The organism is Arthrobacter sulfonylureivorans (assembly GCF_047607445.1).
Taxonomy (GTDB): domain Bacteria; phylum Actinomycetota; class Actinomycetes; order Actinomycetales; family Micrococcaceae; genus Crystallibacter; species Crystallibacter sulfonylureivorans_A.
In genome coordinates this window covers 1-57,671 of sequence record NZ_JBLKRT010000002.1, presented here as the reverse complement: position 1 = coordinate 57,671, position 57,671 = coordinate 1, and the positions used below count along the sequence as shown (strand labels likewise).

General features: G+C 62.8%; 48 protein-coding genes (1 of these 48 running past the window's edge). 18 read left to right on the top strand and 30 right to left on the bottom strand.

Annotated features, from left to right (window positions below):
* On the bottom strand, positions 1 to 344 hold the start of the coding sequence (mtr, locus tag ACMX2H_RS01370) for a mycothione reductase (RefSeq protein ID WP_414958617.1). It extends 1,066 nt beyond the left edge of the window; only the first 344 of its 1,410 coding nucleotides appear in the window; it begins with the start codon at positions 342 to 344; its stop codon lies off the left edge, out of view.
* Between the two features lie 92 nt (positions 345 to 436).
* Positions 437 to 913 carry a MarR family winged helix-turn-helix transcriptional regulator gene (locus tag ACMX2H_RS01365; protein WP_414958616.1) on the bottom strand — a complete coding sequence of 159 codons (477 nt, stop codon included), beginning with the start codon at positions 911 to 913 and terminating at the stop codon, positions 437 to 439.
* Positions 914 to 1,055: 142 nt separating this feature from the next.
* On the opposite strand from ACMX2H_RS01365, the gene ACMX2H_RS01360 reads away from it, so the two are divergent.
* Positions 1,056 to 2,675 carry a DUF726 domain-containing protein gene (locus ACMX2H_RS01360; RefSeq protein ID WP_414958615.1) on the top strand — a complete coding sequence of 540 codons (1,620 nt, stop codon included), beginning with the start codon at positions 1,056 to 1,058 and terminating at the stop codon, positions 2,673 to 2,675.
* A gap of 403 nt (positions 2,676 to 3,078) precedes the next feature.
* Here the strand turns inward: ACMX2H_RS01360 and aceB are convergent, their stop codons facing one another.
* Together aceB and aceA are read right to left on the bottom strand one after the other, a co-directional pair.
* Complete coding sequence (gene aceB / locus ACMX2H_RS01355; protein WP_414958614.1) at positions 3,079 to 4,719, bottom strand: malate synthase A; 1,641 nt, start codon at positions 4,717 to 4,719, stop codon at positions 3,079 to 3,081.
* Between the two features lie 192 nt (positions 4,720 to 4,911).
* Complete coding sequence (aceA, locus tag ACMX2H_RS01350; RefSeq protein WP_414958613.1) at positions 4,912 to 6,228, bottom strand: isocitrate lyase; 1,317 nt, start codon at positions 6,226 to 6,228, stop codon at positions 4,912 to 4,914.
* Between the two features lie 225 nt (positions 6,229 to 6,453).
* Between aceA and ACMX2H_RS01345 the strand changes: the two genes are divergently transcribed.
* On the top strand, positions 6,454 to 7,962 hold the full coding sequence (locus ACMX2H_RS01345; protein ID WP_414958612.1) for a helix-turn-helix domain-containing protein: 1,509 nt from the start codon (positions 6,454 to 6,456) through the stop codon (positions 7,960 to 7,962).
* Positions 7,963 to 8,013: 51 nt separating this feature from the next.
* Here the strand turns inward: ACMX2H_RS01345 and ACMX2H_RS01340 are convergent, their stop codons facing one another.
* The 4 genes from ACMX2H_RS01340 to ACMX2H_RS01325 form a co-directional block, all read right to left on the bottom strand.
* Complete coding sequence (locus ACMX2H_RS01340; RefSeq protein ID WP_414958611.1) at positions 8,014 to 9,504, bottom strand: phosphotransferase; 1,491 nt, start codon at positions 9,502 to 9,504, stop codon at positions 8,014 to 8,016.
* Complete coding sequence (locus tag ACMX2H_RS01335; protein ID WP_414958610.1) at positions 9,413 to 10,276, bottom strand: GHKL domain-containing protein; 864 nt, start codon at positions 10,274 to 10,276, stop codon at positions 9,413 to 9,415. The genes ACMX2H_RS01340 and ACMX2H_RS01335 overlap by 92 nt, the downstream gene beginning before the upstream one ends.
* Positions 10,277 to 10,307: 31 nt before the next feature.
* Positions 10,308 to 12,218, bottom strand: a complete 1,911-nt coding sequence (locus ACMX2H_RS01330) for an AAA family ATPase (RefSeq protein ID WP_414958609.1) — start codon at positions 12,216 to 12,218, stop codon at positions 10,308 to 10,310.
* Positions 12,219 to 12,370: 152 nt separating this feature from the next.
* Positions 12,371 to 13,249 (bottom strand): Lrp/AsnC family transcriptional regulator, encoded by an 879-nt coding sequence (locus ACMX2H_RS01325; RefSeq protein ID WP_414958608.1) that lies wholly within the window; start codon positions 13,247 to 13,249, stop codon positions 12,371 to 12,373.
* A 234-nt stretch (positions 13,250 to 13,483) separates the two neighbouring features.
* Here ACMX2H_RS01325 and ACMX2H_RS01320 point away from each other — a divergent pair, with 234 nt between their 5' ends.
* From ACMX2H_RS01320 to ACMX2H_RS01305, 4 genes are all read left to right on the top strand, one after another.
* Positions 13,484 to 14,848 carry an MFS transporter gene (locus tag ACMX2H_RS01320; RefSeq protein WP_414958607.1) on the top strand — a complete coding sequence of 455 codons (1,365 nt, stop codon included), beginning with the start codon at positions 13,484 to 13,486 and terminating at the stop codon, positions 14,846 to 14,848.
* Positions 14,848 to 16,569, top strand: a complete 1,722-nt coding sequence (locus tag ACMX2H_RS01315; RefSeq protein WP_414958606.1) for an amidohydrolase — start codon at positions 14,848 to 14,850, stop codon at positions 16,567 to 16,569. Before ACMX2H_RS01320 ends, ACMX2H_RS01315 begins: the two co-directional genes overlap by 1 nt.
* Positions 16,562 to 18,328, top strand: a complete 1,767-nt coding sequence (locus ACMX2H_RS01310) for a thiamine pyrophosphate-binding protein (protein WP_414958605.1) — start codon at positions 16,562 to 16,564, stop codon at positions 18,326 to 18,328. Before ACMX2H_RS01315 ends, ACMX2H_RS01310 begins: the two co-directional genes overlap by 8 nt.
* Positions 18,329 to 18,537: 209 nt before the next feature.
* Positions 18,538 to 20,175, top strand: coding sequence for a zinc-binding metallopeptidase family protein (locus ACMX2H_RS01305; protein ID WP_414958604.1), 1,638 nt, complete (start codon positions 18,538 to 18,540; stop codon positions 20,173 to 20,175).
* Positions 20,176 to 20,252: 77 nt separating this feature from the next.
* Here the strand turns inward: ACMX2H_RS01305 and nagA are convergent, their stop codons facing one another.
* From nagA to ACMX2H_RS01225, 16 genes are all read right to left on the bottom strand, one after another.
* Entirely contained in the window at positions 20,253 to 21,443 is a 1,191-nt protein-coding gene (gene nagA, locus ACMX2H_RS01300) for an N-acetylglucosamine-6-phosphate deacetylase (RefSeq protein WP_414958603.1), read from the bottom strand.
* Between the two features lie 93 nt (positions 21,444 to 21,536).
* The gene (locus ACMX2H_RS01295; RefSeq protein WP_414958602.1) at positions 21,537 to 22,229 is read right to left on the bottom strand and encodes an HAD family hydrolase; all 693 of its coding nucleotides are present in this window, start codon (positions 22,227 to 22,229) and stop codon (positions 21,537 to 21,539) included.
* Complete coding sequence (locus tag ACMX2H_RS01290; protein WP_414958601.1) at positions 22,226 to 23,146, bottom strand: NAD(P)-dependent oxidoreductase; 921 nt, start codon at positions 23,144 to 23,146, stop codon at positions 22,226 to 22,228. The genes ACMX2H_RS01295 and ACMX2H_RS01290 overlap by 4 nt, the downstream gene beginning before the upstream one ends.
* Positions 23,143 to 24,441 carry a class-III pyridoxal-phosphate-dependent aminotransferase gene (locus tag ACMX2H_RS01285; RefSeq protein WP_414958600.1) on the bottom strand — a complete coding sequence of 433 codons (1,299 nt, stop codon included), beginning with the start codon at positions 24,439 to 24,441 and terminating at the stop codon, positions 23,143 to 23,145. The genes ACMX2H_RS01290 and ACMX2H_RS01285 overlap by 4 nt, the downstream gene beginning before the upstream one ends.
* A gap of 7 nt (positions 24,442 to 24,448) precedes the next feature.
* Positions 24,449 to 25,444, bottom strand: a complete 996-nt coding sequence (locus ACMX2H_RS01280; protein WP_414958599.1) for a hypothetical protein — start codon at positions 25,442 to 25,444, stop codon at positions 24,449 to 24,451.
* A gap of 166 nt (positions 25,445 to 25,610) precedes the next feature.
* Entirely contained in the window at positions 25,611 to 26,384 is a 774-nt protein-coding gene (locus ACMX2H_RS01275) for a glycosyltransferase family A protein (protein WP_414958598.1), read from the bottom strand.
* The gene (locus tag ACMX2H_RS01270; protein WP_414958597.1) at positions 26,381 to 26,731 is read right to left on the bottom strand and encodes a cupin domain-containing protein; all 351 of its coding nucleotides are present in this window, start codon (positions 26,729 to 26,731) and stop codon (positions 26,381 to 26,383) included. The genes ACMX2H_RS01275 and ACMX2H_RS01270 overlap by 4 nt, the downstream gene beginning before the upstream one ends.
* A 13-nt stretch (positions 26,732 to 26,744) precedes the next feature.
* Positions 26,745 to 28,001, bottom strand: coding sequence for an MFS transporter (locus ACMX2H_RS01265; RefSeq protein WP_414958596.1), 1,257 nt, complete (start codon positions 27,999 to 28,001; stop codon positions 26,745 to 26,747).
* Positions 28,002 to 28,066: 65 nt separating this feature from the next.
* A complete protein-coding gene (locus tag ACMX2H_RS01260) occupies positions 28,067 to 29,722 on the bottom strand; it encodes an ABC transporter ATP-binding protein (protein ID WP_414958595.1) in 1,656 nt (551 codons plus the stop codon).
* 59 nt (positions 29,723 to 29,781) lie between these two features.
* A complete protein-coding gene (locus tag ACMX2H_RS01255; protein ID WP_414958740.1) occupies positions 29,782 to 30,897 on the bottom strand; it encodes a serine hydrolase domain-containing protein in 1,116 nt (371 codons plus the stop codon).
* Positions 30,898 to 30,923: 26 nt separating this feature from the next.
* Positions 30,924 to 31,526 carry a GNAT family N-acetyltransferase gene (locus tag ACMX2H_RS01250; RefSeq protein ID WP_414958594.1) on the bottom strand — a complete coding sequence of 201 codons (603 nt, stop codon included), beginning with the start codon at positions 31,524 to 31,526 and terminating at the stop codon, positions 30,924 to 30,926.
* A 4-nt stretch (positions 31,527 to 31,530) separates the two neighbouring features.
* Positions 31,531 to 32,685, bottom strand: a complete 1,155-nt coding sequence (locus tag ACMX2H_RS01245; protein ID WP_414958739.1) for an anhydro-N-acetylmuramic acid kinase — start codon at positions 32,683 to 32,685, stop codon at positions 31,531 to 31,533.
* Positions 32,686 to 32,696: 11 nt separating this feature from the next.
* Positions 32,697 to 33,620: an N-acetylmuramic acid 6-phosphate etherase gene (gene murQ, locus ACMX2H_RS01240; protein WP_414958593.1), complete on the bottom strand. Its 924-nt coding sequence runs from the start codon at positions 33,618 to 33,620 to the stop codon at positions 32,697 to 32,699.
* Complete coding sequence (locus ACMX2H_RS01235; protein ID WP_414958592.1) at positions 33,617 to 34,504, bottom strand: ABC transporter permease; 888 nt, start codon at positions 34,502 to 34,504, stop codon at positions 33,617 to 33,619. The genes murQ and ACMX2H_RS01235 overlap by 4 nt, the downstream gene beginning before the upstream one ends.
* The gene (locus tag ACMX2H_RS01230; protein WP_414958591.1) at positions 34,501 to 35,472 is read right to left on the bottom strand and encodes an ABC transporter permease; all 972 of its coding nucleotides are present in this window, start codon (positions 35,470 to 35,472) and stop codon (positions 34,501 to 34,503) included. The genes ACMX2H_RS01235 and ACMX2H_RS01230 overlap by 4 nt, the downstream gene beginning before the upstream one ends.
* Positions 35,473 to 35,529: 57 nt before the next feature.
* Positions 35,530 to 37,080, bottom strand: a complete 1,551-nt coding sequence (locus ACMX2H_RS01225) for an ABC transporter substrate-binding protein (RefSeq protein WP_414958590.1) — start codon at positions 37,078 to 37,080, stop codon at positions 35,530 to 35,532.
* A 206-nt stretch (positions 37,081 to 37,286) separates the two neighbouring features.
* Here ACMX2H_RS01225 and ACMX2H_RS01220 point away from each other — a divergent pair, with 206 nt between their 5' ends.
* The 3 genes from ACMX2H_RS01220 to nagB are packed head-to-tail and all read left to right on the top strand — an operon-like array spanning position 37,287 to position 41,839.
* Positions 37,287 to 38,186 carry a MurR/RpiR family transcriptional regulator gene (locus ACMX2H_RS01220; protein WP_414958589.1) on the top strand — a complete coding sequence of 300 codons (900 nt, stop codon included), beginning with the start codon at positions 37,287 to 37,289 and terminating at the stop codon, positions 38,184 to 38,186.
* Positions 38,183 to 41,011 carry an FAD-binding and (Fe-S)-binding domain-containing protein gene (locus tag ACMX2H_RS01215; protein ID WP_414958588.1) on the top strand — a complete coding sequence of 943 codons (2,829 nt, stop codon included), beginning with the start codon at positions 38,183 to 38,185 and terminating at the stop codon, positions 41,009 to 41,011. Before ACMX2H_RS01220 ends, ACMX2H_RS01215 begins: the two co-directional genes overlap by 4 nt.
* Before the next feature lie 60 nt (positions 41,012 to 41,071).
* Positions 41,072 to 41,839, top strand: a complete 768-nt coding sequence (nagB, locus tag ACMX2H_RS01210; RefSeq protein WP_414958587.1) for a glucosamine-6-phosphate deaminase — start codon at positions 41,072 to 41,074, stop codon at positions 41,837 to 41,839.
* A 263-nt stretch (positions 41,840 to 42,102) separates the two neighbouring features.
* On the opposite strand, the gene ACMX2H_RS01205 is transcribed toward nagB, so the two are convergent.
* Genes ACMX2H_RS01205 through ACMX2H_RS01190 form a run of 4 tightly spaced genes read right to left on the bottom strand, consistent with a single transcriptional unit; the run spans position 42,103 to position 46,424 of the window.
* Entirely contained in the window at positions 42,103 to 43,674 is a 1,572-nt protein-coding gene (locus ACMX2H_RS01205; RefSeq protein WP_414958586.1) for an aldehyde dehydrogenase (NADP(+)), read from the bottom strand.
* Positions 43,675 to 43,721: 47 nt separating this feature from the next.
* A complete protein-coding gene (locus tag ACMX2H_RS01200) occupies positions 43,722 to 44,534 on the bottom strand; it encodes an SDR family NAD(P)-dependent oxidoreductase (RefSeq protein WP_414958585.1) in 813 nt (270 codons plus the stop codon).
* Positions 44,535 to 44,593: 59 nt separating this feature from the next.
* On the bottom strand, positions 44,594 to 45,352 hold the full coding sequence (locus ACMX2H_RS01195) for a FadR/GntR family transcriptional regulator (RefSeq protein ID WP_414958584.1): 759 nt from the start codon (positions 45,350 to 45,352) through the stop codon (positions 44,594 to 44,596).
* Between the two features lie 40 nt (positions 45,353 to 45,392).
* Complete coding sequence (locus ACMX2H_RS01190; RefSeq protein ID WP_414958583.1) at positions 45,393 to 46,424, bottom strand: C-terminal binding protein; 1,032 nt, start codon at positions 46,422 to 46,424, stop codon at positions 45,393 to 45,395.
* Positions 46,425 to 46,539: 115 nt separating this feature from the next.
* Here ACMX2H_RS01190 and ACMX2H_RS01185 point away from each other — a divergent pair, with 115 nt between their 5' ends.
* Genes ACMX2H_RS01185 through ACMX2H_RS01150 form a run of 8 tightly spaced genes read left to right on the top strand, consistent with a single transcriptional unit; the run spans position 46,540 to position 54,701 of the window.
* Complete coding sequence (locus tag ACMX2H_RS01185) at positions 46,540 to 47,589, top strand: BMP family lipoprotein (RefSeq protein ID WP_414958582.1); 1,050 nt, start codon at positions 46,540 to 46,542, stop codon at positions 47,587 to 47,589.
* Complete coding sequence (locus ACMX2H_RS01180; protein ID WP_414958581.1) at positions 47,579 to 49,132, top strand: ABC transporter ATP-binding protein; 1,554 nt, start codon at positions 47,579 to 47,581, stop codon at positions 49,130 to 49,132. Before ACMX2H_RS01185 ends, ACMX2H_RS01180 begins: the two co-directional genes overlap by 11 nt.
* Positions 49,129 to 50,283 (top strand): ABC transporter permease, encoded by a 1,155-nt coding sequence (locus ACMX2H_RS01175; RefSeq protein WP_414958580.1) that lies wholly within the window; start codon positions 49,129 to 49,131, stop codon positions 50,281 to 50,283. Before ACMX2H_RS01180 ends, ACMX2H_RS01175 begins: the two co-directional genes overlap by 4 nt.
* Before the next feature lie 3 nt (positions 50,284 to 50,286).
* The gene (locus ACMX2H_RS01170; RefSeq protein ID WP_414958579.1) at positions 50,287 to 51,207 is read left to right on the top strand and encodes an ABC transporter permease; all 921 of its coding nucleotides are present in this window, start codon (positions 50,287 to 50,289) and stop codon (positions 51,205 to 51,207) included.
* 3 nt (positions 51,208 to 51,210) lie between these two features.
* The gene (locus ACMX2H_RS01165) at positions 51,211 to 51,660 is read left to right on the top strand and encodes a cytidine/deoxycytidylate deaminase family protein (protein WP_414958578.1); all 450 of its coding nucleotides are present in this window, start codon (positions 51,211 to 51,213) and stop codon (positions 51,658 to 51,660) included.
* Positions 51,660 to 52,103: a VOC family protein gene (locus ACMX2H_RS01160; RefSeq protein ID WP_414958577.1), complete on the top strand. Its 444-nt coding sequence runs from the start codon at positions 51,660 to 51,662 to the stop codon at positions 52,101 to 52,103. The genes ACMX2H_RS01165 and ACMX2H_RS01160 overlap by 1 nt, the downstream gene beginning before the upstream one ends.
* Before the next feature lie 28 nt (positions 52,104 to 52,131).
* Positions 52,132 to 53,295: a fumarylacetoacetate hydrolase family protein gene (locus tag ACMX2H_RS01155; protein ID WP_414958576.1), complete on the top strand. Its 1,164-nt coding sequence runs from the start codon at positions 52,132 to 52,134 to the stop codon at positions 53,293 to 53,295.
* 47 nt (positions 53,296 to 53,342) lie between these two features.
* Positions 53,343 to 54,701, top strand: a complete 1,359-nt coding sequence (locus ACMX2H_RS01150) for an NAD-dependent succinate-semialdehyde dehydrogenase (protein ID WP_414958575.1) — start codon at positions 53,343 to 53,345, stop codon at positions 54,699 to 54,701.
* 292 nt (positions 54,702 to 54,993) lie between these two features.
* On the opposite strand, the gene ACMX2H_RS01145 is transcribed toward ACMX2H_RS01150, so the two are convergent.
* Positions 54,994 to 55,464, bottom strand: coding sequence for a hypothetical protein (locus ACMX2H_RS01145; RefSeq protein WP_414958574.1), 471 nt, complete (start codon positions 55,462 to 55,464; stop codon positions 54,994 to 54,996).
* Between the two features lie 243 nt (positions 55,465 to 55,707).
* On the bottom strand, positions 55,708 to 57,039 hold the full coding sequence (locus tag ACMX2H_RS01140; RefSeq protein ID WP_414958573.1) for an MFS transporter: 1,332 nt from the start codon (positions 57,037 to 57,039) through the stop codon (positions 55,708 to 55,710).
* 222 nt (positions 57,040 to 57,261) lie between these two features.
* On the opposite strand from ACMX2H_RS01140, the gene ACMX2H_RS01135 reads away from it, so the two are divergent.
* A complete protein-coding gene (locus ACMX2H_RS01135) occupies positions 57,262 to 57,582 on the top strand; it encodes a cupin domain-containing protein (RefSeq protein WP_414958572.1) in 321 nt (106 codons plus the stop codon).
* The last annotated feature ends 89 nt before the right edge of the window (positions 57,583 to 57,671 follow it).

The following is a 57,671-nucleotide window of genomic DNA, read 5'->3' as shown; positions in this document are numbered from 1 at the left end:
GTCTGCGGGCCGCGGCGGTACTCTTCACCCCCGCCGGCAATCGGGTCGATGCGGTTGTCGAAGATGCGGGTAACCATTCCAGGCCAGTCCACGGAGTTGACCTGTGCGTTCACGCCCAGCCGCCCGGCCTGGGCGGTCTCCAACGCGGCGTCGGCTGCATAGACGTACATCTTCGTGGGGATGCAGCCGACATTGAGGCAGGTGCCGCCGAAGGTTCCCTTCTCAATGATGGCGATCGATTTGTCCTCGAACTCCGGCCCGGGGATGGAGTTTCCGGATCCGGTGCCGATGATGATCAGGTCGTAGTGCGCATCGACGGCGATATCGCTGGCAGGGGTATCCATGGCAAGTCCTCACTGGGGGTTCGTTTTGGGTGGGGGCGCGGAAAGGGGCGGGCCGGGCCGCGGGAGGCAGCCGGCTGGAGAGGCGGGTCGGGTTATTTGGCGGTGGCGATCTTCCACAAGAGCGTGCGCAATTGCCGGACGTCGTCCTCGCCGAAGCCGGCGAGCGTCTGCTCGACTACCTGATCGCGTGCGGCAAGGGCGCGATTCAGCACAGCTTGGCCTTCGTCGGTGGTGCGTGGAATGCGGATGCGACGGTTCGCAGGATCCGCGTCCCGCACCACGTAGCCCTGCTTTTCGAGCCGGTCGATAATCGTCATCAGCGTGGACTTGTCGAGACCGAGCGTGGTGGCGATCTCGATCTGAGTGCGCGGCGTGCCATCTCCGGCCACCGCCAGCACAAGCGTGTCACGCATGTCGTGCAAGCCGCTGTCCCGGCAAGCCGCGTCGAAGTTCCCGGTCAGCACTCCGACCGCGCGATGCATCAGCCAGGTCAGGTCGCTGGTGAAGGGGCTGTCGACCGTCGCACACGGCTTCAGGGACGGCGTGTCGAGATCAACGTTGGGTAGCACGCTCCCATGGTATCGGCGGACATCAGATAGTCCGATTACAGATAATCTTGCCTCAGACGATCTCGGCGGAGAAGGTGTGTTGTCTGATTCATTTAGCGCGTCGAAATCCTTTCGGCAATCCGGATCTGGGAGGATTTGTGGCATGCAGAAATCAGAGGTTATCTTCCGTGTCCTTGATGGTAATCGCATTGAGTCGCGGATCATCTCTCCTCGGGGCAACATCCTCACTCTGTCCGGCGGCACTACCGACAGCCAACCCGAGTTTGAAAGTGGTGGGCTGGGGGATAACCGTGCTCTAGTTGCGAGCGCATGGGCTTTCGCAATGGCCAAATACGCAGCGGTCAACCTACCGGATCAAGAGCAGCAGAAAACTGCTGAGAAGCGAGCGGAAGGGTTTAAGAAGGTCGCCGAGTGGATTGCCGACGTGGCTGACGACCTCGCAAACGAGGAGAGGCACGGCTGGTGTTCGGCGTGCTTCGGAGAGCACGTCCATAGAAAGGCAAACCGGCCAACAGGCCAATTGCCCGCCTATGTCTGCAACGACTGCGGATCGCCTACGTTGCCCTGCGCCGCACTCGGCTGCAAGAACATGGCGGTGCGAGACCGGGGAGCGATCCGGATACAGAGGTATTGCGCGGAGCACCGCCACGAGATACCCGGTTTTGCCAAGGCAGACAGGAAGATGGGCGCGCTCAACGACTACGAGGAGTTCCTCAAGTACGACCAACCCAACCTCGCTCGCGCGGTCAGAGTTGCTGGCTTCACCGGCGTGGGACTCGCAGCGGCGGCCCCACTGGCGTTCCTTGCCGCGCCCGCGATCGGAGGGGCTGTTGGTGCGGTGGTCGGTGGTTACACCGGCGCGGCCGCCACCAGCTACGGACTGGCCCTCATGGGCGGCGGCGCATTGGCCGTCGGTGGACTGGGAATGGCTGGTGGCACAGCCGTGATCACCGGACTTGGCGCCGCTTTGGGTGGGGCGCTGGGTGGCTCGATCTTGAATGCCTACGTCCGCGAAGACAAATCGTTCCATATTGAAATGTTGCAGGGAGGTTCAGGTGTGCCGGTGATCGTCTGCAATGGCTTCCTTAGCGAGAGCGGCAAAGGTTGGGGTGAGTGGCGGGATATCATCACAAAGCGGTATGCGGATTCGCCTGTCTATCGAGTCCACTGGGGAGCCAAGGAGCTCAAGCATCTGGGATTTCTCGGCGGTCAAGGCGCCGCAAGGGTCGCTGGCGTCGCAGCTCTGAGAGAGGGTGCCTCGAGGGCCACGAGGATGGCGGCGAGGAGGCTTGGCCCACTCGCTCCGGCCCTGGCCGCGGCCGACCTAGCCAAGAACCCGTGGCACGTGGCCAAGAATCGCGCCGAAAAAACCGGCGTGATTTTGGCCGACCTACTCGCCCGTACTAATGCTGGCTCCTACGTGCTGGTGGGCCACAGCCTCGGTGCACGTGCGATGGTGGTCGCAGCCCAGACCTTGGGAACAAAGCCCAGTGGTCCGCGAATCGAAGCCGTCCATCTCTTGGGCGCCGCTATCGGAGCAAGGAGTGATTGGCACACCCTGACCGCCGCAGTAGACGATGCAGTCTACAACTACCACTCGAGCAATGACAGCGTGCTGAAATTCGCCTACGGCCTTGCTCAAGGTCAGGCAGCGGCAGGTCTCGCAGGCTTCAGACCGAGTGCAGACAGGCTGAAAAATATCGACGTCTCGGGTCGAGTCAAGAGCCACTTTGACTATCACAAGAACGTCAGCCTCAACTAGTACCTCCTCGAGTCCCAAAACGCCGGGTGCGGCTCCGTAAGTGGAGCCGCACCCGGCGTTTTCATTCACTGTGCTTCCGCAGGGGCCGCCGGCCCGCCCGACCGTCGGGCTGCATGTGGCGAAAGTAGCGTGGACCTGGCGGCCCTGCGGAAAGTTCTTGGTGCCGGCGGCTGACCAGGGGCTGGCTATTGGACCCTGGACAACCGCCGGACAGTTAGAAGGACAGTTAGAAGGGGCTCTGCCGAGGGCGCGATGCCTCGGTTGCGGATGGGATGGCCCGGGATGTTGTGCCCATTCGGCAGGAATGAACAGAACATCCCGGGCAGCATCCCCCGTCCCCCACTCCCGCCCTCCGGTCCGGGGCCACTGTTGCCAGCGGCCCCGGACCGGAGGGCGAGGAGACTTAGGCTGCAGCAACCACCTTGGCAGGCGACTTCTCCAGCAGGTAGTTCTGGTACGCCGGGATGGTCAGGAAGGCCGGGAACTCTTCGCCGAGGGCACACTCTTCGAAGATCTCGCGGGCGTCGTCGAACCGGTCGCCGTCGAAGCGGGGCAGGGCGGCGAACTCTTCTTCGAGCAGTTCGCGGACCCATTCGCGGGTGACAATCTCGCCGTCGTCGGTCACGGCATGGGCGTGGATCCACTGCCAGATCTGCGAGCGGGAGATTTCCGCGGTGGCGGCGTCCTCCATCAGGTTGTGGATGGCCACCGCGCCGTTGCCGCGCAGCCAGGACTCGATGTACTGGATGCCGACTTCCAAGTTGGTGCGGATGCCGGTCTCGGTGATGGAGCCTTCGGTGCCGGCGATGTTCAGCAGGGCACCGTCGTCGGGCGTGACATCCTCGCGCTGGCGGTCCAGCTGATTAGACCGCGAACCCAAAACGCCGTCGAACACCTCGCGGGCCACCGGGACCAGGTCCGGGTGCGCCACCCAGGAGCCGTCGAACCCGTCGGAGGCTTCGCGGGTCTTGTCCGCGTGCACCTTCTCCATGGCGATGGCGTTGGCCTCCGGGTCGCGGCGGCTGGGGATGAACGCGGCCATTCCGCCGATGGCCATGGCGCCGCGGCGGTGGCAGGCGCGGACCAGCTGCTCGGTGTAGGAGCGCATGAACGGCGCGGTCATGGTGACCTGGGTGCGGTCCGGCAGCACGAACCGCGGGCCGCGGGCGCGGAAGTTCTTGATCACGGAGAAGATGTAGTCCCAGCGGCCGGCGTTCAGCCCGGAGGCGTGCTCGCGCAGCTCGTACAGGATCTCCTCCATCTCGAACGCGGCAGTGATGGTCTCGATCAGCACGGTGGCGCGGATGGTGCCCTGCGGGATGCCCAGCAGGTCCTGCGCCAGGATGAACACGTCGTTCCACAGCCGGGCTTCCAGGTGCGATTCGATCTTCGGCAGGTAGAAGTACGGTCCGCGGCCCTGGGCGATCAGCCGCTGGGCGTTGTGGAAGAAGTACAGCCCGAAGTCAACGATGCCGCCGGCCACCGGTTCGCCGCCGATCAGCATGTGCTTCTCCGGCAGGTGCCAGCCGCGCGGCCGGACCACGATGGTGGGCAGGTCGGTCAGCGTCCGGCCGGTGAGCTTGTATTCCTTGCCGGCCTCGGAGGTGAAGTCGATCCGCCGCTCCAGCACGTCGGTCAGGTTCAGCTGCCCGTTGATCACGTTGGACCAGCTGGGCGTGGAGGAGTCCTCCATGTCCGCCAGCCAGACCTTGGCGCCGGAGTTCAGCGCGTTGATGGTCATCTTCTTCTCCACCGGCCCGGTGATCTCCACCCGGCGGTCCTCCAGCCCCGGGGCCGGGGGAGCGACCCGCCAGGACGAGTCCTCGCGGATGTGCCGGGTGCCGGGCAGGAACTTCGGGTCATGCCCGCGGGCGATCGACTTGCGCCGGTTCTCCCGCTGCACCAGCAGCTCGCGCCGCCGGTCGGCCGTGGCCTTGTGCAGCTTGGCCACGAACTCCAGCGCCTGCGGCGTCAGCACTTCCTCCTGCCGGCACACCGGCGAGCCCGTCAACGTAATCCCGTTCAAAGTAATCGGATCATTCATCGCTCATTCACTCCCTAAAACATTTATAAGTACGACGCCGGAGCCCGGCCATGTGCCAAAGGTGACCTGCAGATGAGGCGCGGAGCCGGGACCCGGAAAGCGGCTAATAGCTTCCGTAAGGCCGCCCGCGGCCGTCGGAAGGTCGTGCCGCGGCGGGTCCCGGCGTAGCGCCGGAGGCGAGCCCCGTCGTCGTTAGTGGAACTGGCCTTCTTCGGTGGAGCCCACCAGGGCCAGGGTGCTGCCGTTGGGGTTGAGGGCAGTGGAGATGGTGTCGAAGTAGCCGGTGCCCACTTCGCGCTGGTGCTTGGTTGCGGTGTAGCCGCGGTCTTCGGCGCCGAACTCGCGCTCCTGCAGTTCGACGTACGCGCTCATCCCGTCCCGGGCGTAGCCGTGGGCCAGGTCGAACATCGAGTAGTTCAGGGCGTGGAAGCCGGCCAGGGTGATGAACTGGAAGGTGAAGCCCATCGCGCCGAGCTCGCGCTGGAACTTGGCGATGGTGGCATCGTCCAGGTGCTTCTTCCAGTTGAAGGACGGCGAGCAGTTGTAGGAGAGCATCTGGTCCGGGAACTCGGCCTTGACCGCCTCGGCGAACTTGCGGGCCAACTCCAGGTCCGGGGTGCCGGTCTCCATCCAGATCAGGTCCGAGTACGGGGCGTAGGCCTTGGCCCGGGCGATGCACGGCTCAATCCCGTTGCGGACCTTGTAGAAGCCCTCCGGGGTGCGCTCGCCGGTGATGAACTCGCGGTCGCGCTCGTCCACGTCGGAGGTTATCAGCGTGGCGGCCTCTGCATCGGTCCGGGCGATGATGACGCTCGGGGTGCCTGCGACGTCGGCGGCCAGCCGGGCCGCGTTCAGCGTGCGGATGTGCTGCGCGGTGGGGATCAGCACCTTGCCGCCCAGATGGCCGCACTTCTTCTCGCTGGCCAGTTGGTCCTCCCAGTGCACGCCGGAGGCGCCGGAGGCGATCATGGACTTCATCAGCTCGTAGGCGTTCAGCGGGCCGCCGAAGCCGGCCTCGGCGTCGGCCACGATCGGCACCAGCCAGTCCTCAACGCTCTGGATGCCCTCGGAGAACTCGATCTGGTCGGCCCGCAGCAGCGCGTTGTTGATCCGGCGGACCACCTGCGGCACCGAGTTGGCCGGGTACAGCGACTGGTCCGGGTAGGTGTGGCCGGAGAGGTTGGCATCCGCGGCCACCTGCCAGCCGGAGAGGTAGATGGCGCGCAGCCCGGCCTTGACCTGCTGCACCGCCTGGTTGCCGGTCAGCGCGCCAAGCGCGTTGGTGTAGCGGCCCTCGGCTGCTTCCTCGGTGAGCTGCTTCCACAGCTTCTGCGCGCCGCGCTTGGCCAGCGTGTGCTCTTCCTGGACCCGGCCGCGGAGGCGGACGACATCCGCTGCGGTGTAGTCGCGAGTGATGCCCTCCCAGCGGGAATCGGCGGCCCACTCGAGCTCCAGTGCCTTGGCCGCTTCCTCAGCGTTCATCGGGGCCGGCTCAAATGATGCAGTCATTGCTGTTCTCCTTAGTGGCCGTCGGTCGAGCTTGCTGTCTTAGCCGAGGTTCCCCTCGGGTTCCCGAGGTTGCCCTCGGTGGTCGAGTTTCCCCCGGTGGTCGAGCTTGTCGAGACCAGGCCATCTTCGGCCTAACCTGCCGATCGGAACCGGCACCGAACTTCTTCGTGAAATCGACTATTCCGCAGGTCACAACAGGTAATCCATAGAAAATGCTGGAAAGATTTGCAGTTCTTCTCGTATCCTCAAGAAATGGCAACCACCAGCTGGAATCGTCCCTCCAAGCACGACGACGGTGCCTCCTCGGAGCCCGAACTAGACGTCATCAGCCTGGGCCGCCGGGTGCGGCACCTGAGGAAGTCTCAGGGCATGACCCTGGACGATCTCGGTGCCGCCGTCGGCGCCGCGCCGTCGCAGCTCTCGTTGATCGAGAACGGCAAGCGGGAGCCTAAGCTCGGCATGCTCCAGGCCCTCGGCAAAGCCCTCGGTGTAGGCATCGATCAGCTGCTCGGCGCGGAGCCGCCCAGCCGCCGCGCTGCGCTGGAGATCGAGCTGGAACGCTACCAACGCGGGCCGCTGTACGAGTCACTCGGGCTGCCGAAAGTCCGCGTCAGTTCGCGGCTTTCCATGGACGTGTTGGAGTCACTGGTCGGGCTGCAGCATGAGCTCGAGCGCCGGCTGGACGAGCAGGCCGCCACCCCGGAGGAAGCCCGCCGCGCCAACACCGAACTGCGGGCGGAAATGCGCGCCCGGAACAACCACTACGAGGACATTGAAGCCCAGGCACAGGAGCTGCTCAAGGCGGTCGGTTTTAAGGGCGGTCCGCTGTCCCACCACGTGGCCGCTGACATCGCCGAGCACCTCGGCTTCAGCCTTCAGTACGTCAGCGATCTGCCGCATTCCACCCGCTCCGTAACGGATTTGAAGAACAGCAGAATTTACCTGACCCAGGGCCACCGGTCCGAACACGACCCGCGATCGGTGCTGCTGCAGGCCGTCGGCCACTATGTCCTGGGGCACCAGACGCCCTCCGACTACGCGGACTTCCTGCGCCAGCGCGTCTACACCAATTACTTCGCCGCCGCACTGCTGATGCCGGAACATGCGACCGTGGACTTCCTGCAGAAAGCCAAGGCATCGAAGGAGTTGGCCATCGAGGACCTGCGCGATGCCTTCAGCGTTTCCTACGAGACGGCCGCCCACCGGTTCACCAACCTGGCCACGCATCATCTCGGGATACCGTGCCACTTCCAAAAGGTCCACGTCTCCGGCATCATCCATAAGGCCTATGAAAACGACGGGGTTAATTTCCCCGCCGACCACACCGGCGCCATCGAGGGCCAGCCGGTCTGCCGGAACTGGACCTCGCGCGCAGTGTTCGACGTGCCGGACAAGTTCCGCGCCTTCAACCAGTACACGGACACCAAGGCCGGAACCTTCTGGTGCACCGCCATCACCGAGCGGCACTCGTCGGGGGAGTACTCGCTGAGCATCGGCATTCCGTACAAGGAGGTGAAGTGGTTCCGCGGCCGCGACACAACCGAGCGCTCCGTCTCCAACTGCCCCGACGAATCCTGCTGCCGCCGCCCACCCGCCGACCTTGCCGCCCAGTGGGCCGGCAACGCCTGGCCTAGCGCCCGCGCCAACTCCCATCTCCTCGCGGCCCTACCTCCCGGCGCCTTCCCAGGAGTAGATGAGACCGAGGTGTACCAGTTCCTGGCTTCGCACGAATGATGACACTGGTACATCGTTTGTCTCAACCAGCGCTGAATTGGCGAGAGTGTCCTAGGTAAGCCTTCTGGCCCCCTCTATGAACATGGAAAGCGCAAACTGGGTGAGGACCTGCGATGCGCGTATGTCTGAGAAACGCAGTTGTCTGGCACCATATGCCAACGTCAAGCTCCAGAATTCGTTGCTGCTGGTTGTCCTAGAACTGACCTCCTTCCCGATCCCACTAATCCATGTGAATACACGCTCCGGTATCTCGCTAAGCTCACCACCGCCACTAGCCGAGTTCGCATTGTAGAAAATGCTAACGAGATCGAGGTAGGGCGATTTGTCATCAAGGGTCAGGGGTGAGTCTGGGTGAAAGAATGGACTGAAGAAAAGAGTGACAGGATCAGCCAGGCTAGACATCATGCCTTCGGAGTCCAGATCAATGATGTAGGGCGTATCATTCACAACAAGGATGTTGCCGCCGTGCAAATCGCCGTGCTGAATGGAAAAGCTGGCGGAAATCTTCTTGCTTGGGCGGGGAAGGTCAATGGAAAACTCCTCGGCCAGCTCGGCAAGTTTCTCCCACGTAATGAAAGGCGCCACTAAAGACGCAAGTTCTACAACATTCTCGGTGCCCGGTGTCTGAAGGTTATTCAAAGCTTGAATGCCAAGATTGAGGGCCGAGCTCATGTCCCGTCGCATGACCTGATGTAGGGACTCGATGGGGCGCCCAGCCAACTGCGTAATCGACGCGGATTGTCCGTAGCACAATCCTGAAATGTGTCTGTAGGGTGCAACAACGTTTGCTGCTCCATTTGTCGACTCTTGGAGAAGTGAATAAGAAACACCGCGACCAGAAATCTTCGCCACCACCTCGACAGCAGGCTGTCCGCTTCTTTTGATGCGACAGTGCCATACGGGTGCGTCGGTAAGACCCCCTCCCATCGCCGACACGCTGATCGAAAGACCGGAAAAGGCGTGCGCAATGCGCCGCAGGAGTCTCTTGTGGCGAGGCGAAAGGGTGAGCTCATCCGAATGAATTAATTCGATGTCATCTACCTCATGCAGGAGGGCGGCCAGACTCGCGATGCATTTCTCGAATTCAACAAAATCTGACTTGCGGTAATAGTAGACGGTATCAATCTCGGTGGACTCCGTAACTGATATACGGGACCGGCCCATGAGTGAGTCCCGAGCATGATCTATATCTGAATGACCGGTTAAGTGAATTATTGGTATGCCGGGCAACACAGCCAGGAGATGCTCGAATATGACAGTGCCGAGATCGACTTGAGCCGGGGATGTCTCATCTAAGGGCAGTTGGCGGTCAAGGACTACGAGGTCGTAGGTCGCCTCTGACAGATCTGAAGCCCAGGATTCAAAATCCTTCCACGATCCAAGTGTCTCGGATCGATAACCTTCAGAACGGACGGCGGATTCGATCTCGGTCGCGAAGTCAAGATCATCCTCAATTATTAATGCGTGCAGATTCGCCAAGGTCTGCCTTCCCCCATATTGTAAAGTGAGCAATTCCTGACCGTCCAACCAGGTTCCAGTCATAGTCCATGCGTCGTAAGGCGATGTCAATCAGAGACATGCCGGTGCCGCGGGCGCTTCCTTTGCTCGAACGGCCGAGATCAATAACATCGGATCGTTCCAACTTATCACCGGAGAACGGATTTGAAATCTTAATCCAAAAATCTACATCTGTTTGTTCACATGAGACGGTTGCGTAAGCGCTCGTCCCTACCTCAGAGCTTGCATCAACGGCGTTTCTTAGTGCGTTATCCAAGACCAAACGCAGGAGGTTTGGATTTGTAGTTATACGATCCCTGCCATACTCAGTAAAGGCTCCAACTCTTACCGATTCGGACGAATATGTTTCTAGGATCTCTGCAAGAAAATTTGGAAGGTGCACTTCTTCATACTGAATGGGGCGGTTTATCTGTAATAGTAGAGCCACAGAAGCGATACGCCGCCGCAGGATCTCGATCCGTGTGTTGGTTTGGCTAGACTCGAAGCCGATGACTTCCTTACTTGCGGCACTGCGTAGCAGTCCAATGACCGGCTCAGTCTCATGGCGAATTATGGAAGAGGCATTTTCTAACAGTTCGTGAAGCTCGTGGATTTCTGATGATTCTTCGACACGCAGGGGCTCTCGAACAGGAGCATTTTTGGGGCGGACATTGAGTAATTTTCGCAGCCGCTTTTCTACAATAGGGACGGTCTCATTCTCAAGGGCCTTAATGAGGACATCTATGGGAAGCTGTACATCATCGCGAAGAGCATCCGCTACCGCTTTTGCGCGGTCGCTAGCGAGGTTGCTCGCCAACAGGTGAGTCAGCTCCGCCTCTCGGTCTCGGCTATTCACTGCCAAACCCGTAGAATTCAGCTCGTCTTTGAAACGCTTCCTCGCCGCCTTCAAGAATATTGGTGATTACACCTTTCACATTTGGCGCATCGGGAAGTCCCGCTGACGCTGCCCATCCCCGGCGTCCATCACTCGCCATATGAATTACCAATTCAGCATTTCCGAGTACAGGTATATTGGGACTATGAGTCGCAATTATGGATTGGGCCGAGGACTTATTTCGACGAAGAACCGCTTGGACGATGTTGTCCACCAAGAACTCATTATCGAGATGATCCTCGGGCTGATCTAATATAAGTGCCCGCTTTGTATCGCTAATGACAATCGGCAACGTGACCGCACACTTTTGGCCCGTAGAGAGCTCGTGGACAGACTTCATGGAGCTCCCTTGGATTAGCAGAAAGTCGACTTTGTCGTCCAATTGAATGTTCGACAGGGTCGATGTCGCTTCGGCTGAATCAAATGCGGCGAGAATGCGTGCTGCCCGTTCGCTAGAGATTGAAAGTGCTGCTGCCAGTGCCTTTGCATCCTGAGCTTCGGTCATTTCTAGCAACTCGCGTGGCAACAACTTCTCAGATATTCGATCGACTAGCGCACGATACTGCATGCCGCTGCCCTTTAGAAAACGCTCCAATTCCTTCGTGTAAAGGGCAGTATCCGCCTGGTGAGCGACACTAATGGCCACGCCGTTTCCTAATTCTCTAGAGACGGATTCTGCCACGCTTTTTCGTCTTTGATAGCGGACCATCTGTTCCTGCTCGCGGCGATCTAGATATAAACCTCGCGCAGTCTCAATCCGTTCAAGAGTCTTCCTCGTTGTCCGAATCCTTTCACGAACTGATTCAACTTCCTTCAGTTGTGTTCGAAGACCACGTATTGTGGAAGTTATTTCTCCTAATCCGGTTGCTGCTTTTTCAAGCTCAGCTCTCAAAGGCGTGACTTTGACCATCTTGTTGGTCTGTTCTTCTTTAACATTCGCTACCACCGCCGAAAGTTCGGTCAAAGCATGAAGGAGGCGCATCCTCAATTGGTTTGCGTGCTCGTATGATGCCGACATTCCTTCTGTTATGACATGAGACAGCTCTTCAGGGAGTTTTTCGCCTTGGACAAGAGATATTGAACTCAAAATTTGGTCCGTTTGGGAAAGAATTTCGTTAAGTTTAAGGCGAGCGTGCTTGGCTTTTGCGATCATCGAGGATAGATGCGTCAGGCGTTCATCATACAGCGCTACCCGGGCTCGGTGTTCGGCCAGATTTTCATTTGCCTCCACCACCAAGGAACTTTCCTGAGCTTCAGCTTCACGAAGTGCTTGGGATAACTGTTCATAATTGAATGTTTGATCGGCAAGGTCGGATATCTGTCGGCGAAGTTCGTATACTTCCTGTGTTGTTTTCGCCAACTCGTTGTTTGAATCGACATCAGAAGTATGGTTCAATGCTGCTCTGAGGTCCAACAAATGACGCCTTTCCTCCCCGGAGGAGGCTATGTCCTCAATCTCATTCTGTCCGAGGGCCAAGGCTGCATTGGATGTGACCTCTTTTGAACGCCCTTCTCCTTCGGCATTGACCGTTATTAGGCGAACTCCGTGCTCGGTTTGGACTTCCAACGATATTTCGCCTGAACCAAGCATTGTCGCAACGAATTCTTTGTCTTCTTTAGGGCTTAGAGTCAGGGAGTCAATGCCCAGTGCCCAGCGAATTAGTCGCAATAATGTGCTTTTACCAGTGCCGCGGGCTCCAATAATTACGTTTAAGCCGGGGGTAAGCTCGACGTCGAAGTCTTTAAGGTAGCCGCCACTGACCTTAATACGACGGATCCACATAGTCACTGTTTCTCCCATCAGGGTTTTGTCTGTGAGGTCAGCATCCCGCGGTTGATGATGCCCCGCTGCAAGCACTGACATCGATCCTATCGGCATATCTGCTCGGTTAGAGCCGGACTATGGACGTGTCGTCAGGCCGGACTTCATGTCTCCGACGTTCATCCGCGTGAGCATGCCCTGTGTGGGTTTTCTGAGCATCCAATGTGGACCAGGTGCAATCGGCGGAAAGAAGATCATGAAATCCGACGTGCGTAGTCTTCCTTAACTACTTCGAGGTGGAGCCAGGAGTCGGTGCGGCTGACGGCTGGGAGGCTGCGAATTTCTTCGAGTTGGGCGAGGAGGTCGCGGGGGGACTGGGCGGCGAGGGTGGCGATGGCGTCGAAGCGGCCGACGGTTTGGGCTACGAACTCCACGTGCGTTGAGCTGCGCAGGAGTTCGAGGACGGCGTCGTTGTCGCCGGATAGGTTGAGGCCCACGCCCATGGAGAGCTGCCGGCCGCCGGCGCCGCGGGATTCCACGGCGCTGATCCGGATGATCCGGGCGTCCAGCAGCCGCTGCACACGTGAGCGGACGGCGGTGGGGGTCAGTCCAACCGCGGCGGCAAGGTCCCGGTAGCTGGTCCGGCCGTCCTTCTGCAGGATTTCGATGAGCTGGGTGTCCACGCCGTCGATGGTGACCTCGCCGGCGTACTGCGAGATGAAGAAGCCCTTGACCAGGCGGGTGTAGACCAGGGTGTCGATGTAGGCGACGTTGGGGTGCTCGCGGAGCTGGGTGAGCACGCCATGGAGTTCGTCGTGGGTGGAGACGCGGATCTCGGCGACCAGGTCATGGGTGCCGCCGACCGCGGAGACCAGTACGGCTTCCGGCCACTCCGCCAGCAGCTCAGCGATATGCCGCACCGGGCCGGACGCCACCACCGAGACGTGCGCGATCACGTGCTGGCCGAGGAACGCCGGATCCACGGCGGCCACCACCCGAACGGTCTGGCTGTCCAGCAGCTCCCGCAGCCGGGAAGACACGGTGGCCCGCGGCAGGCCAAGGTCCCGGGCCAAGTCCTGGTAGCTCGCCCGGCCCTCCTGCTGCAGCGCGCGGACCAGTTGTGAGTCGATCATTTCGGTAGAGACCGCCAAAGATTTCTGAACCTCCCAAGTGAGCACCGCTGTCGTCAATTATCCAGTGATGCAGCGCACATGCAAGCTCTTCGGAGGAACAATGCGCGAGAAGCCGCGCGAAACTGAATTCAGGGGCGCGTAACGCAGAATTTCTGCTCTTGTCGGATCATTGAACCGGTCCTACAGTTGCATGGATCACACCGGCACTCATGCCTACCCCCAAGGTGGAAGACCATGTCACACACATCAGCAGCCCGGCCGCAGTTCAGCCATGCCAGGGCCCGCCGCGCCGGATTCGCGGCCTTCGTCGGCACCGCCATCGAGTGGTACGACTTCTACATCTACGCCACGGCCGCGGCCCTGGTGTTCGGCCCGCTCTTCTTCCCGGAGGCGGACCGGCTGGCCGGCATCGCCGCGGCCTTCGCCACCTACGCGGTGGGCTTCCTGGTCCGGCCGCTGGGAGGGGTCATCTTCGGGCACATCGGCGACAAGTTCGGCCGCCGCCCGTCGCTGGTGATCACGCTGCTGGTGATGGGCCTGTCCACCGTGCTGGTGGGCGTGCTGCCCACCTACGAGAACATCGGCTCCTGGGCCGCGGTGCTGCTGGTGCTGCTGCGCGTGCTGCAGGGCCTGGCCGTGGGCGGCGAGTGGGGCGGCGCCGTGCTGATGGCGGTGGAGCACTCGCCGGAGAAGTACAAGACGTTCTACGGCGGCTTCGCGCAGCTGGGCAACCCGGCCGGCGCGCTGGGCGCCACGCTGATCTTCGGCATCCTGTCCGCGCAGGGCGAGACGTTCCTGGTGGACGGCGGCTGGCGCATCCCGTTCCTGCTCTCCGTGGTGCTGATCGGCGTGGGCTTCTGGGTCCGCTACCGGGTGGAGGAATCCCCGGTCTTCGAGGACAAGGTGGCCGGCCAGGAACAGGCCGTGCCGATCAAGTACGCGCTGGGCAAGAACTGGAAGCCCATCCTGATCGGCATCGGCCTGCTGCCCATCTCCACCGGCGGCTACTACCTGGCCACCACGTTCGCCACCGCCTACGGCACCGACCCGTCGGTGGGCCTGGACGAGACGCTGATCCTCAACGCCATGTCCGTGGCGGCGTTCTTCGAGCTGATCACCTGCCTGGGCATCGCATGGCTGGGCGACAAGTGGGGCCGCAAGCGGGTGATGGCCATCGGCCTGATCGGCTCCGTGGTGTTCATCGTGCCGCAGTTCCTGCTGATGTCCACCGGACCGGAATGGATGATCTTCGTGGCCTTCGCCGTGGTCCGCGTGGCGATGAACTTCACCTACGCCCCGGTGGCCACCATCCTGTCCCAGCTGTTCAGGCCGCAGGCGCGCTACACCTCCATCTCGCTCTCCTACGGCCTGGCCGCCGCCATCTGGGCCGGCCTGTCCCCGCTGGCCGCCACGCTGCTGTGGGATGCAACCGGCACGGTGTGGTCGGTGATCGGGCTGTTCGCCGCGATGGGCGCGCTGGGCCTGGTCTGCCTGGCGATCGCGCCGCAGCACGTTGACGACGATGTGTACGCAGGGGGCACTGCCGGTTCTGCCGGCGGCGGTCTGGAAGGTACGTGGAAGAAGGAGAGCTTCAAATAATGCGCAAGCTGAAAACGTTCGACGACGGCGCCGACTTCCAGCCGCTGCTGGTCACCGCCGGCACCATCCACACGCTGGATCCCTCCGGCAAGGGCGCGACGGCGATGCTGGTCGCCGCCGGGCGGGTGGCCGCTGTCGGCACCGAGGCGGAATGCCGCCAGGCCGCGGCCGGGCTGGGGCTGCGCGAGCCGGTGCTGCGGGACCTGGGCGACGCCGTGGTGGTCCCCGGGTTCGTGGATCCGCATGCGCACCCGCTGATGTACGGGCAGATGAAGACCTGGGTGGATTGCGGTCCGGACCAGGCCGGCAGCATCCCGGAGATCGTGGCGCTGCTGCGCTCGGCCGCCGAGACCGCGCCGGCCGGGCAGCCGGTGCGCGGCTACGGCTACGAGCACCGCAACCTGGCCGAGGGCCGCCACCCCACCCGGCAGGAGCTGGACCAGGTGGCCGCGGACCGCGAGGTGTACCTGATGAACGCCTCCGGACACGGCGGCGTGGTGAACAGCTACACGCTGGAACTGAACGGCATCACCCGGGACACCCCGAATCCGGCGGGCGGGGAGTTCTTCCGCGACGCCGACGGCGAGCTGACCGGCGAGCTCTCCGATGCCGCCTGCAACATCCTGACCGGGCTGGACGGGGTGAAGGTAGGCCACCACGGACCGAACTTCCATCTGGCCGACGCGCCGGAGGAGCACCTGCGCCAGCTGGCCGCGGCGCAGCAGGACTTCCTGGCCGGCGGCGTGACCACGGTGGGCGACTGCCAGGTCTCCCGGCGCGAGTTCGACATGTACCTGCGGCTGGCCGAGGCGGACCAGTTGAAGATCCGCTACAACATGTACTTCCTCTCCCACTTGCTGGAGGAGGGGCTGGAGATCGGCATGACCGGGGCGTTCGGCAACGCGCACCTGAGCTTCGCCGGCTTCAAGTTCTACGCCGACGGCACGCTGGGCGGCTGGACCGCCTACTTCCCGGACGGCTACGTGGGCGACCCCTGCCGCACCGGCCAGCTGTACCACGACCCGGCGGACTACGCGGCGCTGATCCTAAAGGCACACGCCGCCGGGCTGCAGACCGCCACGCACGCCCAGTCGCCCACCGCGCTGGAGATGGTGATCTCCGCGATCGAGGCCGCACAGGCCGAGCACCCGGACTCCGACGCCCGGCACAGGATCGAGCACTGCGGGCTGCCGACGCCGGAGCAGATCCGACGGATGGCCGACGCCGGCATCTACCCAGTGAATCAGCCGCAGCACTACTACAACTGGGGCGAAGGGGTGACCGCCGCGGTCGGCACCCCGGGCGAGCGGTTCAACCCGCTGGGCGAATTCATCAACGCCGGCGTGCCGGTGACCCTCAGTTCCGACGCACCGGTGGCCGAGCCTCGACCGCTCGAAGCGATCCAGGCCGCAGTCACCCGAATTACCCGCCGCGGCCACAAGCTGGGGCCGGACACGCTGAAGATCACCGCCGCCCAGGCACTGGAAGCGCACACGCTCAACGGCGCCCGGGCTCTGGGCCGCGAGGACGACCTTGGCTCGCTGGCGGTGGGCAAGCGCGCCGACTTCGCCGTGCTCTCCGCCGACCCGCTGGCCGTGGAACCGGAGACCATCGCGCAGATCCAGGTGCTGCAGACCTGGGTGGGCGGCAAGGCGCAGTTTGCTGTTGAAGGTGCCGACGCCACCCGCGAGCCGGCGCTCGCCGGAGACAATCATGTCTGAGCAGGCCCTGTCCCAGCAGGCCCTGTCTGACCAGGCCGGACCGCTGCCGACCCAAGCCCCAGCCGGGACGGCCTCCCAGTCCGCCCCCGCCGTCGAGCTTCCGGACGGCGTCGTGGCGGACAACGTGGGCCTGACCGTGCTGACGCTGCTGCGCAACTACGGGATCGACGCGGTGTTCGGCATTCCCGGCACGCACAACCTGGAGTTCTACCGGCACTTGGCGCCGCTGGGCATCCGCGCGGTAACCAGCCGGCACGAACAGGGCGCCGGCTATGGCGCCGACGGCTGGTCGCAGCAGACCGGACTGCCCGGCGTCGTGATCACCACCTCCGGGCCCGGCCTGCTCAACGCGCTCTCCGCAGCTGGCACCGCCTACTGCGAGTCACGGCCGCTGATCATCCTGTCCCCGGGCGTGCCCGAGGGCGAGGAGTTCGCTGACGTCGGCGCACTGCATGAAACCAAGGACGCAGTCGGGGCCGCCGGCGCGATCGTGGAGTGGTCACGCCGCGTACACTCCGGGTCCGAGGCCGCGCAGGCCATCCACGAGGCGTTCGAGCTGTTCCGCTACGGTCGGCCGCGGCCGGTGCACATCGAGGTTCCGCTCAATGTGCTCGAGGGACCGAGCGATTGCCCGGCCGAGCTGCTGGAGGCGACGCCGCGGCGCGAACCGGTGGGCGCCTCCGCGCAGGCCGTCCGGCATGCGGCGCAACTGCTCGCGGAGTCGCGCCGGCCGGTGCTGCTGGCCGGCGGCGGATCGCTGCGGGCCGACTTGGAGTTGCTGCGGCTGGCCGAGGCGCTGGACGCCCCCGTGGTCACCACGCTCAACGGCAAGGGTGCGGTGCCCGAGTCGCATCCGCTCTCGCTGGGCTCGGACATTCGGCTGCCCGCCGCGCAGCAGCTGTGCGAGGAAGCGGATGTCTTGCTGGTCATCGGTTCCAAGGTGGGCGAGGCCGAACTCTGGTTCAATCAGCTGCACCCGAGCGGCACGGTGATCCGGGTGGACATCCTGCCTGGCCAGATGGCCAAGAACGTTGTGGCCGACGTTCCGCTGGTCGGTGACAGCGCCGCCGTCGTGCCCCAATTGCTGGCCGCACTGCAGGATGGGCATTCGGTGGTCGACCAAGCGAGCGCCAGCGAGCGCGTGGAGACCCGAGAGCGTCGAGACCGCGGCGCCGACCGCGTGGCGCGGCTGCGCCCGGTGCTGCGCGACGCCGCCCGCGAACTGGCCCCGCCGCTGGCCGCGCTCGCCGAACAGGTGGCCTCCGTGCTCCCGGCCAACGCGGTACTTGGGGGCGACTCGTCGCAGGTGACGTACTTCGGCACCGCGAGCTTTGTGCGGCAGGAGCGGCCGCATTCGTTCCTCTATACACCCGCATACGCCACGCTGGGCTACGGTCTGCCGGCGTCGATCGGCGCCAAGGTGGCTGCGCCGGACCGGCCGGTGGTCTGCGTGCTCGGCGACGGCGCGCTGATGTTCGCCGTCCAGGAACTGGCGACCGCGGTGGAGCAGCGGCTGGACCTGGTAGTGGTCTGCGCGGACAACGGCGGATACGGCGAGATCCGGCAGAACGAGCTGGACCGCGGGATCGCGCCCGTCGGCGTGGACCTGGTTCAGCCCGATTGGGTCGCGCTGGCTAACGCTTTCGGTGGCCACGGTGAACGAGTTACCTCCGCGGAGGACTTTGCCCCTGCGCTCGCCGCCGCCATCAATGCCGGAGGACTGCAACTGCTCCACGTCCCCACCGCCTTGTTCGAGTAAGCGAGTCATCAGGTGGGCGACGGGTCTCTACTCGGCGCTGGCGCGCCTCCTTCGACCCCCGGAGCGCCACGACTCGGTGGTCGACCAAGGGAGCGCCAGCGAGCGCGTGGAGACCCGCGTGGAGACCCGAGCGCACCGTCCGGCGCCGAGCACCGCCGTCGTACTTTCCTCTGCACCTCATTAACAGCACCACCCGAAAGGACCAACCCTTGAGCACCACCCAGGAAGCCACCGCCACTGTCCCCGCAGGCCTCGCCGCCGACGCCAAGGCCACCGCGCGCGAGTGGATCGACGCCAACATGGACCGGCTCTCCGAATGGCACCGGCACATCTGGGAGCTGGCCGAGCCGGCCTGGCGCGAATACCGCTCGGCCGCCTGGTACGTGGAGCGGCTGCGCGCCGAGGGCTTCGAGGTGGAGGAGGGCAGCGGCGGCATGCCCACCGCGTTCAAGGCCGAGTGGACGCAGGGGAGCGGCGGGCCCGTGCTGCTGACCTACGCCGAGTACGACGCGGTGCCGGGCAACTGCCAGGCCGCCTCCACCGAGGAGACCCCGCGCGACGGGCTGAGCGCCTTCGCCCCCGGGCACACCGACCCGCACTCGGCGCTGGGCATCTCCACGCTGGCCGGGCTGCTCGGCACTAAGCACGCCATGGAGGTGCACGGCATCGCCGGCACGCTGCGCTACACCGGCGAACCGGCCGAGAAGGTGCAGGGCTCCAAGGTGGTGCACGGACTGCGCGGCTACTACGACGGCGTGGACGCGATTGTCAGCTTCCACCCGTTCTACATGCTGCCGCTGTGCAACACCGCCCGCTGGGACACCCAGTGCGGCAGCTACTACTCCAAGGTCTACTCGTTCATTTGCGACGAGCCGGAGACCTGGCAGCTCTCGGCCAACCCCAATTCGCCGATCCCGGCGTCGCACTCGGCCGCCCGCGCGCCGGGGGCGAATGTGGCGCTGATGCAGATGTACACCAGCTCGCGGGTGATGCAGGACGCCATGCTGCCCAGCTTCGGCGGCTGGAGCCTGTCCGACGCGATCCTCGGCTCCGGGCAGGCGACGGCGGACAACCTGCCGGCGCGGGTGGCGCAGATCCAGTACTCCTGGCGCTGCCCCACGCTGGAGATGGCCGAGCACGTCCTCGCCGTGCTGGACCGCAACGCCGAGCACGCCGCGGCGATGGCGCACTGTCGGGTGGAGACCGCCTGGGTGGCCCGCAACCGGCCCGGCATCACCAACCACGTGCTGGCGCAGGCGCTGTACAACAACCTTGAGCAGGTCGGCGCCCCTATATATAACGACGACGCCGTGGCTGCCGCGCGTGAGATCCAGTCCGGACTCGGGATCGAGCCGATGGACAAGCCGTTCCTGGACGAGTGCGAATCGCTGATCTCCCCGCAGGACGCCGAGACAGCATTGCGCGAGCACCTGGCCCCGTGGCAGAAGAACTGGACCAGCGACGACTACGTGGAGATGACGCACTACGCCCCGACCGTCCGGTTCTACATCTCCAGGCCCGCGCTCAAGCCCGCCCCCGGCAAGGGCGCCTACCCCGGCTGGGTCATGAACGCCCTCGGCGGCATCCCCGCCGCGATTGACCCGACCATCGAGGTGGCCGGCAAGACCATCGCCGGCACCTTCGTGGACATGCTGACTTCGCCGGAACTGTTGGCGTCGGCGGCCCAGGAGTTCAAGCAGCGCAAGGCCGAAGACCCCACCGAAGCCCTGCTGCCCGCCGACTTCATGCCGCCCACCGGCCTCGCCTGGCCCGACTACTCCCCGGCCGACGGCGTCGGCTTCGCTGCAGGGGCCGGCGAAAGGACCTGGCACCCGCAGGCGCTGTAGCTAGTTGCCGCCGCGTGAGAGGCCCCGCTGCAGCACCGGGATAGACCGCCCTTCGCTGCAGCGGGGTTACCGCGGCTCTACGGCTGCCCGGGTGCCTGAAAAAGACGACGTCCCTCGGCGAAGGAGGCCCTGATCTTCCAGTCGGGGTCGAAGAGGACGAGGTCGGCAAGGTAGCCCGGGGCGAGTAGCCCGAGGACGGTCGATAAGTTCAGCAGCTTCGCGGGTGTCAGGGTGAGGGCTTCGACCACGGTTTGCGGATGGACCTTGTTGCTGATGCCGAGACGGAGGGCGTTGTCCAGAGTGAGCGTTGAACCGGCCAATGTTGACGTCCCCGCTAGGACAGCGGTCCCATCGCGAACATCCACGGACTGCTCGCCCAGTGCGTAGTACCCGTCGGGGGCACCTGCCGCTGCCATGGCGTCTGAAACAAGGAGTACTCGACTGGGCGCTAGTCGGAAGAGCATCGCTGCCACCCTTGGGTGTACGTGAATGCCGTCCAGAATGAGTTCTAGGTATGCGTCATGGTCGAGGGCTGCCACGATGGGTCCGGGTTCGCGGTGGTGTATGCCCGGCATGGCGTTGAACGTGTGGGTGAGCATGGTTGCGCCCGCAGCGAAGGCCGCGACAGCAGTTTCATAGCTAGCCGTCGTGTGGCCGATGGCGACTCGGGTCCCGGCCCTGGAGATTTCCCTGATCGCCGGCAGGGCTCCGGGCTGGCCTGGGTCCAACGTGATCTGGCGCAACGTCCCGCGGGCCGCGGCGATCAAGTCCGAGACGTTGGTATTCGCGGGCGTTACCAGGTGCTCCGCCTTGTGGGCACCCCTGCGCTCCGCTGCGAGGAACGGCCCCTCTAAATGACTGCCGAGGATCAGGGGCGTCGTTTCGGTGAGTTCGGCAACCGTCTTCAGGCTGGCGACCAATGCGGGGATGGGGTTGGCGACGAAACTGACGACGGCGCGGGTGGTTCCGTGGGCATGGTGGGCGGCTAGAGCGCCAAGGATGGCCTGGTGGCCGTCTTCGTTGCTGTGCGAGCCGCCGCCATGGAAGTGAACGTCAATAAAGCCCGGTGTGACGTGGCCGCCCCGCCCGTCGATGACATCCGTCCAGCGGTTGGTGTCAGCATCCGGCGCTACTCCCTGTCCCATCGTCTGAATTCGGCCGTCCGAAACGCTGATCCACGCATTGTTGATCGTTCTGGTGGCATCGACGGCTGTGACATTGTGAAGGAGGAAGGGCCGTGCTTCCCCCGGACCGAATCCCGTGTGCATTGTTGATGTCCATTCCGTTGGCGGGTGGTGGCGGAGGGACGAGTGCCCGGTCCAGTGAGGAAACCGGGCACTCGTTTCCTGATCGTCACCGATTTAGGCGCGCGAGTACTTCGCTAGCGGCAGCTGTGCTGATCTTTCCGCGAAACTGACAATCAAATCCGCCAATTCGGCGACGCTGACGGCGACAACGGATGCTCCTGCTGTGATAACGGCCGATGCGGAGACCGGGTTGAGAGCAAGCGCCCAAGCAGTGCAGCCTGCAGCCACTGCTGCCTGCACTCCGATGGCAGTGTCTTCTACCGCGAGAACCGGAGATGTGCCCTTGCCTAGAGCGGTCCGCGCGCGACCATAGACTTCCGGGTCAGGCTTGCCCGTTGCGCATTCGTCGCTGGTGATGACGGCGTCAAAAGACGGGAAGAGGTCATCGAGCATCTCTCGGGCAACATGGCGCGGAGCGCTTGTGGCCAGGGCTAACGGAATGGTTCCCCTGAGTTGTTCGACGGTTCGACGCATGGCAGGAAACACCAGATCCGATCCTCTGCAGCGGCGGAGGAAATCCCGGTGGAGAGAAGCCACGATGTCTTCAATTTGCTGATCGGGGACCTCGTCTCCGATCAGTTCTTCAAGAACATCCCGCGAACGTCTTCCAGCGGATAGAGCCCGGTAATGTCGAACTGCCGGCCAAGGTGCGGTCGATGCGAAGTCCCGCCAGACTTCACGGTGGATTTTCGGTGTGTCAAGGAGCACCCCGTCCATGTCGAAAATTATCGCGGAGTCGGTTTTCATGAGGCGCTGCTCACCTGGGGGTGGCCGTCTTCGGAGGTTTGGCGTTCGACGAGCTGGCTTTCCACCAGATGGCGGTAAACCTGGGTGTAATCTGCGTCGCTGTTATCGGCTGCTGCCGACGAGAAAAGCCCTGCAAGGGCCGAAGCGACGGGTAGGGAAATCCGCGCTGCGTCGGCCATTGCCTCCAGCAATGACACGTCCTTGGCGGCTAGGCGAAGGGCAAATCCGGTGGCGGGAGGTTCGCCGATCATGGTTTTGCCGATGTCTGCCAGTCCCACGCCTCTTCCACCGGTGGCCGAAAGCGCGTCCAAGAACACGTCGTGGTCTACGCCTAAGACCCCAAGCACGGCAAGGGCTTCCGCCATTGCTGCAACCTGGGAAGTGAAAAGCTCATTAGCAGCAAGTTTCGCTGCGTGGCCTCCGCCGGTGCTGCCCAGGTGGAAGACCTTGCGGCTGATAAGGGCCAGTAGCGGCGCCAGTGGCCGGGCCGTTTCTTCAGTTGCTCCCAGGAGTAGAAGCAACGATCCAGTGCGGGCAAGCGGGGGATTTCCCAGCATGCCCGCGTCGGTATAGAGGATTCCTGACCCGGCGAGCCTCTCCCCAACGTGCCGTGAAACCATAGGGTCGCTCGTGGTGCAATCGATGATGCTCTTGAGGCGTCCTGGACGTTCCAATATTTCGGCTGCCACAGCGGATACTTCCCGAGGGCCGGGGAGGAACAGCAAAATGGAGTCGATCTCGTCGGCCATGGCTCCTGCAGACTGTGCCGGCGTTGCGCCTAGCCTGACTGAATCATCGACTTTCCGCGGATCTTCGTCGAATACGACCACGCCTGTGCCAGTTTCCAGCAGATGTGCGACTGTCGGGCTTCCCATGGCACCGAGGCCGATAACCCCTACGCGGAGATCTGGGCTCATTGGAAGTCTCCCATCCGGGTCATGTCGGCGATTTCATCTTCGATGGCGTCGAGCGCGCGGTCCCAATCCTCATCGGTGATGACTAAGGGCGGCATGAGCAGCAACGTGGAGGTGTAAGCGGAGGGTTCTGCAAAGATCCCCCGTTTCAGGAGCCGGCTGGTGAGGTTTTCCATGGGCGGCCGATCAAAGGGGTTCCCGTTCTCATCAGTGAACTCGATACCCATTTCCAAACCTTTGCCGCGGACGGCAGCGACGTTGGGATACGAGGCGACGAGACTAGACAGTCTGTTGAGCCCCCGCTCGCCCAAGGCGGATGCGCGCGCGACCAAGTCTTCGTCGGCGATCACGTCGAGCGAAGCATGCGCGGCGGCGCAAGCCAGAGGAACCCAGCCGAAAGTGGAGGAAAATCCCGGCCCGGCGACGGCAGAGGACAGATCCTCTTTCATGAGCGCACCAGCCATGGGGACCGCTCCGGACGTGAGAGCTTTGGCGACTACGACGATGTCGGGGTCCATTCCCCAATGCTGGAAGCCAAAGGCACGGCCTGTCCTGCCGAATCCAGTTCCGACTTCGTCCATGATGATGAGGGCGCCAACGTCCCGGGCGGCCTGTTGGACCGCGGCGTAAAATTGCGGATCGCCGTGGATGACACCAGGGTTGGTGAAGACCGGTTCAAGCAAGATCGCCGCCGGGGCCGGTCCAGCTGCAATCACTTCCCGCAGCGCTGCTGCATAGTCAAGGCCATTGGCCCGTAGTGCATCGGGGATTGGGGCATAGCGGTGGAATTCGTTGCTGGGAAGATCCACGGCATGCAGTTGCGGCACCCCGCCAGCTTGCATGGCTCCCAGCGTCCCACCGTGGTACGCCTCGGTGAAACCGACTACAGCCTGACGTCCGGTGGCCCGACGGGCCACTTTTAGGGCCGCTTCGACGGCTTCGCTACCGGTTGCGCCGCAGAGCGCTTTGTAGCCGCCGCCGAGCAGGGCGCTGAGCCTCTCGGCGACGCTGGAACGCCCGTCATGCGTGCACCACGGCGGCGAAAACGACATTTGGCGCGCTTGGCGGACGACGGCGTCAACGACCCTTGGGTGATTCCAGCCGGTGTTAGCGACGTTCCACCCGGAGGTGAGATCGAGGATGCGCCTGCCGTCGGCGTCCATGAGATAAGCACCTTTACCGCCTTCGACGGCGACCGGGATCCGGGTAGTCGGGCGGGCGACGAACTCACGGTCCCGGTCGGCCAGTGTTTTTGCAGAGTCGTTCGTTCCGTGAATGGTGTCCAACACAGTTGACATGGGGATATCACCTTTCGATTGAGAGTTCTTCGTTGTGAGGGATTTTGGTCGAGGACGGGGAGCTCGGGGACTTGGCCAAAATGATTAGGGAAACCAAGGAGAGAAAGCAGAGTGTGAGAATGAACCAAGCGGCGGCTGTGGCACCGAACGTGGCCAGAACCCAACCGGCGCCAATGCCTGCAATGGCCGCACTGAGGCCTTTGGCCATTGCTGAAGCTGATGCCTGCGAGAAGGCGACGTGGCCCGGCTGTGCATAGTGCCGGACGACGTTAACCTGCAGCGACGCCCACATAGCGGCGGCCAAGGCGTGGGCCACCAGCGCCGCTAGCTGAAGCGCCATCCTGCCGTTTGCCGCCATCAAGGCGACCCAGGAGAGCGCAAGGAAAACCATGGTGAGGGCGTAGAGCGAAAGCAGTCGCCGGCCGGGAATGATCTTTCGAACCAGCAGGAATGCCGGCACTTCGAGCACAGCCAGTATGAACAGTGTGAGGAAGGGATTCCCTGCATCGGCTCTGATGGATTCGAAGGCAGCGGCCGAAAAGACAAGGTAGACGTATGCCGAAATCGGTACCGGAAGGCCGACGAGGATAAAGATCAAAGCCGGTCGCGGAAGCCGCGGTCGGGAAGGCCGCTGCACCTGTGCGGTGGGGTGGGCCGCGGGGCTGATGACGACGAGGTAGCCGAGGAAAATCCCGGCTAGGAGGTAGACGGACTCGAGGCTCCCGGCAAGAAATCCCAAGGAGGCTGCAGTCAGGCCGAGCAACCAACCGCCGGTGCCGAACAAGCGCAAACCAGGGTAATTTCCCATGAGTTGCTGCCGTTGGATGTGGGCCGATATGAGCGGTTCAATGCCTCCGCTACTGGCCCCGAATAGAATCAGACCAGTCAGGATTGCGGGGCCGTCGAGTGGCCCCCAAGTGGCGCAGATCCAGAGGTACAGGCTCGAAGACGCAGCGAGACCAGATGCGAGGCGCATACCAAGCCCGTTGACCTTGTCGTCCAAAGCTCCCCAAAGGGGGGCGAGGGCTACGGCTGCGACTGTCATGAGGCTGATGGCACCACCAGTGGCGGCGGGACTCCAACCCCATTGCGCGCAAAGGTAGCTTGTGGCCGGTATGACCAAGGCACTGGCGGCAAAAAGCGTCAGCAGCTGTGAGCGCACTCGCGTTTTACTCATGAGCAGGAGACCGATCGGGGTGGCCGTGGGTTGCCATACCTACGTAGCCCTGGCCCTGAAGGATCGTTTCCAGGGTGATGCCCGCTTCGTCCACGAGGTACTCGTAGCCCGCTTCTTGGAACTCACGGTTCGGATCCAGCTGCAGGTATCGCATCATCCGTTGTTCCCGGTCCGCGGCGCGCAGCATCTTGAGGTGGTAGAGGTTCAGGTCGGACATGAGGAAGCTGTCCGTCCCCAGGAACTGGGCCGGATACCACTCGCCATGCCACTGAGCCGGGTCGAACTGATGATCCGGACCGATGTTCTGGAAGATGGATATCTTCCGTTTGCGGCCCCAGATACCGTCGCTGCGGTACTGATCCGGCCGGTCCCATAATTCCCGAAGCGGCTGGCTGATACCGATAGCCCCAGCAACGTCTGCTTCCTCGGTCAGACGCTGCCACTCTTTCCAGAGACGGGCGTCAGGCCGTTCATCGGCATCGTAGGCGACGAACCAGGTGGCACCCAACGCCTGGCCAGCGGATACCAGGAGCTCTCGGTTGCGCGGCTCGTTCCACTCCGTTTTTTCTTCGGGGTTGATGCGGATGATTTCCGTGATGCAGTCACTGGATGCCAATATTTCCAGCGACTCATCAGTGCTCCCGTCGTCCAGGACAATCACGTCGTCGACATGCCGACCAATCGCGTCGATCCACCCAGGCAGATAGCGCGCGTCGTTGTAGACCGGTAACAGCGCGACGACTTTCTCTGACGTCGCCCCTCTCACGAGGCCGGCCCGCTGAGTGGTGTCCGGAGCGCTGCAGCGCTCTCGATCGCAACGAGAACGGTATGATCCGTGGTGCTCACTCGATGCGGCTCATGGGCTGCAATGTGGATGAGCTGGCCGGATTCCGCCGTCAATGCTCCCTCTGTTGTTTCCACGGTGCATCGGCCACTCAAGACCAGCAGTATTTCGTCGCTATCCTGCGAATGCCATGCACCTTGCAGAATTCCCTCTCCGCTGTGCAGGACGATGTGTTCGTTGAGCAGGGCAAGATGGGCATTTGTCCACGACGGGGGTGCGGTCGGTTCCTTGTGATTCAAGCTCTCTTCGATGTCGTGCAGAACTGCCATTTGTTCTCCGGTTCTATGGCGTAGGTGAATGGATATGTGCGTGACGTGGACGAATAACCAGGGGCAGCATTGCGGCCGCTAGCGCGGCCGCAACGAGGAAGACACCGCTGCTGCCCGGACGGGGCGTGAACGCGAGGACGGACGCAGGGATGAACGCGCCGCCTGCTGCCCCGCACGCCACCAGCAGGCCAACAGCCTTTTTGGCGTCCTGAACCTCTACGCGTGCTAGCGCGATGCCAAGAACCAGCGAGTACATCGGTCCAAGGCATATGACGGCTATCCCTGTCATGATCAGCGCTGCCGCCGGGTGGGAGTGCCTCAGGAAACCTGCCGCGGCGAGACACAACGCAGCGGCTGAACAAGCGAAGATCAGGACAGTCGACGAGGTCACCCTGGTCTTGAGAATGAACCAGGTGGAGTAGCGGCCCATGGCCATCAGCACCCAGAAGACCGAAGTCCCGGCTGCGGCGGCAGTAGCGTCAAGGGCAAGAGCCTCCGCGGGGATGACGGCGGACCATCCTGCAAATATCGTTTCAATGCCCACGTACAGGAAGAGCGCCGCGGACACGGGCGCCAGCAGGAAGAACAGCCTGCCCTTGCCCGATCCAGGAGATTGGGGTGGAAGTGCGGCATCAGCGCGCTCGCCGACGGACCTCCGCGTCACAAGGAGCAGGGCCACCGTGGCGGCGTGACTGAGCGCCACGGCCATCAGCAAGGGAGCCGCGTTCTGGCCTAGAAGACCCGCCGCGACGAGGAGCGGGCCGAGGGCCGCCACCACGGCCACGGTTCCCGTCAGAGCGGACAACAGGCCTGCCGTCTGCTCCTCGGCCAGGGTCCGCGCCAGAATGCTGCCACTGGCTTCACATAAACCGAAGCCCAGTCCCGCGGCCAGAGCTCCGGTAGCGAAGGCTGGACCGCCCGGGGCAAGGGTCAAGGCGAGGAGGGCCGCGGCTTGCAGCACAGAGCCAGCCGAGAGGATGGCGACGACCGTCAAGGACCGCAGCAAAAGCGTCGACAGGAGTACCCCGGTCATCAGCCCGAAAAATAGCGCCGGTATGGCACCGAGGTATTCCTGCATTGGGCTGTTGGCGTTGTGGGCGGTCAAGGGAATAATCGCCGGAATGATCGAGGCGGTGCCGCCCATCCCGGCAAATGCAGTGAACAGCCCTGCTTTCTGCAACTTGGCCGGCCAATCGGTTGCACCCTTTTGCGCCGATGTCTGAGGAGCCCGAAACGCAGTCGGGGAACCATCGCGCTTGTCTACTGACATGAACGTGTTGATCCTTCCCCGAGGCGCAGGCGCGCGAGCGGCGTCGTTGTGGGTGCCAAGACTGGTCAGGCCCTCGAATTGGCGGCCGGGATGGCGGCCAGCAGTTCACGGGTGTAGGCGGCTTGCGGGGATTGGAAAATTTCGGCGGGAACGCCGCTCTCCACGATTCGGCCGCGCTGCATCACGTGGACCGAGTGGGAAATCATTCGTACTACAGCCAGATCATGGCTGATGAAAAGGTAGCTCAGCCCCAACTCGCGCTGAAGCTCGGCCAGCAGTTCCAAGGTTTGTGCCTGGACGAGAACATCCAGCGCGGATACTGCTTCATCCAGCACAACGAGGTCGGGCGAAAGCGACAGCGCGCGGGCGATGGCTACGCGTTGGCGCTGGCCTCCGGAAAGCTCATGCGGCAGCCGGTCTGCCACCGACGTCGGCAACGACACCTGGTCCAGCAAATCGATGCATTTTTTGTACCGTTCCGTCTTCGAACCTATCCGGTGGACACGGAGAGGTTCGGTGATGGATTCAGCAATCGTGTACCGGGGGTCGAGGGATGCGTACGGGTTTTGAAACACGGGTTGGACTCGCCGTCGGAATGCGAACAGTTCGCGTCGGCTCAAGGAAGAAACCTCGGCGCCGTCAAAGACGATCTCTCCCGATGTGACCTCGTCCAAACCCAGCATCAGGTTGGCGGTCGTAGATTTGCCGGAACCGGACTCCCCGACGATGGATACCGTTTGGCCGCGGGGAATGTTGAAGCTGATATCGTCCACCGCCGTGAAGGCAGTGCCACCGCTTCCGCCCGGGCCACGGATGGTGAAGACCTTGCTCAGATTGCGTACTTCGACAATGTTCTCAGCCGCCGTCTCCTCCGGTGCGGGCGCGGCTGCGGCCTCCGAGGAGGTGGCCGTGAGAATCGATCCAGAGGTCAGGCTAGGCGCTGCAGTGAGGAGGCGTTGGGTGTAGTCATGCTGGGCCTGGTTCATGATCTGAGCCGTCTTGCCGGCTTCGACGATTTCCCCCTGCCGCATCACCACAATGGAATCCGCACGTTCTGCGGCTAGCGCCAAGTCATGGGTAATCAGCAGCACCGCCGTGCCCATCTGCTCGGTGAGCTCTTCAAGCTGGTCGAGGATGCGCCTCTGGACGGTCACATCCAGGGCAGAGGTAGGCTCATCGGCGATGAGCAGGCTGGGACGGCAGGCAAGACCCATGGCAATGAGCGCCCTCTGCCGCATCCCGCCGGAAAACTCGTGGGGATACTGGCTCAGCCGACGCTCAGGCTCGGGAATCCCGACCATTTCGAGCAGCTCGACAACCTGCGCACGACCACGCTTGGCAACGGTTCGTCCGTGGACCTCTAATGCCTCCGCTATTTGATCACCAATACGCATGAGCGGATTGAGATTGGACATAGGATCCTGCGGCACGAAGCCGATCTTGGCGCCGCGGATTGACATCATTTCACGGTCCGAGGCCTCTGCAAGGTTGTACCCATCAAGGAAAACGTCACCGCCGACGATTCGTCCATTGGCGGGAAGAAGCCTGTTGACGGCTGCGGCGGTTGTCGACTTTCCCGACCCTGATTCGCCCACCAACGCCACTGTTTGTCCCGGGAAGACATCCAAGGAGAAATCGTGAACCACAGTGAGTGCACGCGCACCGGAGCCGAAGGCAATCGACAGATTCTGTATCGAGAGCAAGGGGGAGGGGGGAGTCATGGCGTTGGCCTCTCTCTGGGCAGTGCGACGGGAAAGACGGGTGGCTGGATCTCGTGATGTCATAGGCTGCTGCGTCCTAATTGGTCTCCGGCCAGGTTGAGGAACTCAGCCCATAGCTCCTCTGTTGGGACCGGTTGTCCGTTCACCAGCAGACGGTTACTGGCCAATGCCAGAGCAATGCCTCGGTTCGGCACGAATCCGACGGCGCAGCCGACATGGCCGGGGTGACCGAGGACAGTCATCGTTTCGTTGGCGACCTTCAACCTGTAGCGCCTGAACCCGAGAGCCTGACCGGGGTCAGGTCCGTTGGCGAAAAACTTCTCGGCGACTTCCGGGCGCCAGAGGGAGTCATGCTCTCGGTAGGCGGCCAGTGCCGAGGCGAACTGCAGAAGGTCCGGAATCGTCGAAAACAGACCGGCGTGCCCGGCCACACCCTCGAAGACGTGGTAGGCGTTTCCATCCGCGACTTGGCCGTGGACGGGTTGACGGCGCCAGCGGGGAAAAGCATTGCTGTCGAAGGGCACCGGATACGGGTTCTGGCTATCGATCATCGCCGCTTCGATCCTGTCGTCGCGGGCGCTTGTGGCCACGTTGCTGCCGGCCGGGCTCGCGAAACGGGTTGAGCGGAGGCCAAGTGGCCCAGTCACCAATTCCGCGGTCGCTGCGGCAACGCCCAGACCTGTCGCGGCGCTGATTACTCTGCCCAGGAGCATGAAGCCGAGATCGGAGTATCGGCGCGCGGTGCCGGGTGCGCAGACAAGCGGAAGGGATTCGACCAGGCGGTGGGCCTCGTCAATATCTTGGCTCGCAATGTAGAGCGGGTACCATTCTTTGAGGCCCCCGCGGTGCAGCAGCAGGTCCCGCAGCGTGACTTTTTCCCGGCCCGCACCGCGGAAGCCGGGCAGGTATCTGTTCACTGCCGCGTCAAGGTCCACGAGCCCGTCGGAGACGAGGCGCAGCAGGCAGGCAGTCGTACCCACCACTTTGGTTACGGAGGCCATGTCGTGGTGTGTTTCCGGCGTCAACCGATCGATGCCTCGCCGCCGGCCGTCCCGCCAGTGAACCGTGCGATAGCCCGCGCTCGCGACAGTCGAGAGACCAGGAGCGCGGATGCCCAGGGTGATGCCTGGGGGCGGTTCCAGAGCCGAGGATGCAGGCGAAGGCCCGGTGACCATACCTCGGGCCGCGGCTTCCAGCCCGGTCATGGGACCACTTCCGCCAGTGCGGCCAACAGGCCGGTGGGCAGTTCCGGGGCGGCTCCGGAACCCACGCTCGTGCGGGTGCCGGGTATGCCCACCAAGGATTTCGCCAGCCGCTGCACAGGTTCGCCGAATTCCTGGCTCCGGCTCGGGCCCTCCATCCCGCGCAGCCAGCCATGGCTGGCGTAGAAGTCCATGGACGGTGTATTAGCAGTGAAAACCCACAGGCTTGCCGATTCGGCTCCGCGGGTTCTCAAAGCGGATTCCGCGGCGGTAAGGAGGCGGGATCCGATTCCACTTCCTTGGGCCGACGGGGCCACATAGAGGGACCAGATGATGCCATGACCGGAATCGGGAAGGCCATACCTGACGACGCCGGCCACAGTTCCCGTTTCGGCCCCGGCAGCCACGATGACCTCATCGTCCACCTTCTCGGCAGAAAGTGCCCGCATCCACAGGGCGCGTGCGCGCTCTGCCGTCATGCTCTGTATCAGCTGGGCGGGAAGAACCTGCACATAGCTGAGCCGCCAGCAGGCAAGGAAGACCTCGACAACCTGGTCGCAGTCGGCGCTGGAGGCGCCCCGCAGTGCTGGTGGCTTGGTCACGTCTTCATCCCCGGCTAAGCGTCAGGGCGCGGGGAGCCGACTGGATGGGTGTTGGAAGGGAGAGCGGTCCGCTTCCGGGTGTGATGCTGCCGAGAATGCGGGGTTCCCGGGCCCCGGTTCCAGCCGGGAGGGTGCCGGGCAGCCCATGGGCCGTACACCATCCGATCAAGGCGAAAGCAATCGCTTCCTTATCATCGGCCGGGGCCCCGTAGTCATCGGATTGCTTGATGACTACTCCGGGCAGGGCACGACGGAGCCCGTCCATCAGAAAACTGTTTCTGCAGCCCCCGCCCGAAGCCACCAGGAGGTCGATGCCATGAGCACGAACGTCTCGGGCCACCGACTGGATTGTTAATTCCGTGAGGGTGGCTACCAGGTCTGCATCGTCAGGGCGGGATCCCGCAGCTTTGAGCGTTTCTTCAACATAAGGAAGGTGAAAGTGTTCTTTTCCGGTGGATTTGGGCGCCGGCAAGTAGAAGTACGGGTCGCTCAGGAAAACATCAAGCAGGTCATGATCAACCTTGCCGGTAGAAGCGATCCGGCCGTCTACGTCATATCCATCGGGGCCAAGCTGCCGGCCGACAATGACAGCGTCGATGAGGGCATTGGCCGGCCCGATGTCGTAGGCGAACAACGTTGACGTCGGCGAAACGACCGTCATGTTTGCGATGCCACCGAGGTTGAGGGCAGCCGCAGTGCCAGGATGTCCGGCCAGGAGCAGGGCGTCGAGATATGAAACCAAGGGAGCCCCGTGGCCACCAGCGGCGATATCCCGGACACGGACGTCCGATAGCACCGGTGTCCCGGTCGCTTCTGCTATCCAGGCAGGCTGTCCAATCTGAACGGTTCCCCGGGCCAAGCCTCCCTCTACCCAGTGGTAGACGGTCTGGCCGTGAGAAACAACAAGGTCAACGGAACCTCCGTCGCGGACTGCCTGCAACGCCACCTGCGCAAAGTGCTGGCCGACCAGTGTGTCCAGTTCGCACATTTCCGCGAACGTGGTGGCCGCAGGAGGCAAAGCGGCTACTAGCCGCGCCCTGAGGGCCGGGTCATATGGCGTGCTGGCGGAGTGCAAAACACGCCCGCTCAGATGGCCGCCATTTTCGTCGAATTCCACAACGGCGACGTCGACGCCGTCATGGGAGGTTCCGGATATCATCCCGAGAATTCTCATGATTGCTCTCCTAGGGCAGCCCGGAGCAGGCCGCCGTTCTGCGTGAGTAGGGCCGCAGCGTCCTCCGGTTCGAGCTCCAGTCGAAGGGCGACGACGGCCTGTTTGACGGAATATTCATTGGCGGTCAGGGCTTCGACGGCGGCCTCCCGAGGGGCACTGGTGATGGACTGCACCATCCGAACGGCGCGTTCGCGCAGTTTGGTGTTCGTGGCTTTCACATCGACCATGAAGTTGCCGTAGACCTTGCCCATCTGGACCATCACGATGGTTGAAAACATGTTGAGCACTAGCTTTTGGGCGGTTCCGGCCTTGAGCCGTGTCGAGCCGGCGATCACTTCGGGGCCGACGATGATCTCGATGCGGTGCTCCGCGGCGGCTGCCAGGGGAGTCCCGGTATTGCAGGTGAGGGCGACCGTCAGAGCGCCTCTGGCACGTGCGCGTTTGAGGGCGGCGACGACGAAGGGCGTCCGGCCGCTGGCTGCGATGCCGATCACCGTGTCCAGCGCACCGATCCCCGCTGTGGCCATTGCCGCCGCGCCTGCATCGACGTCGTCCTCGGCCCCCTCGCAGGCGCCTACGAGGGCGTTGGCGCCTCCAGCCATGACCGCAAAAATCTGGTCGGGCGACGTTCCGAAAGTAGGCGGACACTCCGAGGCATCGAGGACCCCGATGCGCCCCGGGGTTCCCGCACCGACGTAGATCATGCGTCCGCCCGCCTTCATCAGAGCCGCGGCGGCTTCGATTGCGGGTGTTATCTGCGGCAGGGCCAGTTTTACTGCTGCTGGGACAGCAGAATCGGCGCTGTTCATTGTCTGGGCAAGTTCACCGACGGACATCTCATCGATGGAGGCAAAACGGGGGTCGGCCGTTTCCGTTGCGAGCTCCGTCAGCCTTGCAAAGTCAGCAGGAGTGGGAGTCATTTTCTGCCTCGGTTTCGGGGGTCGAATCCATCGCGAAGTCCGTCTCCCAGCAGGTTCAGGCCGACAACGAGAAGAACGACGATGATGCCGGGGGCGATCATGGTCCATGGCGCCACATAGACCAGCGTGCGGGCCTCAAAAATCATTGACCCGAGCGAGGGGGCTGGCGGCGGCGTGCCCAGGCCCAAGAAGCTGAGCGAGGCCTCGGTCAGGACTGCCCAGGACAGGGAAAGGGCTATTTGAATGATGATGATTGAGGTGATGTTCGGCAGAACGTGGCGAAACATGATCCCCACGCGGTGCTGTCCGGTGCTGATGGCGGCTCGTACATAGTCGATTTCCCGCAGTGACAGGACGGGACCGCGCGTGACCCGGATGAAAATCGGCACGTAGACCACCGCGATGGCTACGGCGATAGTGAACCAAGTGCGCTCGAAAACCGAGGCCAGGGCGAGCGCAAGGAGCAGGGGCGGAAAAGCGAAGAGTACGTTTGTTATTCCCCCGATGAGACCGTCGGCGAATCCTCGGTAGAACCCGGCTATCAGTCCGCCCAAGGTACCGATTACCGCGGCGAAGGCAACAGCGACCACGGCGATGAGAGCCGAATTGGCCACGCCCGCGGCGACCCGGGAGAACACGTCCCGGCCGAACTGATCGGTCCCGAACCAATGGTCCGCTGACGGAGCCAGGAGCCTGGAAGATGCGTCTTGCGCAATCGGGTCATAGGGCAGCGCCTTGCTCACCGACAGGACCGAGAGGACAGCGAGCAGGCAGATGATGATCAGCCCGACCATGCCGGTGGGACTTTTCATCAGCGCGGGGACGCGGCGCTGGCTACCGGTGGGAGTCGGGGCGTTTTCCGTGGTCATGGGGACATCGGTCATGAGGCACGCACCCTCGGGTCGATGACCCGGTAGAGGACGTCGGTGAGTAGGTTGACCAGGACAAATGTAAGGGCGATAACAAGGACTGTGCTTTGCACGAGTGCGTACTCTTTCTGCTGTATCCCGAGCAGTACCTGACGGCCGATTCCCGGAATTGAGAAGATCTGCTCGACGACGACCGCGCCGCCCAGGAGGTAGCCGAACTGGAGCCCGGTCATCGTGACAATCGGCACGAGGGCGTTGCGCAGCACGTGCCTGGCCTGAAGTCGCCGTTCCGGCACCCCCTTGGCCCGCGCGGTTCGGATGAAGTCGTGTGATCGGATCTCCAGGACCGCGGTACGCGTCGTCCGGATGATCGGCGCAGCTATCCCAAATCCAAGGACCAGCGAAGGAAGGAGCATTTGCTGGAGGTTAAGCAGTGGGTTTTCCATGAAGGTAACGAATCCGCGACCGTTGGGATTGAACCCCAGCGACGCCGCGAAAACGGAGAGAAGCGTCGTCGCCAACAGGAACGCCGGGATTGAGAGCCCGGCCAGGCTGACCAACTGCGCCAGCCCATCGCGTGGCGAATCGGGCCTGGAAGCAGCCAGCATGCCCAGCGGCACACCGATCAGGAGTGCCAGGATGATGGCGAAGACGGCGAGCTCAAAAGTCACCGGAAGGGAACGAAGTGTTAAATCCAAGACGCTTTGCTGGGCTCGGGCGGAGAAACCGAGGTTTCCGGTCAGCAGGTTCCCCAGCCAGGAGAAGAACTGGATGACGAGCGGTTGGTCCAAGCCGTAGTAGCGTTCCAAGGCGGCCTGCTGGGCAGGAGTCAGGGCGGCGGCTTCTGTCCCGAGGCCGGCAGTGATCTGATCTCCGGGTATGGCACGGAGCATGATGAAGACGAAGATGGCCACTCCCAGAAGCGTTCCCATCGCGGCGGCGACGCGGCGCAGGAGACGGTTGCGGGTAAGGGTCTGCAGCATAAGCCTGGTTTTCTAGATTGGAGTGGGCCCCGCCGGAACGGGGCCCACTCTGGGTGGCTAGTTGATGGTTGTGGTTCGCAGGTACTGGAGTGAGCCGTTTGCCATGGGAATGAACCCCTCGACAGAAGAACTCGTCGCCGTGTAGGTGTAGCTCGTGAACAGCCACACCCAAGCGGCGTTGTTCTCAAGTTCTTGGGAGACCTTGGCGTAAATGTCCTTGCGTTCCTGCGCGTCCGAAGTCGCCTTGCCGGCAGCAAAGAGCTCGTCGAGCGTCGGAGAGCTGTAACCCGCCACCGCGTTAAGGTTTCCGGTGCTGGTGAAATAGCGCCCGTACATGCCGTCCGGGTCCGGCCTGCCGCCATTGAGCGCCACCGCCGCATCAAAATCGCCCTTCATCCACCGGTCAACAAATGCACCGGACTCCAGGACATCAATGTCGAGGGTGATATTGGCTTCGGCGAGCTGGGCCTTGAGGTTCTGTGCCTCGTCGACGGACGTGGCGTACTCGCCCTGGGACACGATGGTGGACAGCGTCACACCCTCGGTTTTGCCTGCCTTCTTCAAGTAGTCGGAGGCTTTTGCGAGGTCCTTCTGCGGACACGGGCGGTCGTTCGGGTCGGACTTGTACGCCGGCGAGGTGATCGGGCCCGTTGTTTCGCCTTCGCCGAGGGCAGCGGTGTCGAGCACTTCCTGACGATCGACAGCGCACTGGATAGCCAAGCGGACGTTCACGTCCGCGAGGACGTCACGGCCGGCGTTGAGCTGCAGTGCGTGGTAACTGAGCTGAGGCGTCTCGGCGATGGTGGTGTTCGGGCCCTCCGCAGTCTTGGCGACCAAGGGGCTGTTGAAAACCGCGAAATTGACGTTCCCGGACTGCATGGCCGAAACAATCGACGATTCGTCGGGGATCACCCGCAGCTCGACACTGTCGAGTTTAGCCTTCTCGCCCCAGTACGACTCGTTTCTGGCCAAGGTGAGCGACTGGCTGGGCAGACGATCCTTCAAGGTGAACGGCCCGGACCCGTTGGGAGTGGTGTTGAGCGACTGCTCGTCGTCGTCGGAAGAAAGGATAGCCATGTTGATGACCGCCAGATTGGCGGGCAGCGCCGCGTCCGGAGAAGTCAGGTTGAAGACAACGGTGGTGGCATCCGGTGCCTCGATCGATTTGACGGATGCCAGCGAGGCCCGGGCCACGGCTCCAGTCGCTTCCTCATTGATCTTGTCCAGCGAGTACTTGACGTCCTTTGAATCGAGGGCGCTGCCATCGCTGAAAGTGACTCCTTCGCGGAGCTTGAAAGTGACCGTCAGTCCATCCTCAGACGCCTCCCATGACTCGGCGAGGCCAGGAACAACAGCCAGGTCCTGATCGAACTCCGTCAAGGTTCCATAGATGTTCTGCAGGACGGAGACGGCTTGGAACTGAGTGGCAGTCCACGGCAGCAGCGTATCTGGGTCAGTGGTGACACCGATGACGAGGTTGCCGCCGGTACTGGCGGACGCCTGCGGCTGTGCTGCAGGTGCGGAACAGCCAGAGATGGTCAGGGTTGCAGTGGCAGCTAGCGCGAACGCCGAGAGCGTGCCACGGATGAATCGGGAACCGCTTTGCATGGTGGGGTCTCCTCAGTGACATGTGATGCATCCTGCATGCCGCGCTGGGCCACCGCAGGTCCCCAGCGGGCGTCGGTCGCCGCGGGTGGTCATTAACCTACCTTCATGGCCCAATCCATGTAAAGATATTCCCTAAATTGATTTTTCCGGCCTGTCTGCCCATTTCTGGGGTGCTTCGGAACGACAAAGCAATGAGGGAGCTGATAGTGAAGAACGTGTCGGAAGCACCGGAATCTGAAGCAGTACTGATCAGGATTAGGGCTGCCATCCCTGCACTGCGACCGTCCGAAAGGCGGATTGCCCAAGTGTTTGTCGACGACCCGGCGAAGGGTGCAACTCTCTCGGTTGCTGACCTTGCGGAACTCTGCAAGACCTCGACCACATCAGTGGTGCGCTTCTACAAACGGATGGGATATGCGCACTACAAGGACCTTTTGATGGATCTCGCCAGAGAGGTCATGCGTCAGGAGATCGTCACCTCCAGCCTGCCCCCGGTATCCGGCGACATAGGGCGCGACGATTCATTGGACGACATCGTGGCAAAGGTCGCGACCAATGAAACTCTTTCCATTGCCGATACCGCCAGGGCCCTCGATACGAAAGCTTTGGGCGAAGCAGTCGGGCTGCTTTCCCGGGCCCGACGGATTGACACTTTCGGCATGGGCGCGAGTTCGTTCGTGGGTCTCGACCTTCAGCAGAAACTGTCACGGATCAGTCGAACGGTCCTCAATTGGGCCGACTCGCATTCGGCTTGGACTGCCGCAGCGACTCTTGACGGCTCATGCGTGGCTATCGCCATCTCCCATTCCGGCGCCACTCGAGATACAGCGGAATTTCTCACTGTGGCCAGAGAATCCGGCGCAGCGACCATTGCCATTACGAATTTCCAGGATTCTGCCGTGGCGTCGGCAGCGGATGTTGTTCTGACAACTGCCGCCAGGGAAACACGATTCCGGTCAGGTGCACTGGGCAGCCGCATCGCTCAACTGATGGTCGTGGATTGCCTTTTCACCGGCGTCGCTCAGGCCTCCTACGACGCCTCGGTAGAGGCGCTGCGCAACACCTATCGTGCGGTGCATGAGCGCAGTCAAAACGGTGACGCATGATCGACGTCGATCTTTTGGCGCCCGTGCCGGCCAGCTCTCGCTCCCTGGACCGTCTTGCGCTGGCTCACGACGCGTCCCACTACCTGCTGGTGCCGGAGCTGACTGCAGTTCCCCGGAATGCCGACGACGTCGCGCGGTTGTTCAGAATCAGCGGTGAAAAGGGCATTCCGCTCACCTTCCGGTCTGGCGGGACAAGCCTCAGCGGGCAGGCACTATCCAGTGGCATCTTGGCCGATACGCGAAGCGGCTTCAGACGGATCGAAATACTCGACGGCGGTCTTCGAGTAAAGCTTCAGCCCGGGGCGACATTGCGCAGCGTCAACGCCCGGCTGGCCCCTTACGGGCGTAGGCTCGGGCCGGATCCCGCCAGTGAAATCGCCTGCACGATCGGGGGGATTGTGGCCAATAACTCCAGCGGCATGTCGTGCGGCACGGAAAACAACACCTACCGCACACTCGAGTCGCTGGTGATCGTCTTGCCCAGTGGGACCGTCGTCGACACCGGTGCCGCCGACGCGGATGAGCGGCTGCGCCAGACCGAGTCCAATTTATGGTCCGGACTGGCCCGGCTCCGGGACCGGGTTCGGGCCGACAGCAGTTCCGTGGCAACGATCCGCCGGCAGTTCGCCATGAAGAACACCATGGGCTACGGGGTCAACTCTTTTCTGGACTTTGACCGTCCCGTAGACATCCTCGCCCACTTGATTGTCGGCAGCGAAGGCACCCTGGCCTTCATCGCGGAAGCAACGTATAGAACCGTCCCACTGCTGCCCGCTGCAGCGACGGGCTTGGCCGTATTCCCCTCACTGAGCAGCGCGGCTGCGGCGCTGCCGGCTTTGGTTGGTACAGGCTTGGCCGCCATCGAGTTGATGGATGCTACATCGCTGCGCGTGGCGCAGACACTGCCGCACCCTATCCGGGAGCTCGCTGCCCTGGACGTGGACCATCATGCCGCCTACCTGATCGAATTCAGCGGTGCCACGGCCGAGGATCTCGCGCTGCAGCGGTCTCGCAGCGAAGACCTCCTTGCCTCCCTTGATCTGGCCCTGCCATTGACCTTGACGCAAGAGGCAGAGGAACGGGCCAGGCTCTGGAGCGTCCGCAAGGGGCTGTACACGGCCGTTGCCGGCGCCCGGCCATCCGGGACTACCGCACTTCTGGAGGACATTGTGGTCCCTGTGCCGGAGCTTGTTGGCACCTGTGCAGAATTGGTGGATCTCTTCGATCAATACGCCTACGAAGAGAGTGTGATCTTCGGCCACGCCAAGGACGGGAACATCCACTTCATGCTCAATGAACGATTCGAGGATTCCTCGAATCTCGCAAGATACAGGTCATTTACGGAAGACGTGGTGGACCTGGTTCTGGGCAGAGGCGGCTCGCTGAAGGCGGAACACGGCACCGGCCGGATCATGGCGCCGTTCGTCCGCCAACAATACGGCGCGGAACTCTACGACGTCATGCGCGAGGTCAAGATGCTCTGTGATCCCCAGGGGATGCTCAATCCCGGTGTGGTGCTGTCCGGCGACCCGGAATCCTACCTGCGCGACCTCAAACTCAGCCCCACCGTCGAGTCGGAGGTCGATCGCTGCGTCGAGTGCGGGTATTGCGAGCCGTCCTGCCCGTCGAAGGACCTAACGCTCACCCCGCGCCAGCGCATCGTCCTGCGGCGGGAGATTCAGAAGGCCGATGCCGCGGGCGACATCAAGCTCCGCGAGGAATTGCGTGCTGATTTCGGGTACGAAGGTATCGACACCTGTGCTGTTGACGGCATGTGCCAAGCTGCCTGTCCCGTCAACATCAATACCGGAGACCTCGTGCGGCGGTTACGCGCAGAAAATGCCGGTGCCGTCGAAAGTTCGCTGTGGTCAGCCGCCGCTCGCAACTGGGACGGCTTTACCAGGCTGGGTGGGGCCGCCTTATCCCTTGCGGCCAAGGCGCCGAAAGCGGCGGCTGCCGTTACCCGCGTCGGGCGTGCTGTGCTTGGCGCAGACACCGTGCCGCTCTATCAGGCGGACTTGCCGACGGGCGGCTCTCCGAGGTTCCCCCTGCCAGCCCAGACGCCGGTAGGTGTCTATTTTCCTGCCTGCATTAGGACGCTTTTCGGCGCGGCAGATGCCTCCAGCGGGGTTTCATCAGCCTTCCTCGAGCTATGCCGACGCGCTGACGTTTCCATCACGATCCCGGAGGGGATCGCCGCACTGTGCTGCGGTACGCCGTGGAAATCCAAGGGATACACTACCGGTCACCGGCACACCTCGAACAACGTTTTGCCGGTGCTGTGGGAGGCATCCCAGCAGGGCGAACTGCCGATCATTTGCGACGCTTCCTCATGCACGGAAGGCCTCGAAACGCTGCGCGAGTCGGCGGCAAGTACGTCAAAGTACGCGCCGCTGCGTTTCGTGGACGCCATTGAGTTCGTTCACGAGGTGGTGCTGGACCGCCTTATAGTGTCGACGCCCCTGGCATCAATTGCGCTGCATCCGACGTGCTCGTCGAACCATCTTGGGATCAACGCGGTGATGACGGCTCTCGCCGAGCGCATCGCGGCGGAAGTGTACACACCGGCAGATTGGTCCTGCTGCGCTTTCGCAGGAGACCGCGGACTGCTGCATCCCGAACTCACCGCAGCAGCAACGCAATGGGAGGCAGCAGAAGTCACCCAGCGGGAATTCACTGCCTACGCCTCTTCGAACAGGACGTGTGAACTGGGGATGTCCAGAGCAACTGGAAAGGACTACGTGCACCTCCTTGAGCTTCTGGAACGGGCAACAAGAGACGTTGAACCCGGCCCCGCGCCGACTCCCGAACTTTCCCAGGGATGACCTGCCCGAGCGACGCCCTGTCAAGGCAAGCCCACACAATACCAACTGCATAGGAGGAAAATGGAAGTCATCATCGTCGACGCTGCCGCCGACGTCGGACGGATGGCAGCTCGCATCATCGCGTCAACTGTCTCTACCAAATCGGCTGCAGTGCTTGGGTTTGCCACCGGATCCTCACCTGCCGGAATTTACTCGGAACTGGCGGCCATGGTCCGGGATGGCGCCCTCGACTTATCCAGCACAACGGGCTTTGCTCTCGATGAATACGTCGGCATCCCAGCCGGCCATCCCGCAAGCTACGCCGCGTTCGTCCAGCGGGACATAGTTGGTCCGCTGAAGATGAGGACGGGGAGCGTCAGGGTGCCCGACGGAAACAGCGCCGATCACGACCGAGGATGCCTTGAGTTCGAAAACAAGATCTCCCGCGCCGGGGGGATCGACATTCAGATTCTGGGCATCGGGGCGAACGGCCACATCGGCTTCAACGAACCAACGTCGTCGTTGAAATCCCGGACCAGGATCAAGACGCTGACGCAACAGACGCGCACAGACAACGCACGTTTCTTCAACAGCCAGAACGAAGTGCCCACACACTGCATCACCCAAGGTTTGGGAACCATCCTTGAGGCTAAGCATCTGCTCCTCGTGGCGCAAGGGGAGCAGAAGGCGCAGGCTATAGCAGCTGCGGTAGAAGGACCGGTCTCAAGCAGGTGCCCGGCCTCTGTTTTGCAGTTTCATAATCGGGCCACTGTCATCATTGACGGGGCTGCCGCGGGCCTGCTTGAACTCACCGACTACTACCGTCATGCATTTCGGAGCAAACCCTAGGCGGGCGCTGAGCAGAAGTTCAAGACGAACAGAGGCGAGCGATCCCACTGCACGGTACCGCGGGGCAGATCCGCGCCCAGGGTTGGCGGCGCTTCCACACAACGGCAACCTCGATGTGAGGGGCCTGTCCGACGCGTCCCTCGGCTTCGGCCAGCGACGGCCGACGACCTGAATGACTGTTGACCCCACCTGGGGATAGATGGGGTCAACAGTTGCTTTGCGGAAGGCTTGACTATGGAGACCAAGCCACCCGCGGGAGGGCCTCAGCTTGTGTGGAGGGTCCCGTCGATCCTGCGGGGCAGCGACCACGGGTTGTCGTCCGTGAGAGCCGGCGGCAAGAACTCGGCCGGGACGTTCTGGTAGCTGACCGGCCGCTGGAAGCGGTAGATAGCCAGCGAGCCGACAGACGTTGTTCGACTGTCCGAGGTAGCAGGGAACGGGCCGCCATGGACCATGGTGTGGTTGACCTCCACCCCGGTTGGCCAGCCGTTAAAGAGGATTCGCCCAACCTTGCGTTCCAACACTGGCAGGATGTCGCGGACCGCTGTGCCGTCGGCTGGTGCCGAGTGAATGGTGGCGGTCAGTTGGCCGTGGAGCCCCTCAAGCGCTTCGCGTAGATCAGCGGCATCGGCGTACTCGACCAGGAGCGCTGCCGAGCCGAAGACTTCTTCCTGGAGTTCAGGCTTCTGCATGAAGTGACGCACCGTGGTCCGGAAGAGCGCCGGGGCGGGAGCGTTGAAAGTGCCGCCGGGGAGGCCGGCAGCCAACGCTTCCACTCCGGGGTGATCCAGGGCAGCGATCCCCTGCTGGTAGGAGGTGGCGATTGCGGGGGACAGCATGGTTTGGCCGTGCGCTCCGGTGACAGCTGCGCTCGCGCGTTCCAGGAACCGCTGCGATTCCTTTGGAACAAAGACGAGGCCGGGGTTGGTGCAGAATTGGCCCGCCCCCAATGTCAGCGACCCGACGAACCCGTCCGCGAGGGACTCGGGATCTGCCTGCATCGCCTCCGGGAGGATAACCACCGGATTGATGCTCGACATCTCGGCGTAGACGGGGATGGGCTCCGGCCGGGCCGCCGCTGTGCGCATCAGGTCGGTGCCAGCCGCTTGGGAACCGGTGAAACCGATGGCTTTGACGGCGGGATGGGCTGCCAATTCCTGCCCGATGGTGCTGCCTGAGCCGAAAAGGAGGGAGAAGGTTCCGGCAGGCAGCCCGGAGTCTGCGACAGCCTGGGTCACGGCCTGACCGACGAGTTCGGCCGTACCGGGGTGGGCATTGTGCGCCTTGACTATCACGGGGCAGCCAGCCGCCAGGGCCGAGGCGGTATCGCCGCCGGCGGTGGAGAATGCCAGCGGAAAATTGCTGGCACCGAAGACGGCCACGGGCCCCAAGGGGATCTGGCGCTGGCGGATGTCTGGCGCCGCTGCGGGAAGCCGGTCCGGTTGTGCGCGGTCGATCCGGACCTCTTGGTGGGCGCCCAGTCGGAGTTCGGCTGCGAACATCCGTAGCTGGCCCGTGGTGCGGCCGTGCTCGCCCTGCAGTCGGGCCACAGGAAGCCCGGTCTCCTGATGTGCACGCTGGACGACTTCATCTTTGATGCTGTCCAGGTTGTCGGCAATGGCTTCAAGGAACGCGGCGCGCTGGTCAGGGGTGGTCGTTCGGTAAGTGTCGAATGCCTCCGCTGCCTGTTTCGCCGCGGCGTCTACGTCCGCCGGGCCGACGAAGGTGAATTCGGGGTCGAGGGATTCCCCGGTGGCCGGGTTGATGGCCTTGGTGCGGCCGTGGAGACCGACGGTGGGCTCGCTGGCAATGATTGATCGTCCAGTGATGGGCATGTTGCCTCTTTCAGTCGTGAGGGAATGGTCGCTGATGTCGATCCGGCTCAGGCAGCCAACCAGCCGCCGTCGACGTTCAGGAGCTGGCCGGTCACATAGCGGGACGCATCCGAGAGCAGGAAGACCGCCATTCCGCCGAGGTCGGCTGGGGTTCCCAGTCGGTCCATCGGAATGCGACCCATGATCCGTTCACGCTGTCCCGGCTGGCTGAACAGGTCTTCGGTCAGTTGGGTGTGGAAGTAACCGGGTCCGATGACGTTCGAGCGGATGCCAAAGCGGGACCACTCCGTTGACAGGATGCGTGCGATGCCGACCATGGCTGTTTTCGAGGCCACGTACGGCGCAATCCGGGGCAACGCGATGGTGCTGTTCAGCGAGCCGATGAACACATGGGAACCCGGCCGGGACTCGGCCTGCTGGCGCTTGGCGATGGCAGTGCTGAGGAAAAAAGGAGCTTCAGCATTCATCGTCTGGACGAAGCGCCAGTCCTCGGGCGTGACATCAACGGCGTCCTTGCGGCGCTGGACACCGGCGGCGTGGACAACACCGTCGATCGGGCCGCGTTCGCTGATGGCATCTACTAATGCGGGAATCGACTCAAGGTCCGACAAATCGGCGGGGTGGGCATAGCATTCCGGACTCCCGGCACGCCGCGCAAGATCGGCAGTCTCTTCAAGCTGGTCGGACGAGCGGGCAATCAGCGTGACGCGGGCGCCAGCCAGCGCAGCGGACAGAGCCATCCCCTGGCCGAGCCCGCGGCCCGCACCCGTGACGACGATGTGGCGGCCTGACAGGCCGAAATCGGATGGCTTGCAGGCAAGGTATTCCGGGAACGTGGGGTCGGCGGCGACCGAAGTCATGAATTGCTCCTTAAGGTGTGGGGTAAGCGAACGATGCTTTGATTTCTGGGCACGGGAGCCTAAGCATCCTTCAACGGGTCGATAAGTTGCTCGGCCGAGTCGTAGATCCGGGTGAGGTGGCGCAGGGAGGCTTCCCGCGCGGCTGCGGCGTCACCGGCAAAGATTGCCTCAGCGATCTCCGTGTGCTCCAGCATTGTCTGGTTTTGCGCCGCTTCGTAGCCGAGGCTTGTTTCGTACACGCGGTGCAAATATTCGTTGATGGGATTGACGATATGCACGAAAAACTGGTTGCCCGACGCGGCGGCAATGGCCTCATGGAATTCCAGGTCCCACGCGAGGGCGGAGACATGGTCATCCCCGGCCGCAGAAAATTCCCTCAGGGCGGTGCGGATCCGGGCTTCGTCGGCCGGCGTGCGCCTTTGGGCCGCCAGTTCCGTCATACCCACTTCGAGAACCAAACGCATTTCCATCAGGTCCGGAAAAGCGCCGTGCTTTAACTCAAGCATGAGTTCGAACTGCCGCGAGATCGATGTGCCGTCAAACTCGGCCACAATCATTCCCCGTCCGGGACGAATGTCGACCAGGCCCCGCTCATCGAGGATCCTGCCGGCCTCCCGCACCACGCTCCGGCTGACGTCGTACAAATCGGCCAGTTCGGGTTCCGTGGGCAGCTTGTCGCCGGGCTGGAGTCCGTCGGCTATGAGCTTGTCCTTGATTTTTTCGGCGATCTGGTCCGACAGCCGGTTCCGTCGATTGCGTGCGGTCCTGATTTGGCTGCGTGGTGCCGCCGCGGCTTGGGTGCCGTTTGTGGCTACCATCGTGGCAGTTCCCCTTTCCTTGGCGTATCGGTCGGTTCCTTTAGACAACCCTGCAACGTAATTCCTCTCCGCGCACGGCGCGCACGGCTTCATCGCTCGCCAATTGCTGAAGATTGCGCAGTGAATCTTCGTCGTAGAAGGCAGCATGGGGTGTAAGAACAACTTCCGGCATGAGGCGGAGCGGCGAGTCGGCCGGCAAGGGCTCCGGATCGGTAACGTCCAGAACGGCACCGGCAACCTTCCCGTCTTTGACGGCGGACGCCAAGGCGTCAAGGTCGACAAGGGGACCGCGTGCCGTGTTGACCAGGACGATGCCTTCCTGTGCATGCGCGAAGAAGTCATCTCCAATCATCCGGTGGGTTTCCGGCGTGCTCGGAGCATGCAGGGTGATGGCGTGGGAACATGCGGCGAGTTCTTGGAGGCCTACCTGCTCGATGCCAAGCTCGGCGAAGACCTCGGCAGGGCAGAACGGGTCGAAGCCGACAAAACTGAAGCCGAAAGGCGCCAGCCTCTTGTGTACGGCCTGCGCAATGCGCCCCATCCCCACCAGCCCCACGATCATGGACCGGAAACCTGGGATCGGTCCCACGTCGCCGGGCCGGGTCCATCCGTTCGCCTGAATCCTCTGGTTGTACAGGGGGATCCGGCGGGCCATGGTCAGCAGCGATGCGACCGCATGATCAGCTACGGTGTCCACGCCGTAATCCGGCACGTTCGCCACCTGGATGCCTAGTTGACGTGCGGCCTCAAGGTCCACGTTGTCGTAGCCAATTCCGTACCTGATCACGGTCGCCCCGGTATTCATCCGTTCCAGCACAGCACGTGTGATCGGCGCGAAGTTGACGATGGCGACGTCGGCGCCCGCCACGGCATCTGCAGTCTCCCGCTCCTCTACGCAGGCGAAGCAGGCAAACGTCGCACCGTTCTCCACTGCTGCTGCTTCTTCGATCGTGACATCACGGAATGCGTGGTCTGTGACGACAACTCGCTTCATCGCTTCATCTCCCTTAGGTGCTATTAGAGGCCCGGTCCTCGACGCATTGCGACGTGCTTCCGTAAACCAGTTGATCACATCATATGATGATTGTATGTTAGCCTGTGACTCCAGTCACGGGAAACCACGCAGTTTCTTGGAAGAAAACGACGGTAAATGCCGATAGTCCCCGTTCTTTATGAAAGGCACGACCATGAACGCCATCGAACCCATCGCCGCATCACGCCACGGGCGACGCCACGCTCCGAGCTTTAGAAGCTGGACCGTTGTGGCTGGACTGGCTTGTGCGGGCTTGCTGCTGACCGGCTGTGGAGGAAAGGCTCCGGCAGCTGCCGGCGCCAGCGAAGCGGAGCTCAGCGTCGGCATCTTCGTCGACAACGCATTCGGTGACGGAGACTTCTTCGACCAGGCGGCCAAGGCTCAGGCGTCCTTGGAGGAGGGCGGCGCAGCCGTCAACACATACGAGGGGCAGCTTCAGGCGCAGAACTTCGCTCCCTTGCTGCAGGACGCCGCCGATGCCAACGACCTGGTGTTCGTGCTTGGGTTCGAAGCGATTGACGCCCTGATCGACACCGCGTCGGAAAACCCGGACACGACCTTCGTCTTCCTCGACGGTGCGGTGGACAGTCCCGAGGTGGTTTCTGCCGAGTTCCGTACCGCCGAAGGGTGCTTCATGGCAGGAGCCTTGGCTGCCACGGTCAACGGCGAGGCAGGCGCAGACACTGCCGGGTTTATCGGAGGCGTCAACGCCCCGGTCATCCAAAATTGTGAAGCGGGCTACGTCCAGGGCGTGGAGCATGTTGCGCCAGACATGAAGGTCGCGGCCCAATACGTCGGCTCCTTCGTTGACCCGGCTAAGGGTCGCGAAATCGGCCTGGCCCTGAAGAACAAGGGTGCGTACGCGCAGTACGCCTACGCCGGTCTGTCCGGTGCGGGCATCTTCGATGCCGCCAAATCAGGCCAAGAGATCGCACCCATCGGCATTGTCACCGACAAGAGTTCGCTGGCCCCCGGCAAGGTTCCGGGCAGCGTTGAAATGAAGGTTGATGCAGTGATCGAGCAGTTGACCGAGGACTTTGCCGCCGGCACCTTGAAGCCGGGGTCCCAGCAGAGCTATGGGTTCGCCGAGGACGGCTGGGGAATGGTTTACGACGAGAAGATCCTCGGTGCGGACAACGTCGCAGCCCTGAGCGAGTTGGAGGCGAAGATCGCCAGCGGGGAAGTGAAAGTCAATGTCCAGTAAGGATCAGGCGGCCCCCAGCCCTGTGCTGGAACTGCAGGGGATTACCAAGACGTTCGGCCCCGTCGTCGCCAATGAAAACGTCAATTTCGACCTCTATCCCGGTGAAATCCACGCGCTCGTGGGCGAGAACGGTGCCGGGAAAACCACGCTGATGAGGATTCTGTTCGGCATGTACCGGCCGAACGCCGGCAGTATCCGTTTGGGCGGCAGGGAAGTCGAGCTCAAAAAGCCAATGGACGCGATTGAGCACGGCATCGGCATGGTGCACCAGCACTTCATGCTGGTGCCTAGCTTCTCGGTACTGGAGAACATCACCCTCGGTGCCGAGCCCGGCACCGGCGGCCTGTTCGACCGAGGCCGAGCGGAAGAGGCCGCCCGCGGTCCGATGGAGCGGCTGGGCCTGGCCCTTGACCCGAACACGGTCACCGGCAGCCTTAACGTGGCGACCCAGCAGAAGCTCGAGATCACGAAGGTGCTCTACCGCGGGGCCAAGATCATCATCCTGGATGAGCCCACAGCAGTACTGACCCCGCAGGAGACCGAGGAGCTTTTCGTCCTCCTGAAGAAACTTGCCGCTGACGGTTCGTCGATCATCTTCATCTCGCACAAGTTGCGGGAGGTGTTTGCCGTGGCAGACCGGATCACCGTCCTGCGCAATGGACGCACAGTCAGCACCGCACCGGCCGGAGACCTCGACGCTTCCGCTGTGGTGGCCGCCATGACAGGGCGGAGCGACGTTAATTTGGGACGGATTACCCGGAACGTGCCGGGAGACGACGTCGTCTTGTCGGTCTCCGGCCTCAGTACCGCCAAGTTCGAGCACGATGCGGCGCTGGATTCGATCACCTTCGAAGTCAGGGCGGGGGAGGTAGTCGGGATCGCCGGGGTCGAGGGCAACGGCCAGTCAGCCTTGGCGGAAACCCTCATCGGCACCGCGTCCCCGCTCGCGGGGAAGATCGAGCTTGCCGGGACTGACTTGACGCGGCTGACGGTCTCGGCGCGCCGCGATCTGGGGCTCTCCTACGTTTCGGAGGACCGCCACCGCGAGGGCATTCCAATCAACGGGTCGGTCCTCGAGGGGCTCGCCGCGGGCACGCTTCGCCGGCACCGGGGCTGGAATGGACTCGCTAATGCCTTCCCGCGCGCGCTGCAAGCGTGGGGCACCGACATGATCAGCAAATACGCCATTAGGACGTCGGGCCGCAACGCCAAGTGCCACACCCTCTCTGGCGGCAATCAGCAGAAGATTGTCATGGCCCGGGAACTTGAAGAGCAGCCCAAATGCATCGTCCTGGCACAGCCGACCCGGGGCGTTGACTTGGGCGCCATTGAATTCCTCTACGACCGGATTGCCGAAGCGACGGCGCGTGGCTGCGCCGTGGTGCTGATCTCGGCAGACCTGGACGAGATCCTACGGTTGTCCGACCGCGTGCTGGTGATGTACGGGGGGCGGATGGTCGCAGAGGAGACGGCGACTGAAACCAGCCGCGAAGAACTCGGTATGCATATGACCGGCGCCAAAGCTTTAGGAACAGCAGCATGAACATCCAGACCGCTCCTGCGCAGCAGGCCGACCCGCAGAGGAAGAGCCACCTCCCGGAGGACCGGCGACGCCGGCCTAAGGCCCCCGGCCGGTTAGCTGCCATGCCTCTGGCCCGTCGCTTGATCCAACCTGCGTTCATTCTTGTTGCCGGACTGCTCATGGCCTTGGTACTGATTGCCGCCCAAGGATATGAACCCTTCTCCACGCTGGCCGCCGGACTCGACTACGCCTTAGGCAATCCGGCAAGCATCGCCAGGACGCTGGCCTGGGGATTGCCCTTGTTCGTCGCCTCGATCGGCGTCTGCTTGGCGTATCGCTCCGGCATGTTCAACATCGGAGCCGAAGGACAGATCTACGCGGGTGCCATGGCAGCTGCCCTGGCCGGCGCCTACATCGGGCCCATGCTCAGCGGCCTCCATCTGCTCCTCTGCTTGCTGTTTGCGGCGGTAGTCGGCGGACTCATAGCGGCGGGACTGGGATGGCTGCGCGCAGTCTGGGGGGTCGACGAAGTCCTCTCCACCCTGCTGTCGAACTACATCATCATGCTGTTCTGCGCCTATCTGGCGACCTCTCCGCTCCGAGATCCCGCTAGGCAAAGCGGCACAACCAAAGAAGTGTTCGACACCGCCATGTTTGGCGAAATCATGCCGCGGACCCAGCTGACCTCGGCACTCTTCGTGGTCGTCATCCTCTGCGCCGTTACCTGGTGGCTCAGCGAACGCTCCGTCACCGGCTACCGCTGGCGGATGACCGGCGAGAGCCCGGACTTTGCCGCTGCCTCGGGCATCAGCGTGAAAAAAGCCCGCATCGCGTCGATGGCGACAAGTGGTGCCCTGTGCGGCATCGGCGGTGCACTCCTGGTCACGGCGTCCCAAGGCCGCTTCTGGACCGAAATCGGTACCGGCATCGGCTGGGACGCAGTCCTGATCGCCTTGATCAGCCGGGCACGCCCCGTGCCGGCGATCATCTGGGTGTCCGTGTACTGCATCATGAGGTCCGCGGCCCGCGGCATCGAGCAGGTCTCTACGGTGCCGTCGGAACTTTCGCTGGTCCTGATCTCCGGCATCATCGTTGCCGCCGCCGCACGCGCCGGCATTTTCAGCCAATTTACCGCCCTGAAGCAGCGGTTCGCCCACTTGAAAGGACACTGAGACATGGATTGGATTGATGCCTTTCTCGCTTCGGGGATTCGGTTCACCACACCGATCCTGCTCGCTGCACTGGCCTGTCTTCCCACCGCCTGGACCAAGGACCTGAACGTCGGACTCGAAGGAGCCATGCTCTTCGGTGCCTTCTCCGGCGTCGTCATTGGTATGTCCACGGAATCCGGGTTTGCAGCAGTGGGACTCACCGTCCTCATCGGGGCGGCCTGCGGAGCCGCGTTCGGTTACCTCATCACCTATTTGCGGGTGAATGTGTTTGTGGCCGGCATTGTCTTGAACGTGTTCGCCGCGGGCGCGACGGTCTATCTGTTGAGGTCGTTGTTCGGCGTCAAGGGGACGCTGAGCGACGATCGAATCCCCGCCATGGCGTCGGTCAACATCCCTGGCATCGACGGTATCCCGTTGCTGGGTGCAGTCCTGTCAGGTCATTCAATCCTGACCTACGTCAGTTGGGCGATTATCGTTGCCGCCGCGCTCGCGGTCCGCTACACGGTCCTGGTCCGTCACTTGAAGGCAGCAGGCGAGCATCCGGCTGCCTTGACCGCGGCAGGCGGCAACGTCACGCGGATGCGGATTCTCGCCCAAGTCTGGTGCTTCGCGCTGTGCGGCCTGGCCGGGGTGCAGTTGAGCATGGGCCAGCTCACCCTTTTCACCGAAGGCATGACCAGCGGTCTTGGATTCGTTGCCTTGGCAGCCGTCATCTTCTGCCGCGGCAAGGTGCTGCTGCTGGCCCTCATGTCGGTTGGCTTCGGTCTTTCGTCTGCAGTGGCGGTGCAAGTGAACGCCTCCGTGATGCCACCCCAATTCGCCCAGATGATCCCCTACGTGGTCGCATTCGCCGGCCTCATCATCCTGGCCCGAACCGCCAAGGACGGCGGTATCCGAATTGCAACCCCGGCGCTGGAGGACTGAATCATGAACGACGAATCCCTGACCGCGACCGACGTCGACCTCTTCGAACAGGCCAAGGCCATGCTGACGAAGGCCCATCACGGCGAGCGGCATCAGGTGGCGGCCGCCGTGCGGACCAGTACCGGAGCCGTCTATCTGGGCCTGCACATCGGCTCCCGCCGCGTGAATGTCTGTGCCGAGTCCTCGGCCATCGCCAACGCACAGATGGCGGCCGACGCAGACATCACCCAAGTGGTTGCCGTCTGCAAAGACAGCGCCGGCCGAGTGGTGGTCACCAACCCGTGCGGCGTCTGCCGGGAACTCATGGGTACCTACTGCCCCGATGCCGACGTCATCATCGACCTGCGCGGGACCGTACGCAAGGTGCCCTCCAAGACCCTAATGCCCGAGCCGTGGATGTTCCCGCATGAGAACAGCTGGACGGTCGGAGACCCGACGAGTGAAAGAAAATAATGGAAAAGCCAACGATTACAGACATCTGCCTGATTACCCGCGATCTGGACGCATCGATTGCGTTCTACACCGAGAAACTCGGCTACACCCTCAAGCATCGGATGCCGGGATTCGCTGACTTCGCTGGCCCCGGTGTCATCCTCGCCCTTTGGGAGGCTGGAAAAATCACCGAGACAACCGGTGTGCCGTCCCAAATGACCGATCCGTCCGGGCATGGAGTGATGCTCGCGGTGAAGCTCGATTCACCAGCGGCGATCGATTCGATGTACTCGGACCTCACCGCTCGCGGCGTGGAGGTTTACTCCCAACCTGAGGACTACCCCTGGAACGCGCGGTGCCTCTACTTTGCGGGCCCGTGCGGCGAACTCTGGGAATTTTTCGCATGGTATGAGGGCGGAGAGCCCGGCGCCGTTGATTCTGCTACCGCCGCCGCCGCTTCCTGACCCGGCACCCAACGACTGGAAAGTAAACGTGAACATTTCTCTATCCGATCTCCTGCCACTCGACGCGGAGAATGCCACCCTTGTTGGCCGAATCTTTGATCCGGAAGCCAACGGGCCGTGCGTCGTCGTCGTCGATGGAACGGACGTTGTTGACATCACCGGCATCGAGCCGACGGTCTCATCCCTGTTCGAGCGCGCCGACTTGCTCTCTGTTGTTAAGGACCTGGAAAACCGGCCCCGATGGGCATTGGCTGACGTCATCGCCGCCACTGTCGACGCCGACATGTCCAAGCCGCGGCTCCTTGCACCGATCGATCTGCAGGTCGTGAAGGCCGCCGGCGTGACCTTCGTGGAGAGCATGCTGGAACGCGTCATCGAAGAAAGGGCCAAGGGGGACGCCAGCCAGGCGGCAGCCATCCGCGACCAGCTGGCCGATGCCATCGGCGGCGCCATCTCCAGCGTGCAGCCAGGCACGGAGGAAGCGGCGCGGGTCAAGGAGATCCTCAAAGCAGAAGGTCTGTGGTCCCAATACCTGGAAGTGGGCATTGGACCAGACCCGGAGATCTTCACGAAGGCCCCGGTGCTCTCATCGGTCGGCACCGGTGAGTCGATTGGCGTGCTGTCGCGGTCCACGTGGAACAACCCCGAACCGGAAGTGGTGTTGGCCGTGCGCTCCGACGGCACTGCATTGGGCGCGGCCTTGGGCAACGATGTTAACCTTCGCGACTTCGAAGGACGCAGCGCACTGCTGCTGACCGAGGCCAAGGACAACAACGCTTCCTGCGCGATCGGACCGTTCATCCGACTCTTCGACGATTCGTTCGGAATGGACGACGTGCGGGAACTCGACATCAGCCTGCGGGTGGAGGGGCCGGACGGATTCACGCTCGACGGACAGAGCTCGATGAAGAACATCAGCCGGGATCCTGCCAGCCTCATCGAACATGCCTACGGCGACCACCACCAGTATCCCGACGGCTTCGTCTTGTTTACCGGCACCCTGTTCGCGCCGACCCAGGATCGAAAAGCGCCCGGTGCAGGATTCACCCATGAACTTGGCGATACCGTCAGTATTTCGAATCCACGTCTGGGCGCGCTGATCAACAAGGTAGAGCACTCGGAAACTGCGCCCCGCTGGGAGTTCGGTATCTGGGCGCTGATCCAAAACCTGCGTCAACGTTCTCTCCTCTGAACCTTTACCTTCTTCCCTAACGAACACGACAACGAAAGCGAGACCTCGTGTACAAAGTTACGAACCCTGCCACCGGCACGGTCATCGAAGAATTCCCCACCGCCACTGATGTGCAGATCGCAGAAGCCATCGAGCAGGCGCATCGGGGTTACCTGTCCTGGAAAGAAACCCCGGTAGAAACCCGCGCCAAGATCGTCCAGCGGGTGGCCGAAGTCTTCAAGGAACGAACGGACGAGTTGGCCGCGATCATTACCCAGGAGATGGGCAAGCGGATCGAAGAAAGCAAGGGCGAGCTCGGCACTGTCTTCGAAATCTTCAGCTACTACGCGCAGAACGGCCAGACTTTGATGGCCGATGAACCGCTGGAAATCCAGGGTGGCAACGCCGTGATCCAAAAGCGGCCTGTTGGGGTGATCCTGGGCATCATGCCGTGGAACTACCCGTACTACCAAGTGGCGCGTTTCGTGGCACCGAACCTGATGCTGGGCAACACCATTCTGCTCAAGCACGCCTCCAACTGCCCGAAATCCGCAGCTGCGATTGTGTCGGTGCTCCGCGAAGCAGGAGTGCCCGAGGACGCCTACATCAATATCTACGCCAGCAACCAGCAGATCGCTTCCGCATTGGCCGACAAGCGCATCCAGGGCGTCTCACTGACAGGCAGCGAACGTGCGGGTTCCGCCGTGGCGGCCGAAGCCGGCCGGAACCTCAAGAAGGTTGTCCTTGAACTGGGCGGCTCGGATCCAATGGTCATTCTCGACTCCGACGATCTGGACAAGACCGTGAATATCGCGGTGGCGTCGCGCATGGGGAACATGGGCCAGGCTTGCAATGCGCCCAAGCGCATGATTGTTATGGCCGACATTTACGATGAGTTCGTCGAAAAGCTGACGGAGAAGATGGCGGCCTTTGCCCCTGGTGACCCCAGCGATCCGTCGACCACCCTGGCACCGCTGTCCTCGGTAAGTGCTGCAGACGAGGTTGTACGCCAGATCGAGGAAGCCGTGGAACAGGGAGCTACCTTGCGTACCGGCGGATACAGGATCGACCGCCCGGGTGCTTATGTCCAGCCCGCGGTGCTCACCGACGTCACTTCCGAGATGGCCGCATACCATGAGGAAGTGTTCGGCCCGGCCGCTATTGTCTTCCGAGCTTCGAGCGAGGAGGAGGCCGTAGAGCTGGCCAACGATACGGAATTCGGTCTCGGTTCCGGCGTCTTCAGCGCTGACCCCGAACGGGCCCGCCGAGTTGGTGACCAGATCGAGGCCGGCATGGTCTACATCAACCAAGCGGGTGGATCACAAGCCGACCTGCCGTTCGGCGGTATCAAGCGCTCGGGCGTGGGTCGCGAACTTGGTCCGCTCGGTATGGACGAGTTCATGAATAAGAAGGTCGTCCGGCTCTAAAGCGTAGTTAACGGTCGAACATCATGCGAGGCGGTCCCAGAGTGTAGCTATCTGGGGCCGCTTCACCGTCAGCATCAGGTTCCGGATATCGCCAGCTCAATACCGTGCACGCAGCGGTGATGCACTGCCGCGAGCAGCCGCCTCAGAGCAAACTAGACGTAAACGGAGCGGGACCGCCTCCCTTAGGGAAGGCGGTCCCGCTCTGAGTTGGTTCCAAGTCTAGTAACGTACTCCAGCACGGATGTCCGGGCAGGGATCCGAGGCCTGACGAGGTCTCCGTGGTGGAATTCCTCTACTTGTGGGTCTTCGCCGGCTGGCGGTGCGTTGTGGAGTCGAAGAGGTCGCGGAGGCGGCCGCGGAGGGACTCGTAGGACTCTTCGCCGAGGGCGGTGGCCCAGTCGCGCTCGACTGCCTGCTGGGATTCGATGATGATCCTCCGGGCTGCGTGGCCTCGATCGGCGACCTGCACCGAGGTGGCCTGGATGTCGTCGCCGACGCGCTCGGTGGCGAGGTAATCGTTCTCGGTCATCATCTGAACGAGGTTGTTCACGATCTGGAGCGGAATCTGGACCCGCGTAGCCAGATCGCCGACGGTCATGCCGTCCCCGTCAATCCTCGACAGGAGGTGCAGCTGCGTCTTGGACAGGTCACTATGTCCGGCAGCGGCAAGGTCATCGATGATCCGCCCCATCATGAAATGGTAGGAGGCTGACAACAAGGCGGTGATTCCGGTCTTGTGATCTTCGTGGGCTGCGTGCGTCAAGTGGACCTCCCGTGGTGGTGAAGCGGGTGAGGGAAGGACTGAGCCGTTGCGACGAAGGTCACTTCCAGTCCTGCTCTCCGAACAGTTGATCATCGTCATTGCGACACTGCAAGTTGCCGCGTAACGGACGACGTAGATGGGCCTCCGCGGAACCAACGTCCCGGGAAGTGGCATCGGGGCCCGAGGGTGAGCAACGGCGTCGTGCGCCATGTTGCTCACCCCCGGACCCCATCCGCAGCCGGATCAGGAAGCAGCCACCTGCTTCTGGGCTGTTTTTGCGGACTTCGTCGCCATGTGGGTGGCGAGCAGGGTGATCAGGCCCATGACCGACAAGTACGCTGCGATGGGCCACCACTGGCGGCCGGACCACGCGTACAGGCCGGTGGCGATGAAGGGCGAGAGGCCGCCGGCCAGGACGGCTGCCAACTGGTAGCCGATGGACACTGCGCTGGTCCGTACTTCGACCGGGAAGAGAGCACCCATCACGGCCGGCTCCAAGGCAAACATGGCGCAGGCGATGCCAATCGTGATCGACATGGCCACGGCAATGACGATGAAGTTGCCCGTGTTGAAGAGCAGGAAGAACGGGAAGGCGACCGCCACGGAAGCCATGGCAGCACCGAGGAAGAGCCGTCGGTGCCCGATCCGCTCCGACCAGGAGCCAAACAGGGGGATGAGCAGGAGCTCGACCGCGGAACAAATCAGCACCGCGTTGAGGATGGAACCGCGCTCGAGCCCCAGCGCGTCGACGCCGTAGGTGATGGCGAAAACGGTGACCACGTAGAACACCGAGTTCTCGGAGAAACGGATGCCGCCCGCGTAAAGGATTTCCCGCCAGTGGTCCTTAATGGCAGTCTTGACCGGCATCTTCTCGACGGTTCCCGTGGTGACGGCCTGCTGGAATTCCGGTGATTCCGAAAGGGTGAAGCGGATGACCAGGCCGACGATGACCATGACGATGCTGGCGATGAAGGGGATGCGCCAGCCCCAGCTGAGGAAGTCCTCGTTCGGCAACAAGGTCAAGAGGGCGAAGGCCCCGGTGGACAGGATGGTCCCCACCGGAACACCCATCTGCGGCACCGAGCCGAAGAACCCCTTCTTGGTCTTCGGAGCGTGTTCGACGGCCATCATGACGGCGGCGCCCCATTCGCCGCCGACGCCAAATCCCTGGATCAGGCGCAGGAGCACCAACAGGATGGGAGCCAGGATGCCGATTTCGTCGTAAGTGGGAAGGAACCCGATGGCGGTGGTGGCCAGCCCCATGATCAAGAGGGTCACCACGAGAATCTTCTTGCGGCCCATCTTGTCGGCCAGGTTTCCGAAGATGGCGCCGCCGATCGGACGGGCGGCGAAGCCCACGCCGAACGAACCGAAAGCCAGCAGGGTGCCGATCAGCGGATCGCCGGACGGGAAGAAGAGTTGGCCGAAGACCAGGGCAGATGCGGTCCCGTAGAGAAAGAAGTCGTACCACTCGATGCTGGTGCCGATGAAGCTGGCAATGGCGACTTTCTTGGCGGAGGATTGTGGGGGCGCCACGGCTTTCTCCGTCATCGAGGGAGACTGAAGGTTTTGCATATTTCTCCTTGCATAACGCCACTGCATCTTGGGTGGACTCCGGGAAAGATAGTGGCACGGGACACATTGATCATGTGAACCCTATGCGGTGCATTACGGATTAGTGCCTGTACGTCCGGGACAAACCGGGAGGCGGATTGTCCACCGTGGATATCAACGGGCGAAGCCCTTGACGAGAGGCTGGTCGAAGGACATCTACGAAAGGAAGACTTGGTTTTGAGCATGAACTCCAACGATCGCGTCGGCACGGCCGAGGACGTGGTACGCAGCAGCGCTGTGGCAACAGTGCAGATCGACAATGAGCGTGTCACGGTCACCGAGTGGCGTTTCCCGCCGGGGACGGAGACCGGCTGGCACGTGCACCCGGTTGATTACGTCGTCGTGCCGATCACCGGCGGCGAGCTGACCGTTGAGACGCGAGCAGACGCCTCGACCAACCCGCTGGCCATCGGGGCCTCCTACACCCGAGAGGCCGGCAGCGAGCACAACGTGGTCAACGAAACCGACGCCGAAGTGGCCTTTGTGGAAATCGAGCTGAAGTAGGGGCTGGCCTCTCGGCGTTCGCGCAGCGGAATGGGTGGGGGACCAAGAAACTTCTTGGTCCCCCCCCCCCCTCTCGACAGGGCCCGGGC

What these genes read in the sequence shown, in the direction of transcription:
- nagA (WP_414958603.1), bottom strand. Translation starts at nt 21,443, where the DNA reads ATGCACACGGGATTCGGTCCGGGGGAAGCACGGCCCTTCCTCCTTCAC.
- ACMX2H_RS01310 (WP_414958605.1), top strand. Translation starts at nt 16,562, where the DNA reads ATGTCTGAGCAGGCCCTGTCCCAGCAGGCCCTGTCTGACCAGGCCGGA.
- ACMX2H_RS01215 (WP_414958588.1), top strand. Translation starts at nt 38,183, where the DNA reads ATGATCGACGTCGATCTTTTGGCGCCCGTGCCGGCCAGCTCTCGCTCC.
- aceB (WP_414958614.1), bottom strand. Translation starts at nt 4,719, where the DNA reads ATGAATGATCCGATTACTTTGAACGGGATTACGTTGACGGGCTCGCCG.
- aceA (WP_414958613.1), bottom strand. Translation starts at nt 6,228, where the DNA reads ATGACTGCATCATTTGAGCCGGCCCCGATGAACGCTGAGGAAGCGGCC.
- ACMX2H_RS01140 (WP_414958573.1), bottom strand. Translation starts at nt 57,039, where the DNA reads ATGCAAAACCTTCAGTCTCCCTCGATGACGGAGAAAGCCGTGGCGCCC.
- ACMX2H_RS01290 (WP_414958601.1), bottom strand. Translation starts at nt 23,146, where the DNA reads ATGAGCCCAGATCTCCGCGTAGGGGTTATCGGCCTCGGTGCCATGGGA.
- ACMX2H_RS01260 (WP_414958595.1), bottom strand. Translation starts at nt 29,722, where the DNA reads ATGACTCCCCCCTCCCCCTTGCTCTCGATACAGAATCTGTCGATTGCC.
- ACMX2H_RS01295 (WP_414958602.1), bottom strand. Translation starts at nt 22,229, where the DNA reads ATGAAAACCGACTCCGCGATAATTTTCGACATGGACGGGGTGCTCCTT.
- ACMX2H_RS01205 (WP_414958586.1), bottom strand. Translation starts at nt 43,674, where the DNA reads ATGCCCATCACTGGACGATCAATCATTGCCAGCGAGCCCACCGTCGGT.
- ACMX2H_RS01255 (WP_414958740.1), bottom strand. Translation starts at nt 30,897, where the DNA reads ATGGTCACCGGGCCTTCGCCTGCATCCTCGGCTCTGGAACCGCCCCCA.
- nagB (WP_414958587.1), top strand. Translation starts at nt 41,072, where the DNA reads ATGGAAGTCATCATCGTCGACGCTGCCGCCGACGTCGGACGGATGGCA.
- ACMX2H_RS01165 (WP_414958578.1), top strand. Translation starts at nt 51,211, where the DNA reads ATGAACGACGAATCCCTGACCGCGACCGACGTCGACCTCTTCGAACAG.
- ACMX2H_RS01285 (WP_414958600.1), bottom strand. Translation starts at nt 24,441, where the DNA reads ATGTCAACTGTGTTGGACACCATTCACGGAACGAACGACTCTGCAAAA.
- ACMX2H_RS01200 (WP_414958585.1), bottom strand. Translation starts at nt 44,534, where the DNA reads ATGACTTCGGTCGCCGCCGACCCCACGTTCCCGGAATACCTTGCCTGC.
- ACMX2H_RS01330 (WP_414958609.1), bottom strand. Translation starts at nt 12,218, where the DNA reads ATGTCAGTGCTTGCAGCGGGGCATCATCAACCGCGGGATGCTGACCTC.
- murQ (WP_414958593.1), bottom strand. Translation starts at nt 33,620, where the DNA reads ATGACTCCCACTCCTGCTGACTTTGCAAGGCTGACGGAGCTCGCAACG.
- ACMX2H_RS01325 (WP_414958608.1), bottom strand. Translation starts at nt 13,249, where the DNA reads ATGATCGACTCACAACTGGTCCGCGCGCTGCAGCAGGAGGGCCGGGCG.
- ACMX2H_RS01195 (WP_414958584.1), bottom strand. Translation starts at nt 45,352, where the DNA reads ATGGTAGCCACAAACGGCACCCAAGCCGCGGCGGCACCACGCAGCCAA.
- ACMX2H_RS01235 (WP_414958592.1), bottom strand. Translation starts at nt 34,504, where the DNA reads ATGACCGATGTCCCCATGACCACGGAAAACGCCCCGACTCCCACCGGT.
- ACMX2H_RS01340 (WP_414958611.1), bottom strand. Translation starts at nt 9,504, where the DNA reads ATGACTGGAACCTGGTTGGACGGTCAGGAATTGCTCACTTTACAATAT.
- ACMX2H_RS01175 (WP_414958580.1), top strand. Translation starts at nt 49,129, where the DNA reads ATGAACATCCAGACCGCTCCTGCGCAGCAGGCCGACCCGCAGAGGAAG.
- ACMX2H_RS01265 (WP_414958596.1), bottom strand. Translation starts at nt 28,001, where the DNA reads ATGTCAGTAGACAAGCGCGATGGTTCCCCGACTGCGTTTCGGGCTCCT.
- ACMX2H_RS01225 (WP_414958590.1), bottom strand. Translation starts at nt 37,080, where the DNA reads ATGCAAAGCGGTTCCCGATTCATCCGTGGCACGCTCTCGGCGTTCGCG.
- ACMX2H_RS01315 (WP_414958606.1), top strand. Translation starts at nt 14,848, where the DNA reads ATGCGCAAGCTGAAAACGTTCGACGACGGCGCCGACTTCCAGCCGCTG.
- ACMX2H_RS01135 (WP_414958572.1), top strand. Translation starts at nt 57,262, where the DNA reads ATGAACTCCAACGATCGCGTCGGCACGGCCGAGGACGTGGTACGCAGC.
- ACMX2H_RS01245 (WP_414958739.1), bottom strand. Translation starts at nt 32,685, where the DNA reads ATGATATCCGGAACCTCCCATGACGGCGTCGACGTCGCCGTTGTGGAA.
- ACMX2H_RS01185 (WP_414958582.1), top strand. Translation starts at nt 46,540, where the DNA reads ATGAACGCCATCGAACCCATCGCCGCATCACGCCACGGGCGACGCCAC.
- ACMX2H_RS01270 (WP_414958597.1), bottom strand. Translation starts at nt 26,731, where the DNA reads ATGGCAGTTCTGCACGACATCGAAGAGAGCTTGAATCACAAGGAACCG.
- ACMX2H_RS01230 (WP_414958591.1), bottom strand. Translation starts at nt 35,472, where the DNA reads ATGCTGCAGACCCTTACCCGCAACCGTCTCCTGCGCCGCGTCGCCGCC.
- ACMX2H_RS01160 (WP_414958577.1), top strand. Translation starts at nt 51,660, where the DNA reads ATGGAAAAGCCAACGATTACAGACATCTGCCTGATTACCCGCGATCTG.
- ACMX2H_RS01170 (WP_414958579.1), top strand. Translation starts at nt 50,287, where the DNA reads ATGGATTGGATTGATGCCTTTCTCGCTTCGGGGATTCGGTTCACCACA.
- ACMX2H_RS01320 (WP_414958607.1), top strand. Translation starts at nt 13,484, where the DNA reads ATGTCACACACATCAGCAGCCCGGCCGCAGTTCAGCCATGCCAGGGCC.
- ACMX2H_RS01180 (WP_414958581.1), top strand. Translation starts at nt 47,579, where the DNA reads ATGTCCAGTAAGGATCAGGCGGCCCCCAGCCCTGTGCTGGAACTGCAG.
- ACMX2H_RS01360 (WP_414958615.1), top strand. Translation starts at nt 1,056, where the DNA reads ATGCAGAAATCAGAGGTTATCTTCCGTGTCCTTGATGGTAATCGCATT.